The sequence below is a fragment of the Mycolicibacter sinensis genome (assembly GCF_001673565.1).
In the GTDB taxonomy this organism is placed as follows: domain Bacteria; phylum Actinomycetota; class Actinomycetes; order Mycobacteriales; family Mycobacteriaceae; genus Mycobacterium; species Mycobacterium sinense_C.
On record NZ_LZMF01000026.1, the window covers coordinates 1 to 57,671 of the forward strand.

The window sequence follows — 57,671 nt, forward strand, 5'->3', positions numbered from 1 at the left end:
CGGTGCCGACGGCACCGCCGACAGCGTCGACGGCCAGGCCGGTGGCCTGTGGTTCGGCGATGGTGGCGATGGCTGGACCTCGAACCTCGAGGGTGTGGCCGGCGGTAACGGCGGCCATGCCGGGGGTATCGGTGACGGCGGTGACGGTGGCGCCGGCGGCCTAGGCGCTGATGGTGGCAATGGTGGCCACGGCGGGGAGATGTGGGGCAACGGCGGCGACGGTGGAGCCGGCGGTGCCGGTACGGCGTTGTTGGCGGCCGGTAACGGCGGCAACGGTGGCAGCTCGGGTCAGGCCCAGGACTTCTTCGGCATGGGTGCGCTGGGCAACGGCGGCGACGGCGGCGTCGGTGGTGCGGGCTGGAACGGGACGACCGGCTCGTTCGCCAATGGCGGTGATGGCGCCGGTGCCAACGGCACCAACGGTGGCAACGGCGGCAACGGTGGTGCCGGTTCGTCGATCCTGGGGATCGGCGGCAACGGTGGCACCGGTGGTGCGGCCGGCAACGGTGGAGACGGTGCGACCGGCACCGCTGCGCACATCACCGGCGGCAACGGTGGCGACGGTGCCGCCCCGGGCACCGGCGGCAAGGGCGGTGTCGGTGGCAGCGCGGCGGGCGTGGACGGCACCTCACCGACCAGCGGCGGCAATGGCGGTAACGGCGGCCGTGGCTACGACGCATCCACCGACGCCAACGCGGTCGCCGGCGCCTCAGGTGGCGATGGTGGTCTAGGGGGCAACGGCGGTGCCTACGGCAACGGCGGCACCGGCGGAGCCGGCGGCAACGCCGCAACCGGGACGAACGGCCAGGACGGTGTGCTGACCGGTCGTTCGGTGACGCAGGTTCCGAGTGCTGGGCAAGCTGGCGGCAATGGTGGCAGTGGTGGTGCCGGCGGTAACAGCGGCACCAAGGGCGGCAACGCCGGCAACGGTGGTGATGCCGGCAACGGTGCTGACGGCGGCACCGGCGGTCATGGGGTTCAGATTCCGGCTGACCAGAACACCGGTGCTGTGAGCGCAGCCAATTCCAATGGCGCGGTCGGTGGGGCCGGCGGTCATGGCGGCAGCGGTGGTGCCGGTGGCCAGGCGCTGTGGGACGGCGGCAACGGCGGCAACGGCGGTAATGCCGGGACCGGCGGCAATGGCGGTACCGGTGGGCAGGCCGGTGAGCACGACAACAACGCCGCGACCATCGACGGCACGGGCAACGGTGGTGCCGGTGGGGCCGGTGGCGACGGCGGCAACGGTGGCGCGGCCGGTGCTGGCGGGGCCAACGGGCAAACCGGGACCTTGGGTAACGGCGGTAGTGGCGGTAACGGCGGCGACGGTGGGCGGCTCTTCGACGGCGCAACTACCGGACAAGATGCCAACCCGGCCAAGCCTCCGGCGCACGGCATCGGCGGTGACGGTGGTGTCGGGGGTAACGGCGGCACCGGCTACCACGCGGGTGCCGGCGGCAACGGTGGCAATGGTGGTGGCGGCGGTGCCGTCCCGGTCGACGGCGACGGCAACCCGATCGGCGGTGTCAACGGGGACGCTGGCGGCAACGGTGGCGCTGGTGGCGCCGGCGGTGACGGCATCTCGGTGGCCAACGGCGGTGACGGCAACGGCGGCGCGGGCGGTAACGGCGGTAACGGCGGACACGGCCAAGACGGCGCCTCCTATGCAGCGATCAATGGCCTCAACAATGCCTATGTCGCCCCCTACGGCCCGCGTGACGCCAACCCCGGCGGTGCCGGCGGCAACGGCGGCGACGGTGGTGCCGGTGGTGCGGCCGCCGGTGGTGTGGCCGGGCAGCAGGGCAACGGCGGCGACGGTGGTGGCGGCGGCAACGGTGGTGCCGGTGGTGACGGCGGCGTGACATTCGAGAACGGCCGGGTGGTGATCGACGGCACCGCCGGCGGTGCGGGCGGCGCCGGTGGTACCGGTGGCTCCGGTTTCAACGCCGGCAACGGCGGCAGCGCCGGAACTGGTGGTACAGGGGGTAACGGCGCAGACGGCTCCAACGAGGCCGGTGGTATCGCCGATGGTGGCCACGGCGGCAAGGGCGGCGACGGCGGCGATGCCGGTGTGGCCGGTACGGCTAACGGAGGCAGCGCCGGCAGTGACGGTGCGGTGGCCGACGGTGGAGCCGGCGGTAACGGCGGCGCCGGTGCCGGCAATGTCACCGGTGTGACCGGCGGCGGAGCCGGCGGCAACGGCGGTGCCGGCGGTGCCGGCGGCGGTGGCACACACACTGCCGGCAACGGTGGTGCCGGTGGCAGCGGTGGTGACGGCGGTTCCGGGCAGATCGGTGCCGACCCGAGCACTGGCTTGAGCACCAACGGCAATGGCGGTGGCTACGGCGGCATCGGCGGGGCCGGTGGCGCCGGCGGTACCGCGACCGCCGCAGACGGTATCGGCGGCAACGGCGGCCAGGGCGGCGCCGGTGGCAACGGCGGTGCGGCCGGTGCGGCACAGCACACCGACGCCGGCCACGCGTGGTCGCAGCATGCTCAGTTCGGCGGCAACGGTGGTGCCGGCGGCGCGGGCGGGGCCGGCGGCGCCGGGGGCGTGAACGGTCACGTGGGCAACGGCGCTGATGGTGGTGCCGGAGGCAACGGCGGTGACGGCTTCACGGCGACGCCCACCGACTACAACGGCGGACGGGTCGATGTCGCCGGTGGGGCCGGCAATGGTGGCACCGGTGGCGCAGGTGGGGCCGGTTTCAACCCGGGTGACGGTGGTGCTGGCGGTAACGGTGGTAACGGCAACACGGTGACGGTCAACGGGCCTGGCGGCACCGGACCGACGGGGGCTACGGGCAGTGGCGCCACCCCCGGTGCCGGCGGCGATGGTGGTGCCGGTGGTGACGCGATCGGCGGCGGCACCGGTGGCGCCGGTGGCGCGGGTGGCGACGGCGGCATCGCCGGCGGTGACAATGCCAACGTGGTGGCCGCGACCGGTGGCGCCGGCGGTGCTGGAGGCGCTGGAGGCGCGAGTGACACCGGAAGCGGTGGCACCGGCGGTACCGGCGGCGACGGCGGCAACAGCGAGACCACGGGCGGCGGCGTCGGCGGCACTGGCGGCGGTGGCGGCCAGGGCGGTGCGTCCGGGGCCACGGCCGGTGACGCCGGTGGACCCGCGGATGCCGTCACTGGCGCTACCGGCGGCGCCGGCGGCACGGGTGGTGCCGGCGCCCAGCCCACCCCGTAGCAGACGGTCAACATGAGCGATCGGCGAAGCTCCGGACGCCTCGGCGTCCGGAGCTCTGCCGTCATCGCTGTCTCAGGTGACGTCAGGTCTCCGGCTGTGAGGATACTCAGCGCCACTCGCACCGATCTCAGCCGATCGGTGCTGTCGTCTGAAGGGGCGCCTCCTAACCGTGACCGGGCGATGGAACCCGCGGAGTTGCGCCCACCGGAACCCCACTACGGGAATCGGTACCAAATGAATGAGTCGGCTAGTAATCAATAACTAGAAGTAGAGATTATTCGCCCTAATCTCTACTATGGTGAACATAAGCGATTTTCAGCGTATCGACAGTAGGTGTTGCGTGTCGGAGGGGGCCAAGCAGTGATCGATCGCGGAGTGGACAACGAGCAGCGGGTAGGCGAACCGGTCCGGCGGCGGGGACGCGGGATCGTGGGGGCGGTGTCGGTGGTCGGCGCTTTCCTGGCGTTCGGGATGGCGCCGATGGCGGCGGCCCCAGCGGCCAATGCCGATTTCGATGACTTCTTGACTGATCTCTTCGATCCGAGTGCCTGGGGCAACTTGTCCGGTGATTTCGACAGCCTGTTCACCTCGTCCGGCTGGGATCTGTCGGGTTCGGCGGCTGCGGATGCGGATTTCGCCCAGATGTGGGACACCATGTTCTACACGCCGTTGCACGCGGCCTTGCAGGACTGGATCAATTCTGACTTCGGGTCGCAGGTCAACGGTGTGGTGAACCAGATGTTCGCGCCGTTCACCGAGGGCTTTTGCGGGATGATCTGCAACGGCGCTGACGGCACCGCCGACAGCGTCGACGGCCAGGCCGGTGGGCTGTGGTTCGGCGATGGTGGCGATGGCTGGTCGTCGAACCTCGAGGGGGTGGCCGGGGGTAACGGTGGTCATGCCGGTGGTATCGGTGACGGTGGTGACGGTGGCGCCGGCGGCTTCGGTGCCGACGGTGGCAATGGTGGCCACGGCGGGGAGATGTGGGGCAACGGCGGCGATGGCGGGGCCGGCGGTAATGCGACCGCGACCCTGGCGGCCGGTAACGGCGGCAATGGCGGGTCCTCGGGTCAAGCGCAGGACTTCTTCGGCATGGGCGCGCTGGGCAACGGCGGTGACGGCGGCGTCGGCGGCGCCGGCTGGAACGGGGCGACCGGATCGTTTGCCAACAACGGTGATGGCGCCGGTGGTAACGGCAGCAACGGTGGAAATGGCGGCAATGGTGGTGCCGGTTCGTCGATCCTGGGCATCGGCGGCAACGGTGGCACCGGTGGTGCGGCCGGCAACGGTGGCAACGGCGCGACCGGCACCTTGGCGCATCACAACGGTGGCAACGGTGGCGACGGTGCCGCCCCGGGCACCGGCGGCAAGGGCGGTGTCGGTGGCAGCGCGGCGGGCGTGGATGGCACGTCACCGACCAGCGGCGGCAATGGCGGTAACGGCGGCGCCGGCTTTGATGCCGGCGCGGCTAACTCGGGTGCCGCAACCGGCACCGACGGCGGTAATGGCGGGGTCGGCGGCAACGGCGGGGCCTACGGCAGCGGCGGCACCGGTGGCGCCGGCGGCAATGGCGCGCTCGGCGCCGGCGGCACGAACGGCACGCCCAGCAGCACCGGCAACGCCGCGACCGCGGGTCAGGCCGGCGGTAACGGCGGCAACGGCGGTGCCGGCGGGAACGGTGGCGCCAAGGCTGGTAACGCCGGGGACGGCGGTGCCGGTGGTAACGGCGCCACCGGTGGTACCGGCGGTAACGGCGCGGTGAGCACCGACGACGCCGATGTCACACCCGCTGCGAACGCACTCGGCCAGGACGGTGGCGCCGGTGGCCACGGTGGTGACGGCGGTGCCGGCGGCCAGGCACTCAGCGACACCGGCAACGGCGGCAACGGCGGGGCGGCCGGTACCGGCGCCAACGGAGGCACCGGTGGTGTGGGCGGTACCAGCAATGACGGCGTCACCAACACCAACAGCTATCGCCCCGGCGGCAATGGTGGTGCCGGTGGAGACGGCGGCAACGCCGGTGTCGGCGGCGCAGGCGGTGCCCAGGGCGCCGACGGTCAGCTCGGTGAGGGCGCTGACGGCGGCGACGGTGGCGATGGCGGCGCGGCCGCACCGTGGGTCCATGACATCTGGCCCGGCGGCCAAAGCGGCCCGACGGGTGCAGTGGCCGGTAACGGCGGAACGGGTGGTGCCGGTGGCACCGGTCTGCACGCCGGTAACGGCGGTCACGGCGGTAACGGCGGCTTTGGCGGCGGCACCGCGGGTACCACCCCGGGCAGCGGTGGCAATGGCGGTGCCGGTGGCGTCGGCGGCAAGGCCGTTGCAGGCACCGTCGACGGGCTCGGCGGCAATGGCGGTGTTGGCGGGGCCGGCGGCGCCGGTGGCAACGGCAACATCATCGAGTCCGGTCCCCTCGCAACGAACGCCCCGCGGATTCTGCCTGCCGGTGATGGCGGCAACGGTGGCGACGGCGGTGCCGGCGGTGCCGGATTCGGCAATGGCCACCAAGGTGACGGCGGCAATGCCGGTGCCGGCGGAAATGGCGGCAATGGCATGTCGGCTCCGCAGACGGTGGTGCGCAATACGGCCGGGGACACCATGACGCTGTTCAACGGCGGCGACGCCGGCAACGGCGGCAACGGCGGCGTCGGCGGCGACGGCTACAACTCGGGTGACGGCGGTGACGCCGGGGCTGGAGGCACCGGCGGAAACGGTGCCGACGGCACCGTTGACAACCCCAACGGGGGCAACGGCGGTAACGGAGGCAACGGCGGCGACGTCGGTGTGGCCGGCACCGCCAACGGCGGTACCACCGGGACCGATGGCGCGACCGCCGACGGCGGCGCGGGCGGCTCCGGCGGCAACGGACAGGGCAACGTGACCGGCGTGACCGGCGGCGGGACCGGCGGCAATGGCGGCGCTGGCGGCGCCGGCGGCGGCGGCACCCACACCGCGGGCAACGGCGGCGCCGGTGGTGCGGCCGGTAACGGCGGCTCGGGGCAGATGGGTGCTGTGCCGTCCACCGGGTTGAGCCTCACCGGCGGCCCGGGCGGCGTTGGCGGCTCCGGTGGCGCCGGAGGCGCCGGTGGTACCGCGGCCGCCGCTGACGGTATCGGCGGCAACGGCGGCCAGGGTGGTGCGGGCGGGAACGGTGGCGTGTCCGGTGCGGCCCAGCACAACGACGCCGGTCATGCCTTCGGGCAGCACGGTGCCGTCGGCGGCACCGGCGGCGTCGGTGGCGCCGGCGGTGCCGGCGGCGCAGGTGGCGTGAACGGCCACGTCGGCAACGGCGCTGATGGTGGCGCCGGCGGTAATGGCGGCGACACCTTCACCCCGACGCCCAACGACTACAACAACGGCAATGTCGATGTAACCGGTTCGGCCGGTAGCGGAGGCGACGGCGGGGCCGGTGGTGCTGGCTTCAACCCCGGCAACGGTGGCGATGGCGGCGACGGCGGCAACGGCAACACCGCCACCGTCAATGCTCCTGGCGGTACCGGTCCGACCGGAGTCACTGGCAGCGGCGGCCTGGCGGGCGCCGGCGGCGATGGCGGCGCCGGTGGTGACGCCATCGGCGGCACGACCGGTGGTGCCGGTGGTGCTGGTGGCTCTGGCGGTATCGCCGGTGGCACCAACCCCAACGTGGTGGCCGCGACCGGTGGTGCCGGTGGTGCTGGTGGCGCTGGCGGCGCGAGTGACACCGGAAGCGGTGGCGCCGGTGGCACCGGAGGCGACGGCGGTAACAGCGAGACCACGGGCGGCGGCGTCGGCGGCACCGGCGGGGGTGGCGGCCAGGGCGGTGCGTCCGGCGCCACGGCCGGTGACACCGGGGCGGCGGGCGACGCGGGCTCGGGCACGACCGGTGGCTCCGGCGGCACGGGTGGTGCCGGAGCCCAGCCCACCCCCTAGCAGACGGTCAGCACGACCGGCACGACACCGGGAATGCCCCGCACACCTCCCCGTGCGGGGCATTCCCTTTGGTCCTGTGACGATCCCTAGGATGCGGGCGGTGTCCTCAGTTCGGGAGGACTGTCATCAAGACCGCCGTTTTCGGCCTTGAGCCGTCGAGCCTGGACGTTTCTCCCAATCCAAGGGACATTCGTACACTTTCCGACACTTCGTTCGGACATGACGAAGCTAAACCATACCAAGTGAATGGATTGACGCGAATTCCTAGACTTCCGTAGACAATTGACGTTCGCGTAACTATGGTGTGGTTTCTGAGGCCAACGTTAGCAAGAGGCCTTACTCCATTTAGGGCTTTGAGAAGGGTCGGTTCACATGGCTAGTCGGCGCGGCGTCACCGGTAGCGGATTGTCGGGTAGGGGCGGTTCGGGGCGGCGCGCTCGGCGGGCGGTGGGTGCGTCCTCGGCGGTCGCGGCGTTCTTGGCGTTGGGGTTGTCGCCGTTGGCGGCGGCGCCCGCGGCCAATGCCGACTTCGATGACTTCTTGAGTGATCTGTTCGATCCGAGTGCCTGGGGCAACCTCTCGACGGACTTCAACAGCCTGTTCACCTCGGACTGGAACATCGGTGCGGCCGATGACAGCGGAACCGAGTGGGCTCAGATGTGGGACACCTACTTCTACGCGCCGTTGCATGACGGTCTGCAGGACTGGATCAACTCTGACTTCGGTGCGCAGGTCAACGGTGTGATCAACCAGATGTTCGCCCCGTTCACCGAGGGCTTCTGCGGGATGATCTGCAACGGCCTTGATGGCACCGCCGAAAGCGTCGATGGTCAGGCCGGTGGGTTGTGGTTCGGCGATGGCGGCGACGGCTGGTCCTCGAACCTCGAGGGGGTGGCCGGGGGCAACGGTGGCCATGCCGGTGGTATCGGTGACGGCGGTGACGGTGGCGCCGGCGGTTTTGGTGCTGACGGCGGTAACGGTGGCCACGGCGGGGAGATGTGGGGCAACGGCGGCGACGGTGGCGCCGGCGGCGCCGGTACGGCGACCTTGGCGGCCGGTAACGGTGGAATTGGCGGCTCCTCGGGTCAGGCCCAGGACTTCTTCGGCATGGGCGCCATCGGCAACGGCGGCGACGGCGGCGTCGGCGGCGCCGGCTGGACCGGCACCAACGGCACCACCGGCGCGACGGCCGGCGCCAACGGTGGCAACGGGCTGGCCGGCACCAACGGCGGCAACGGTGGGGCCGGCGGTGCGGGTTCATCGATCCTGGGCCTCGGCGGCAACGGCGGTGCCGGTGGGGCCGGCGGTAACGGCGGCGCCGGCGGGTCCGGGGCGACCGGGGCGGCCGGCACGTTCGACGACGGTGGCGATGGCAACGGCGGCAACGGCGGCAGCGGTGGTGACGGCGCGAACGGCGGTAACGGCGGCACCGGCGGTGCGGCCGGCGCCGGCGCCACGTTGTTCGGTGGCAGCGGTACCCAGGGGGTCGGCGGCAACGCCGGCAACGGCGGCGATGCGGGCCTGGCCGGTGACGGCGGGGCCGGTGCGGCCGGGACCGCTGCGCATCCCGACGGCGGTAACGGCGGCAATGGTGGTGACCCGGGCGCGACTGCCGGGCAGGCCGGCAGCGCCGGTACCGGTTCGGCTGCCGGGCAGGCTGGCACCGACGGCGTGGTGTCGACGGCCGCGCAGGGCAATGGCGGCGTCGGCGGCAACGGCTACGACCCGTCGACCGACGCCAACGCGCTGGCCGGCGCCTCCGGCGGCAACGCCGGCAACGGCGGTAATGGCGGAAGCTACGGCAACGGCGGCGACGGCGGCGTCGGCGGCACCGGTGTCGACGGCGGTGCCGGCCAGGCCGGCGGCAACGGCGGCAACGGCGGTGCCGGCGGCTTAGGCGGTGCGCTCGCGGGCAACGGCGGCAACGGCGGTAACGCCGGTCAAGCCGGCAACGGCGGCAACGGGGTGATCGGCCTTCCTCCGGCAGACGGCGATACCGCCGGCACGGACGGCGGGGACGGCGGCACGGGCGGCAACGGCGGTGCCGGCGGTAACGCGCAGGCCGCCAGCGGCAACGGCGGCAACGCCGGGCAGGCCGGCAACGGCGGCAACGGCGGGGCAGCCGGCGCTGCTCAGCACACCGACGCCGGCCACGCCTACTCGCAGCACGGTCTGATCGGCGGCGACGGCGGCAACGGCGGCAACGGCGGTTCCGGCGGCCTCGGCGGCACCGACGGAACCGACGGCGCCGGCACTGACGGCGGCAGCGGCGGCAATGGCGGTGACACCTTCACCCCCACGCCCAACGACTACAACGGCGGCCGTGCCGATGTGGCGGGCTCCGCCGGCAACGGCGGCAACGGTGGCGCCGGCGGTTCGGGCACTAACGCCGGTGCCGGCGGTTCAGGCGGTAACGGCGGCAACGGCAACACCGTCACGGTCAACGGTCCCGGCGGCACCGGGCCGACCGGCGGGGCAGGCAGCGGTGGTATCGCCGGTAGCGGTGGTAGCGGCGGTGCTGGCGGCGACGCGACCGGCGGCAACACCGGCGGCGCGGGCGGTAACGGCGGCAACGGCGGCATCGCCGGCGGCAACAGCGCGGCCAACGCCACCGGCGGGCACGGCGGTAACGGCGGCAACGGCGGTGGCAGCGACTCCGGCACCGGCGGCACCGGCGGAAACGGCGGCAACGGCGGATCAAGCCAGAACGCCAGCGCCAATGCGATCGGCGGCGACGGCGGCACCGGCGGCACCGGCGGCGCCAGCGCGACCGGAACCGGCGGAGACGGCGGCACCGGCGGCAACGGTGGTGCGGGTGTTGACGGCGGCACCACACGTCCGGACGGCACCACCCTGGTCAACGGAACCAGCGGCGGCAACGGCGGCGACGGTGGCACCGGTGGCGATGGAGTGAGCTCCGGCAACGGCGGCGACGCCGGGCAGGCCGGTGTCGGCGGCAACGGCGCGAACGGCACCATCGTCAACCCCGGCGACCTGGGCAACGGTGGCGTGGGCGGCAACGGCGGCAACGGCGGCAATGGCGGTGCGGCGGGTACCGCCAACGGCGGCAGCACCGGTGTCCGCGGAGCCGGCGCCGACGGCGGCGCCGGCGGCCAGGGTGGCGACGCCGCCAAGGACGAGGACGGCAACTACATCCATATGCCGACGTTGTCCGGCGGGTACGGCGGCGCCGGCGGCAACGGCGGCAACGGCGGAACCGGCCTGAGTGCCGGAGCCGGCGGTGCCGGCGGTTACGGCGGCGGCGGCGGCGTGAACGTGCCCGGCGTCACCACCCCGCAGTCCGGCGGGGGCGGGAACGGCGGTAACGGCGGTGACGGTGGCGCGGCGACCACCACCGCCGACGGCGGCGACGGGCTCGCCGGTAACGGCGGTGACGGCGGCCTCGGCGGCAGCGGCGACGGCGTATCTGGCGGTGCCGGCGGTAACGGCGGTGCCGGTGGTGCGGCCACAGGCGATTCCACCGCCGGTAACGGTGGCTCCGGAGGTGACGGCGGAGACAGCCACAACAATGGCGGCAAGGGTGGTGCCGGCGGTGCCGGCGGCGACAGTGTGGCCGGGAAAGCCGGTACCGGTGGTGCCGGCGGTAACGGCGGGGTGACCGATACTCGGGGCGGTGCGGGTGGCGCCGGCGGCGCCGGCGGCTACAGCGCCGAAGCTGACGGTGGCGACGGCGGTGCCGGCGGTAACGGCGGCAGCCCCAGCGGGTCGCCCGCAGGATCGTTGATTGCCGTGAATCCCGGTGCCGGCGGCGCCGGCGGCGCCGGGGGCGCCAGCGGCGGTGCCGGTACCGGCGGCAACGGCGGTGATGGCGGCAACGGCGGTGACAACAACGTTTCCGGCGCCGGCACTGTCGCCGGTCATGGTGCCACCGGTGGTGCCGGCGGTGCCGGGGGCGACAGCGCAACCGGTACCGGCGGGAACGGCGGCAACGGCGGTGACGGCGGCGACAACAACGCCAGCGGCACCAACGTCGCGGGCCACGGCGGCACCGGCGGTGGCGGCGGCAACGGCGGCGCATCCGGGACCACGGCCGGTGAGGCCGGTACACCGGGTGACCCGTACACCGGCCTGGCCGGTGGTGCCGGCGGCGACGGTGGCGCCGGCGCCCAGCCCGCGCCGTAAGGAATCGCAGCAATGCAGCAGCCCCGCACGGCATGGCCGCGCGGGGCTGCTGCATTCCGGGGAGGTACACCGGCCGTGGTCTGGCCGTGCCTGGCGCGAACCGCAACACGTACCCACTAACGTGGACCCGTGGATTACCAGAAGAAACTGATGCCCGTTCTCGGTGCCGTGCTACTCGGTGCGCTGTTCACCGGCGGTTGCGGCAGCAGCACACCGCGCAACGCCGAGCAGGTCCCGGATGCCGCCGCGGCCGCCGAGTTCGCCAAGACGCTGAGCGACAAGGTGACCATCGACGCGATGATGGGCCACTTGGAGAAGCTGCAGGACATCGCCAACGCCAACAATGACACCCGCTTTGTCGGCACCCCGGGATATGACGCCAGCGTCGACTACGTGGCCGACACGTTGCGCGAGCACGGTTTCGACGTCCAGACTCCGGAGTTCATCGCCCGGGTGTTCAAAGCAGAGAAGGGCTCGGTACACCTTGGCGACAAGACCGTCGAGGCCCGCGCGCTGCAGTACAGCCTCGGGACCCCGCCCGACGGTGTCACCGGCCCGCTGGTGGCCGCGCCGGCCGATGACAGCCCGGGCTGCAGCCCAGAGGATTACGACGGGCTGACCGTCAAGGATGCCGTCGTGCTGGTCGACCGCGGAACCTGCCCGTTCAAGGAAAAGATGGCCGTCGTCGTCGAGAAGGGCGCGGTTGCGATGGTGGTCGCCGACAGCATCGACGAGGAGAAGATGGGTGGCACGCTGGGGGAGGCCACCGAGGTCAAGATCCCGGTGGTGAGTGTGACCAAGGCCGACGGCGCGATGCTGCGCGGCGGGCACGGCGCCATGACCGTCAAACTCGATGCGCACACCGACGAGATCCCGGCGCGCAACGTGATCGCCCAGACCAAGACCGGATCGACCGAGAACGTGGTGATGCTCGGCGCCCACCTGGACAGCGTCCCGGAGGGGCCCGGTATCAACGACAACGGCTCCGGGGTGGCCGCGGTGCTGGAAACCGCGCTGCAGCTTGGTGATTCGCCGCAGGTGCAGAACGCGGTGCGGTTCGGGTTCTGGGGCGCCGAAGAGCTCGGCCTGATCGGCTCGAGGAAGTACGTCGAGTCGCTCGACGCCGAGCAGCTCAAGAACGTCGCGCTGTATCTGAACTTCGACATGCTCGGCTCGCCGAACCCGGGCTATTTCACCTACGACGGCGACCAGTCGCTGGCGCCCGATAAGCGCGGTCAGCCGGTGGTGCCCGAAGGCTCGGCCGGCATCGAGCGCACCCTGGTCGACTACCTCAAGTCGGTCGGCAAGGAACCGCGCGACACCTCGTTCGACGGTCGCTCCGACTACGACGGGTTCACCCAGGCCGGCATCCCTTCCGGCGGCCTGTTCTCCGGTGCTGAAGTGAAGAAGTCGCCCGAAGAGGCCAAGCTGTGGGGAGGTGCCGCCGATGAGCCGTTCGACCCGAATTACCACCAAAAGGGCGACACCATCGACAACATCGACCGCGACGAGTTGGCCGTCAATGGCCGGGGCGTCCCCTACGCCGTCGGGCTCTACGCGCAGGATCTCAGCGGCCGCAACGGAGTTCCGGTACGCGACGATCGCACCCGCCACGTCGTCAGCACGCCGTGATCCGTTCGGCGGGCGCCCTGCTGGTGGCAACCGCCGTGCTGGCGGGCTGCTCGCCGGAGCCCGCCGGGCCGCCGCTGCCGGACCGGCTGGCCGGTCAGGTCACGCTCGAGGCGATGCTGTCGCACCTGCAGCGATTCCAGGAGATCGCCGACGCACACCGACATAACCGGGCTGACGGCACGCCAGGCTTCGACGCCAGCGCGGACTATGTGGTCAACGCCTTGCGGGACAAGGGCTTCGACGTGCAGACGCCGGAGCTCACCCGGCTGGACACCACCTCGCCGGGCAAGCCGACCTTGACCGTGGGCGCAACCGGCTACGCCGTCGACCAGGCCTCGCTGCTGGTGCGCACCCCGCCCGGCGGCGTGCGCGGCCCGGTAATCCGCCCGACCCAATCGACCGGGTGTGCGGCGGCCGACTATCCGGCCGGGGTGCCGCGCGGGGGCATCGCCGTGGTCAGCGACGCCGGTTGTTCGGTGGTGGCCAAGCAGGACGCTGCGCTGCAGCGCGGTGCCGCCGCACTGATCGTGGTCAGCCCGCCCAGCCGCAACGGCGCGCCTGCCGGGCTGTTTCCACCGGACTACTACGAGCAGCTCACGATGCCGGTCGCGGTGACCGGTCGCGACGGGGAGCACGCGCTACGCCGCGCCACCGGCGCGGTGCGGCTCGTGCTCGACGCCACCACCGTCAAGATCACCTCACGCAACATCTTGGCGCAGACCAAAACCGGCTCCGCGGATGACGTCGTGATGGTCGGTGCGCACCTGGACAGCGCACCGGGCGGGTCGGGAATCAACGACAACGGCTCCGGAGTGGCCGCGGTGCTGGAGACCGCCCTGCAGCTGGGACCGTCGCCCGCGGTGACCAACGCGGTGCGGTTCGCGTTCTGGGGCGCCTTCTGGGCCGGAGAAGAACCACAGCTCGGCGGGTCCACCGACTACGTTTTCGGACTCGACCGCGAGGCGCTCAACGACATCGCGGTCTACCTCGACGTCGACATGCTCGCCTCGCCGAATGCCGGTTACTTCACCTACGACGGCGACCAGTCGGCGCTGCCGAGCCGCGATTTCGCCGCCGGCGACGTCCCCGATGGCTCCGCCGGGGTGGAACGCACCCTGGCCGGCTACCTCAATCTGGCGGGTGTGCGGCCCGCCGACATGCCGCTGAGCAGCGACCACGATTACAGCCCGTTCGTGATGGCCGGCGTTCCGATCGGCGGGATCACCACCGGGGCATCGCAGCCCAAGACCACCGCGCAGGCCCGGCTGTGGGGCGGGGAACCCGGGACCGCGTTCGACCCGAACTATCGCGGTCCCCGTGACACCTTCGACAAAATCGACCGGCAGGCCCTGGCGCTCACCGGTCCCGCGGTCGCGTTTGCGGTGGCCAACTACGCGCAGTCCCTCGGAGGCCCGAACGGCGTTCCGCTTCGCGACGCCCGCCACCGGGTGCCGCTGGTCCCCTAGCGGTTGCGACCCGACGGGCCCCAAGCGGAGCACCTTGCGCTCACTGTTCACCCAGATGTGTTAAGAATGGCGCTTTAGATAACGGAAGTTATGAGGTGATTATCACGCTTGGTGCCACGAACGACCCGGCCGAACGCCCGGGCGCGCGCATCCGACGGCGCCCCAAGGACCGCAAAGCACAGATCACCCGTGCGGCGGCGGAAGCGTTCAGTGCGCAGGGCTATCACGCGACCAGCATGGAGGCGATCGCCACCAGAGTTGGGATTTCCGCGCCTGCTCTGTACCGGCACTACCCCAGCAAATACCAGATGTTCGCCGTCGTCGTCGGTACGCTCGGCCAGCAGCTGGTTGACTGCACCGCCTTCCTCGACGACGTCCCCGACGCCGAGCTGGAGCGCGACGCCGCGGCGGTACTTGACCAGGCCTTCGACGCGCTGATCACCTCGGGGATCGGTGACCGCGAGATCGGCGGGTTGTACCGGTGGCAGGGCCGCTATCTGCAGCCCGACGATCAGGCCAAGTTGATGGCGCAGATGCGCACGGTCCATCGGCGCATTCAACGTCCACTCGTCGCGCTGCGCCCGGAGCTGACCTCCCCCGAATGCTGGACCTTGTCATCGAGCCTGCTCAGCCTCTCCGGAAGCATCCTCGGCCACCGGCTGCGGCTCCCCGACGAAGAGGTCCGGCCACTGCTCAGCGAGGCTGCGCGCGCGGTGGCGGCCGCCCAACTGCCCAAGCCCGAAGACGTCGGAGTCAACCGGCCGGCGGTATGGCGCATCTTCACGCCGGACGCCGGACCGTATGAGGCCCTGCTGCACGCGGCGATCCTGCTGTTCGGCAAACAGGGCTACGCCGAGACCAGTGTCACCGAGGTCGCCGACGCCGTTGGCGTCCCGGCATCCGGGGTATACCGCTACTTCTCCAGCAAAGCCGACATCTTGACGACCGGTCTGCAGCGCGCCATGGACCGGATCGCCGGGGAGATGTCGGCCGTCGCCAGTGTGTTCGCCGACCCGCGCGAGGCCCTGGCCCGTCTGGTCGAGGCGTGGGTGGCCACCGTGTTCGCCAATCCCGAGCTGGCCGCCGTCTACGACACCGAGCGGGTCAACCTGGCATCGGCCGAGCGGGAACTGCTCCGGGATTCCGAGCGCGGGTTCATGGACACCTGGGCCAAGCCGCTGATCATGGTGCGGCCCGGACTGGACAGCGACCACGCCAGGTTCCTGGTGCACGCGTTGTCGGTACTGCTCGACGACATGGCCCGGGTGGCTCGGGAGCGCGCGGCCAAGCTCGGCGAGGACGCCGACCCCGGCGGGCCGGGTTACGCGCAGGCCTGCCTGCGCGTCCTGATGGAGTCCATTCTGCTGGGCCCGGCGGACGCCTGACGATTTCTCTGGCTCAGGCGAGCTGGTAGTCCTCCAGCGGGAACCGCGAGCCGTCGCGCACCGCGTTGCGCACCGAGGTGGGCCGCAGCAGCGACGCTTCGCCGCTGGGGTTGAAGTAGTAGGACCGTGAGGTGGCACAGTCGCCCGCGTAGAACACCGAGCGGTCCAGCCGCTTGGTCATCTCGTCGAGGAAGCGGGTGTTGGCGGCCTCGGTGACCTCGAAGGTCGTCGCGCCGCGGCGCTGCAGTTCGCCGAACAACCGGCCCATGTGGCGCATCTGGTATTCCATCGTGTTGAAGAACGACAGGCCGCAGAACGCATAGGGGCTCGCCAGGCTCAGGAAGTTCGGGAAGGCCGGGATCGAGACCCCCTGGTAGGCCTGGAACCGGTTTTCCCGCCACCATTTACCCAGATTGCGCCCGTCGCGTCCGACGATCTCGATCGCCGGGAAGTTGGCCTCCCACATGTCGAAACCGGTGGCCAGCACCAGCGTGTCGATCTCGCTCTTGCGTCCGTCGAGGGTCACGATGCCGTCCGGCTCGATGTGATCGATCCCGGCCGTCTCCAGGTGCACGTGCGCCTGGTTGAAGGTGCGGTAGTAGTCGTTGGACCAGCTGGGCCGTTTGCAGCCGATGTCGTAGTTCGGGGTGAGCTTGGCCCGCAGCTCCTTGTCCCGGATCGAGATGAACCGGTGGATCTTGCACAGGTCCATCGCGCCGATCGACAGCCGGCGGAAATAGGGGAAGTTGAGGATCCCGACGAACGTCATGAACCCCAGCAGCCCATCGGTCACAAACCGCACCGCCCGCTGCGTGAGCGGCACCCGGGCGAACAGGCGCCGCACGGCCGGCGAGATCCCGAAGTCCAGCTTGGGCGCCACCCAGATCGGCGTGCGCTGGTACACCGTCAGGTCGGCGACGGTCTTGGCCAGCTCCGGGATCAGCTGCACCGCGGTGGCGCCGGTGCCGATCAGGCCAACCCGTCGGCCGGTGAAGTCGTGCTGAGCATCCCAGGCGGTGGTGTGCACCACCTTGCCGGCGAATTCGGCGATGCCGGGGATGTCCGGGGTGTGCGGCTGCGACAGGAACCCGGTCGCGGTGATCAGGTAGCGGGCGCTCAGGGTGGTGCCATCGGCCAGGTTCACCTGCCAGTGCTGGGCCTCCTCATCCCAGCGGGCGCCGTCCACGCATGTGTTGAACCGCATGTGCCGGCGCACGTCGTACTTATCGGCGACGTGCTCGGCGTAGCGCTTGAGTTCCGACCCGGTGGCGAACAGCCGCGTCCAGTGCGGATTGGGCTCGAACCAGTAGGAGTAGGTGGTCGAGGGGATGTCGACGGCCAGTCCGGGGTAGCGGTTGACGTGCCACGTCCCGCCCAGCTCGTCCTCGCGTTCGAGCAGGACGATGTTGTCGTAGCCGAGCTTCTTGAGCTCGATCGCCGCGCCCATCCCGCCGAAACCCGCACCCACGATGACGACGTCGAAGCGCTCCGTACTCATGAAAATCACGGTACCTGACTCGCCAGTAACCAGCGAAGCTCACCGGGCAGGCACGCGGGCGGGCACACTGGCGGAGTATCCGCAGCTCGTGACCGCAAGGACGGAAGGCAGTCATGACCGATCCGATGGCCGATCCGGCCACGGTGTTCACCGCGTTGGCGAACATCGTGTACCAGTCTTCCAGCCTCGACGAGGTGTACGCGGCGATCTGCGCGGCGGCGACGCTGATGGTGCCCGGATGCGACCACGCGAGCGTGATGGTGCGCCGCGGCGACGGCTACGGCAACGCCGCGGCGAGCGACGCGGTGGCGGCCACGATCGACAAACTGGAGATAGCCGTCGGTGAGGGGCCCTGCCTGGATGCCATCGAGGACGAAGCAGCCCAGATCGACCCCGACCTGACTGCCGACAGCCAGTGGCCGGCGCTGGCCGCCCGGATCGTCGGCGAGACACCGGTGCGCGGCGCGATGGGATTCCGGCTGCTGGTTGAAGGCCGCAAGGCAGGTGCGCTGAACCTGTTCTCCGACACACCTGGCGCGTTCGACACCGCGGCCGCCGAAAGTGCGGTCGTCCTGGCCGCTTTCGCCACGATCGCGATCGGCGCGGCGGTCCGCGGCGAAGAGGTGGACACCCTGCAACGCGGGCTGGCCAGCAACCGGGAGATCGGCAAGGCGATCGGCATGCTGATGGTGCTCAACGACCTCTCCGAGCCAGAAGCCTTCAACCTGCTGCGCCGCATCTCCCAGGACACCAACATCAGGATCGCCGACATCGCCGCGGAAGTCGTCAAGCGGCGCGGCCGAGGGGAGTCAGCCCAATAGCCGCAGCGCGGCGTCGACGGCCAGCGCCGGCACATCGAGTGTCTTCGACGCCAGGTCGTGCCGGGCGCCGGTGATCTCGACGACCTGGTGCGGCGCCGGGACCAGCGCGGCGGCCGCCTGGATCTCGGCGGGCGTTCCGAAGGGATCCGAGGTGCCGTGGGTGAACACCGTGGGCACGCCGATATCGGGCAGATGTTCGGTGCGGGGGCGTTCGGGCTTGCCGGGCGGGTGCAGCGGGTAGGAGAACAACGCCAACAGGTCCACCGGGGCGCCCCCGGCCGCCACCACCATCGAGGTCTGCCGGCCGCCGTAGGAGTGCCCGCCGGCAATCAGCGGACCGCCGGCCAGACCGCGGGCATACCCGATCGCCGCGGTGATGCCGTCGCGGTCGCCGGCACCCGACCCCGACGGCGGGCCCTTGGGCCGGCGCCGCCGAAACGGCAGGTCGTAGCGGATCGCCAGGAAGCCGCGCCGCGCCCACTCGTCGCATAACCGTTGCAGCATGGGCGAATCCCGGTTGCCGCCGGCGCCGTGGGCCAGCAGCACCACCCCGTGCGGGGTGCCGCCGGGTTCGTGAGCGACGCCGGCGATCTCGTCGAGGATCACCGCGACAACCGGAACAGCGGAGAGACCGGACCGTGCCCGTGGCCCAGCGGGTAGGCGGCGCGCAGGCACTCGGTCACCCAGCGCTTGGCGAACGCCACCGCGTCGGGAACCGAAAACCCGTGGGCCAGAGCGCACGCGGTCGCCGCGGCGAGCGTGTCGCCGGCCCCGTGGTCGTCGCCAGTGGCCACCCGGGGGCCGGGGAGCTCCTGAAAGTGGTTGCCGTCGTACAACAGATCGGGGCTGTGCTGCGCCGACGGCAAGTGCCCGCCTTTGACCAGCACCCACCGCGGTCCCAGAGCGTGCAGCGCCCGGGCCGCCGCCCGCTGGGATTCGGCGTCGACCACCTCGATGCCGACCAGCAGCCGAACCTCGTGCAGGTTCGGTGTCACCAGGGTGGCCAGCGGAAACAGTGTGTCGCGCAGCGCATCCAGGGCCGATGTCGCCAGCAGTGCATCACCGTGCATGGACGCCGAAACCGGATCGACCACCAGCGGCACCGTCAGCCTGAGATCACGCCAGGTCGCGGCCACGCGTCCGATGATCTGCGCCGACGCCAGCATCCCGGTCTTGGCGGCCTGGATCCCGATGTCGGGCGCCACCGCTTCGATCTGGGCGGCGACGGTGGCGGTAGGCACCTCGTGAAAGCTCTTGACGCCCACCGTGTTCTGCACCGTCACCGCTGTGACCGCGACGCAGGCATGCACACCGAGCAGTGCGCAGGTGCGCATGTCGGCCTGAATGCCCGCGCCGCCACCGGAATCCGACCCGGCGATGGTGAGCACCCGCGCCGGGGTCGATCCGGGCGGGGCCAGCGGCAGGAACTCCACTAGGAGGAGATGGGCAGATACACCCGGTTGCCGTGGTCGGCGAACTCGGCGGACTTCTCGTCCATGCCCTTCTGGATCGCGGCGTCGATGTCCTCCTGGGTGTGCAACCCGTGTTCGTCCGCGTAGTCGCGCACGTCCTGGCTGATCCGCATCGAGCAGAACTTCGGCCCGCACATCGAGCAGAAGTGTGCGGACTTGGCCGGCTCGGCGGGCAGCGTCTCGTCGTGGTATTCGCGTGCGGTGTCCGGGTCCAGGGACAGGGCGAACTGGTCATACCAGCGGAACTCGAAGCGCGCCTTGGACAATGCGTTGTCGCGGTCCTGCGCGTGCGGGTGCCCCTTCGCCAGGTCGGCGGCGTGTGCGGCGATCTTGTAGGCGATCACGCCGTCCTTGACGTCCTTGCGGTCCGGCAGGCCCAGGTGCTCCTTGGGCGTCACGTAGCACAGCATCGCGGTGCCGGCCTGGGCGATGATCGCCGCCCCGATCGCCGAGGTGATGTGGTCGTAGGCCGGTGCGATGTCGGTGGCCAGCGGCCCGAGGGTGTAGAACGGCGCCTCGTCGCACCACTCCTCCTCCAAGCGCACGTTCTCGACGATCTTGTGCATCGGAACGTGGCCCGGGCCCTCGATCATCACTTGGGCGCCACGGGATTTGGCGATCTTGGTCAGCTCGCCCAGAGTGCGCAACTCGGCGAACTGGGCCTCGTCATTGGCGTCCGCGATCGAACCGGGCCGCAGCCCGTCGCCGAGCGAGAAGGTGACGTCATAGCTGGCCAGGATGTCGGCGAGCTCTTCGAAGTTGGTGTAGAGGAACGATTCCTGGTGCCGCGACAGGCACCACGACGCCATGATCGAGCCGCCGCGCGACACGATGCCGGTGACCCGCTTGGCGGTCAGCGGCACATAGCGCAACAGCACCCCGGCGTGCACGGTCATGTAGTCCACGCCCTGCTCGCACTGCTCGATCACGGTGTCGCGGTACAGCTCCCAGGTCAGCTTCGTCGGGTCGCCGTTGACCTTCTCCAGCGCCTGGTAGATCGGCACCGTGCCGACCGGCACCGGGGAGTTGCGCAGGATCCACTCCCGGGTCTCGTGGATGTCCTTGCCGGTCGACAGGTCCATGATGTTGTCGGCGCCCCAACGGGTCGCCCACACCATCTTGTCGACCTCTTCGCCGATCGAGCTGGTCACCGCGGAGTTGCCGATATTGGCGTTGATCTTCACCTTGAACGCCTTGCCGATGATCATCGGCTCCAGCTCGGGGTGGTTGTGGTTCGCGGGGATCACCGCGCGGCCCCGGGCCACTTCGTCGCGCACCAGCTCGGCGGGGAAACCCTCGCGGGCGGCGATGAACGCCATCTCGGCGGTGATCTCACCGGCCTGTGCGCGCTGAAGCTGGGTGCCGCGGTCGCGCACCACGCCGGGGCGGGCCGGCAGGCCGCGGTGCAGGTCGATCACCGCGTCGCTGTCGGTGTAGGGGCCGGACGTGTCGTAGAGGTCGAAGTGCTCGCCGTTGGTCAGATTCACCCGGCGGAACGGCACCTTCATCGCCACGCCACCGGGGGCTTCGATCTCGCGGTAGACCTTCTCGCTGTAGGGGATGGGCCCGGTGGTCACCTGCGGCTCGACGGCTACATCGGTCATGTTTGTTCCTCTCCCTTGCCGGCATTACCCGGTCAGGTTCGTACGGTCGACGGCCCCGGCCGTCCTCTCAGCGCACTGGTTGCGCTCCCGCGGTGTGGATTTCTGCACTGCCATTACTGCACTGCCACGCTATCGCAGCGCGGCAGCTGGCGTAAGGCGCTGACCAGGGTCCGTCAGACGCAGATTAGGCATCCGATCCTTTGCATAGCTAATATATGTGCCTTGGCTTAACGAAAGACGTGGTGACTTAGATGACGGCGCAGATCGAGAGGGCAGATCTCGATCCCGGCGCGGTCGCCACCGCCCGTCGCCGGCGGCGCTACGACCGCGACCACCCGCGCTACAAGTGGATCGCGCTGTCCAACACCACGCTGGGCGTGCTGCTGGCCACCATCAACGGCTCGATCGTGCTGATCTCGCTGCCGGCGATCTTCCGCGGCATCGGCCTGAACCCGCTGGACCCGGCGAACGTCAGCTACCTGCTGTGGATGCTGATGGGCTACCTGCTGGTCGGGGCGGTGCTGGTGGTCTTCTTCGGCCGGCTCGGCGACATGTTCGGCCGAGTTCGCATTTACAACGCCGGCTTCGTGGTGTTCACGGTCGCGGCGATCGCGCTGTCGATCGACCCGTTCGACCTGGGCCCCGGCGCGCAGTGGCTGATCGGCTGGCGCGTGGTGCAAGGAGTCGGCGGGGCGATGCTGTTCGCGTCGTCGTCGGCGATCCTCACCGATGCCTTCCCGGCCAATCAACGCGGCATGGCGCTGGGCGTCAACCAGGTGGCGGCGGTCGCCGGGTCCTTCGTCGGCCTGCTGCTCGGCGGGCTGCTCTCGGAATGGGATTGGCGGGCGGTGTTCTGGGCCGGCGTGCCGATCGGGGTGCTGGGCACCATCTGGTCGGTGCGCTCACTGCACGAACTCGGTGAGCGGGCACCGGCCAAGCTGGACTGGGCCGGCACCGTGACGCTGGGCCTGGGCCTGACCGTGCTGCTGACCGCGATCACCTACAGCATTCAGCCGCACGGGAATTCGCCCACCAGCTGGACCAGCCCCGCGGTGCTGGGCGCACTGGCGCTGGGGGTGGCGCTACTGGTGCTGTTCTGCGTCATCGAACTGCGGGTGGCCGCCCCGCTGCTCGATGTGCGGCTGTTTTTGATCCCGGCCTTCGGCATGGCCAACGTGGCGGGCCTGATGTCGGCGATCGGGCGCGGCGGGCTGCAGTTCATGCTGATCATCTGGCTGCAGGGCATCTGGTTGCCGTTGCACGGCTACAGCTTCGAATCCACCCCGCTGTGGTCGGGGATCTATCTGCTGCCGATGACGGCCGGGTTCCTGCTGGCCGGACCGGTGGCCGGGTCGCTGTCGGACCGGCACGGTGCCCGGCCGTTCGCGGTCGGCGGCATGGTGCTGATGGCGGCGACCTTCGTGGCACTGATGATGCTGCCGGTCGACTTCGACTATCGGATGTTCGCGGCGCTGGTGTTCCTCAACGGGCTGGGCGGCGGGATCTTCACCGCACCCAACAGCGCCGTGGTCATGTCCAGCGTCCCAGCCGATCAGCGCGGGGCGGCGTCGGGCGTGCGGGCCACGTTCTTCAACGCCGGCACGTCGCTGTCGATCGGCGTCTTCTTCTCGCTGATGGTGATCGGGCTGGCCAACACGCTGCCCGCGGCGATGGGCGCCGGGCTGCAGCAGCAGGGCGTGTCGGCCGCGGTGGCCGACCAGGTGGCCAACACGCCGCCGGTGGGCAGCCTGTTCGCGGCGTTTCTGGGCTACAACCCGATCGCCGAGTTGCTGGGACCCTCCGGCGCCCTGGACCATCCCGGCGTCGATGCCCAGGCGCTGACCGGACACAGCTTCTTCCCCCAGCTCATCTCCGGGCCGTTCCACACCGGGCTGGAGGTGGTGTTCGCCGCCGCCGCGGTGATGATGGTGCTCGGCGCGCTGACCTCCTGGCTGGCACCGGGGCGGTATGCGGTCGAGCCGGTGAACGTGTCGGACCGCACGGCGGCGTGAATGCTCGCCGTACAAGCGCATTCGGGCAGGTCAGGGGCGTCCGACACGCCCGACATTCAGGGAGTTGACCCGGGCTCGCGCGTGATGCACTATGGACCACGCAAGCACCTCGTTAGGTGAGGCGTCTGCACGGACACAGGCCACTGACCCCGAACGTCGAAAGACGCCCCGGGTCAGGACAGCTCCTCCCGGCTTAAGGGTTGAGCCCAAGTGGCTTCCAGAAATGGACACGCCGTGTAGTGCCGAAGCTCTGACGAGAGGGGTGCGGTCGTCCGACAATCGTCGGAGCTGCCTCCATGAGCATACGGTGAAACCGGCACGCCAGCGCGTGCCCGCGACCGAGAGGAGGTGAGGGACGAATGAGTTCCGGTGATAGTCCGAGCCGATATCTGACGTCTGTTCCGTCCCCATCCGAACGGTCGCATACCGCCTCCAGCTGAGCAAAAATCCTGAGCTCCTCGCTGGGCGCGTAGCACCGTTACGCGACTAGGAGGCCATCATCATGGTTGCAATCGCTTACACCGACATCACGGCTCCGGCCCCGCGCGCCATCAGCACGCCGACCAAGCTGGACGCCCGCCGGAGCGCGCCCGCCGCGCCTGCCTCAGACCCGGTGGTCGACATGGCCACCCGGTTGCTCAGCGGTCCGCTGAACCAGATGTACGCACTCCTGTGGCGCGTCGGTGTGCTGACCGTCAACAACTGAGGTCGCTCTAGACGTCCTCGAGGGCCTCGCCGAGTTGCTCGAGTACCTCGCTGCGGTGGTTGCTGGCCAGAATGTGGCCGGCAGCCACCGCAACGGCAACCGGCCAGTCGATGATCTCGAAGGCGGCCAGCAGCGCCAGCCCCCCGTAGTAGGCCAGCTGCTCGGGACGCGGCACCGTCACCTTTCCGACCAGCGGCAACTCGACCGCGAAACCCTCCGCCTCGCGGATATGGGCCACCGCTTCTTTTTGAGAAGTGCTGCGCCGCGGCTTGTCCGCCATCATGAGCCTCCTGGTGGCGACGGGTCGCCGGATGATCGGGCCGCGGCCGTTCCGCGACGAGAGCCGGTGTCCCCATTGTGCACAAGCCGCAGGTGCGGCGCGGGGCGGCCGTTGGACACCGCGGTGCCGTCGGGCCGGCGCGGCCCCGGAACGATGAACTCGGTGGGCTTGTCCGCGATGTCCTGCCACCCGGACACCAGCTTGGGCACCACGGCCGCGCCGACGGTGGCGACCGTCGCCGTACCCAACGCCTGGGCCCAACCCAGCGGGCCCAGCGGGGTGCAGCCCAGCAGCTGACTGACACCGGGAATGGTGATCAACGTTCCCATCGCGCCGAGCGATCCGACCGCGGTGAGCACCACCAGCGGGTCGTGGGAGTCCAGCAGCGTCTGGCCGAGCTGGGCGGCCACCAGCGACACCAGGGCGACGGTCGACGCCCGCTGCTGACGCCCGGTGACCGACGCCAGTGCCCAGGCGCCGACCGCCGACGACGCCGTGGTCACGCCGCGCACGGCGACCGCGCGCCACAGCGCGTCGGGATCCGGCCCACGAGCCGCCGACGCGGCGGAGTCACTGAGCTCGCTGACCGCCAGCGCGGTGGCCGGCAGCGCATCGGTGAGCATGTTCACCAGCAGCAGCTGGCGGGCATTCAGCGGCGAGCGGCCGGTGATCGCACTGCCGATGATCGCGAACGCCACCTCGCCGGCGTTGCCGCCCAACAGCACCGCCACCGCTGCCTGCACCCGCTGCCACAGTTCGCGGCCCTCGTCCAGGGCGTCCACCAGCGCATGCACCCGACCGCCGACCAGCACCACGTCCGCCGCGGTGCTCGCCGATTCGCTGCCGTGCGCGACGACGGCGAGGCCCACGGTGGCCGCCCGGATCGCGGCCGCGTCATTGGCGCCGTCGCCGACCATCGCCGACACCTTGCCGGTGCGCTCCAGGGTCTGGACCACCTGAACCTTGTTCTCCGGCGACATTCGGGCGAATACCACCTTCTCGGTCACCGCATGCTCTTGGCCCTTGCGCGACAACCCATCCCAGTCGGCGCCGCTGATCACCTGGTCGGCGCTGACGGCCAGGCCCATCTCCCGGGCGATCGCGGTCGCGGTGACCGGGTGGTCGCCGGTGATCAGCCGCACCGGGATCCCGCGGCGGTCCAGCTCGGCCAACAGCTCGGCGGCTTCCGGGCGCGGGGTGTCGGCGATACCCAGCAGGCCGACGAACGTCAGTCCGGCACCACAGTATTCGGCGATGTCCTCCGGATCCGGGTCCTCGCCGAGGGCCGCCACCTGTTCGGGGCCGAGGCGCCGGCGGGCGACCGCGATCACCCGCAGGCCTTCGCCGGCCATCTCCAGCACCGTTCGGCGGATCGCCGGGTCCCCGCCGCAGGCGGGGCCGACCACCTCGGGGGCACCCTTGACCGACAGCTCGGCGCCGTCGACCGACGCCGAGTAACTGCGGCCGGACCGGAACGGCAGGTGGGCGACTTCCCCGCGATCGGTATCGACCACTTCGGCGGCCACCGCGGCCTCGACGATGGCGGCGTCGGTGGCGTGCACCTGCCGGCCGTTGGTCGCCGGCGCGGCCTGCGCGGCGAACGTCAACACCTGGTCGGGCGAGTAACCCGGCGCGGGTTTCACCTCGGTCACCCGCAGCCGGTTCTGGCTCAGTGTCCCGGTCTTGTCGAAGCACACCACGTCGACGCGGCCGAGCGCCTCCACCGAACGCGGAACCCGCACCAGGACACCGGATTTGGTCAATCGGCGAGCCGACGCCTGCTGCGCCAGGGTCGCCACCAGGGGCAGTCCTTCCGGGATCGCCGCGACGGCGATCGCGATGCCGGAGGCCACCGACTGGCGCAGCCCGGTGCGCCGGAGCATGCCCAGCCCGGTCACCAGCGCACCGCCGGCCAGGCTGATCCGCCACGCCCTGCTGGTCAGCAGGCTCAACTGGTGCTGCAGGCCGACCGCCGACTGCTCACCGGCGACCAGGTCGGCGGCCCGGCGACTGTAGGTGTCAGCGCCGGCCGCGGTCACCAGCGCCAGCGCCGTGCCGGTGATGACGGTGGTGCCGGCGTAGACCATGCACTCGCGTTCCGCCAGATCCGCGCCCGGAGTCGCCTCGACCTGCTTGACCACCGACAGGGATTCGCCGGTCAGCGAGGACTCGTCGACTTCCAGGTCGTCCGCGTCGATCAGCCGCCCGTCGGCGGGCACCACCTCGTGGGACCGCACCTCGATCAGCTCACCGGGACGCAGATCTTCGGCGACCACGTCGCAGTAGGTCCGGTCGTCGGCCGTGGCGCCCAGGATCACCTTGCGGGCCGGTGCCACCTGCTCATTGAGCAGGACATTGAGTCGGCGTTCGGCCACCAGTCGCTGCGCGGCGGCCAGCACCGCGTTGCCGCTGACCACCGAGCCGACCAGGATCGCGTCGACCGGTGAGCCCAGCACCGCGCTGGCCGCGGCCCCCAGCGCCAGCACCGGGGTGATCGGGTCGGACAGTTCACTGCGGACCGCCTGGGCGAACTGCCAGAACAGTTTCGGCGGCGCGGTGCGCTGGGCGCCGCGGCGGGCCAGATCGACGGCCGCCAGTGCGGCCGCGGCGGCGGGTGCGTGGTGGGTCTCGGCCGGCATCTCCTGGTCCGGCGGCGGGAGCACCGCCCGCACCTGTTCGATCGACATGGCGTGCCACTCGTGCACCGCAGCCGGACGCGGCATCGCGGCGTCCACCGCGCGCCGGGCCAGCCAGTAACCCGAAAGCGCGCCGGCCGCCGCACCGGTGGTCACCGGACCGGGACCGCGGCCACGCACCCCGGGAAGCATCAGCAGTGCGCCCAATGTCGAAGCGCCGGTGGCGATCTCGACACCACGGCGGCTGGCGGACCGGGCCGCGGGCAACGCGTGCAGCATCCGCCACGCCGCGGCCAGGTCGGTCAGCAACACGTCGGCGCACCACGGCGGGCTGCCCTGCCCCGGCAGCATGCCCAGTGCCACGTCGGCCGCCGCGAGCGCGTCGACGGCGGCCGTCGAGAGCACCGCGACGTCGTGACCGTCGGCTTGGTAGGCGGTCACCGCGGCGGCCAGCGCCTCATCGATCGATGCGCCGTCCAGCGGACGGATCTCATCGAAGATCGGCCGCAGCTCGCCGAGCGCCTCGACCTCGACCGAGATCACCTCGACGTCGGCGTGCCGGGCCTCGGTGACCACCGCGGCGGCCAGCGGCAGCAGCGCGGGCTGGAACGACGCCCGCACGCCGGGGCGCGGACCGATCCGGTGCCAGCCCGGGGTGAGTTCGGGATCGCCCAGCCGGGCCAGGGCCTGCGCCCACACGGCGCGCAGCTCGTCGTCGTCGGCGCCGCGCACCTGCATCACCCGCAGGTTCTCGCCGCAGAGCACCCGGGGGTCGATGATCACGGTGTCGATGCGGTCGAGCTCACGCAGGCTGCCCGGGCGCAGCACCACCACGCCGTGCTGGTCGGCCAGACCGCGGCCCAGGGTCGCGGCGAACGACTCGCGCGCGGTGCGGGTGCCCTTCGGGGCGGTCACCGCGGCAGCGGTGCCGGCCAGGTCGGGACTGCGCGTCACCGCGCCGATCACGCCGGCCCCGACGGCTTGGGCAACGGCGCTGCGGGTCAGATGGCGTTCGACCGGACCCGGCGGCCGCGGCACCGGCCGCGGCGGGATGGCCACCGGCGGATGGTCGGCGTAGTCGGCGAGCTCGGGCTCGCGGCGGCGCCAGGCCCGCGCCGCTGCGAGTTCCTCCCCGGCGCGCATCGCCTCCATCGACAGATCCACCGCCAGCGCGGTGGGTGCCTGGTTGAGGGTGTGCACGCCCGCACCGGCCAGCGACAGCAGGGCGTCGGTGGCCTGCTTGCCGAGGCTGTCCTCGAGCAGTCGGCGTAGCCGCGGCTGGTAGTCGACGACGATGACCCCGGCTTCCAGGCCCAGCGGCAGCACCGGCAACCGCAGCAGCCGGCCGACCGTCGCCAAACCCAAACCGGCGACGTTGGCGCCGACGGTCAACGCGCGCAGCGCCTGCGTCATGCCGTCACCGGGCAGGCTCGCCGGCGGGCGGCCGCGGTGGGCCAGCCGACGGTACTGGTTTTCGATGTCGGCGACGACCCGGCACAGCTCGCGCAACGACACCACGTCGTTGCCGCCGGACGAGTCCAGGCCGACGACCAGCCGGGACAGCGGGTGGTTCAACCGGACCGAGGTGACCCCGGGCAGCGCGCGCGCCGCGCTGAGCACGGCGGTCGCCAGCTCGGCTCCGTCGGCTCCGTCGAGCCCGCGCACCTCGACCCAGGCCCGCTGCTCGCCGCGGAAGCACCGCCGGGACAGCGACCACCCGGCCTCGCCGTTGGGAATGACCGCTCCGGCTATGCCGGTCGCGGTCTGCACCGACGCATCGATCAGCGTGGAGGTGAGTTGGACACCGAAATTCGCCGCACGCAGCGGAAGAGAGTGCCTGATGGCACGGCCTAAATCCACTCCGCCCCGCTCAGTGGCGCGCGCGAGCGCTGCCGCCGCCGGTGCGCGACTGCCGTGCCGTGGTCTTCTTAGCCTGCGAACCGCTGCGCCGCGGGGCCGACGAGCCCGCCGGCTTCCCCGACTTCACCGACTTCAACGGCCGTGCCGCAGCGGAGGGAGCCTTCGCCGAGGGCTTCGAGGGTGCCGCTGTCGAGGCCTTGGTGTTCTGGGCCTTGCTGTTCTCGGAGCGGCCGTTGAGCTGCTTGAGCACCAGCGCGGTGCCGCCTACTGCCACCAGTACCGGCCACTCGATCAACCCCGAGACGCCCAGAGCGCCCAGGGTCAGTGCGGCCGCCGGGGTGGAGTGGCTGCCGGTGCTGAGCCCGCGTTGCGCACCGCTGGCCGCGCCTTTCACTCCGCCGATCACCCCGTTGAGCGCGGCCCCGCCGATCGCACCGGCCGCCTCAGTGGTCATGGTCGCCGCGCGGGTTGCCGCCCCGGCCACCTTCCGTACCGTCCCTGCGACGGCGTTCATGGTTATTCCCTGCCCTTCAAATGAGCAAATTGGTTAACCCGATCCATCCTAAGCGAAATTCGGCGACCACCGCGAAATCCACAAGGAATTCATATAACTGCGGGCGGTCACGGCCGTTGAATGTCCACCAGTACCGGCGCGTGGTCGCTGGGCGACTTGCCCTTGCGTTCCTCCCGGACGATCTCGGCGTGCGAGACCCGGGTCGCCAGCGCGGGGGAGCCCAGGATGAAATCGATGCGCATGCCCTGCTTCTTGGGGAACCGCAGCTGGGTGTAATCCCAGTAGGTATAGACGCCCGGGCCGGGGGCGAACGGCCGCACCACATCGAGGTATTGCGCCTCGGACAGCGCCCGAAACGCCCGGCGCTCCGGCTCGGAGACGTGCGTCGCGCCGTTGAAGAACTCCATGCTCCACACGTCGTCGTCCTGCGGGGCGATGTTCCAGTCGCCGACCAGCGCGATCGGCGCCGACGGGTCGTCGGCCAACCAGCCTTCGGCGGTATCGCGCAACGCGGCAAGCCATTCCAGCTTGTAGGTGTAATGCGGGTCGTTCAGCGCGCGACCGTTGGGCACATACAGGCTCCACACCCGCACCCCGGCGCAGGTGGCGCCCAGCGCGCGCGCCTCCACGGCCGGATCGGCCTCCGGCTTGGCCCAGACCGGCTGGCCGGGGAATCCGACCTCCACGTCGTCCAGACCGACCCGGGACGCGATCGCCACCCCGTTCCACTGGTTGAGGCCCACATGGGCCACCTCGTAGCCCAGTTCGTGAAACGGCAGCGTGGGGAACTGCGCGTCGGTGCACTTGGTCTCCTGCATGGCCAGCACGTCGACGTCGGCACGGGCCAGCCAGTCGGTCACCCGGTCCACCCGGGTGCGGATGGAGTTGACGTTCCAGGTGGCCAGTCGCAGTGCAGTCACGTGGTCACCCTAGATCGACGGCATTGAGGTAGCGGGTGCGGTGCTGACCGGCGAATCCGATCGCCTCGAAGAACGCGAACACGGCAGTGTCGCCGCTTGGCACCTGGGCGTAGCCGCGGGTCGCGCCGCGGTCGGTCCCCCAGGCCTGTAGGGCAGTGCAGATGGCCCGGCCGTGGCCCTGCCGGCGCGCGTCCTCGGCCACCCGCAGGGCGGTCACCCCCAACCAGCGGGTGCCGTCCGGGGCCTCGGTGACCGCGCCGCGCCCGACCGCCACCCCGGGTGTGCAGGCGAACATCAGCTCACCGTCGACCACCGCGGTCAGCGGCCCCACCGAGTCCTCGGCCGGCCAGTCCGGGCCGGGCCGGTCGGTCAGCGTCACCTGCTCGGTCAACGTCCCGGCGGTCAACTCGCGCACCAGGGTGCGGGTCTCCAGCCGCGCGGGGATGTCCTCCGGCAGTCGCAGCAGCCGCTCCGGGACCGCCAGGGTCGGTTCCAGATCCCGTCGGGCATACCAGTCGATGATCTCCGGGATGGTGCTGGTGTGGGCGAACATGTCCAGGGGCACAGCAGAATTCGTGGCCAAGTCGGCACCGGGCCCGGCCCGCAGCAGCCAGCCGTCGAGCCACTGGTGCTCGCTGCCAGGCCAGGCCAGGGCGGCGGCGTGCTCGACGGATCGGATCGCCGAATTCTTCACCGGCCGATCGGTCAGCCGGCGCACATAGAGCACGTCGGCGTGCCGGCACTCGTGGATCACCCCGTCCGCGGAACGGATCCGCACCAGCGGCCCGGCTTCGACGAGATGGCCCACCACGTCGCCCATCGACGGCTGCGAGCCGGGGGGACGCAGGTAGCGCAGGCTCACCCGGACGCCGACCTCCGGCAGTTCCGCAGGCGGTTCGGGCGGCGGGCTCATCGCGGGTTCGTCAGTGGCCGAACGGATCCGGCACATCCCCGGGCATCCAGGACAGGCCCGGCACCCCCCAGCCGTTGGCTTTCACCGTCCGCTTCGCCGCGCGGGCGTGCCGGCCCACCAGCATGTCCAGATACAGCAGGCCGTCCAAGTGCCCGGTCTCGTGCTGCAGCATCCGGGCGAACAATCCGGTGCCCTCCAGCGTGACCGGGTTGCCGTCGGCGTCCAGGCCGGTGACCCGCGCCCACTCCGCCCGGCCGGTGGGAAACGATTCACCGGGCACCGACAGGCAGCCTTCGTCGTCGTTGTCCGGGTCGGGCATGGTCTCGGGACGCTCGGAGGTCTCCAGCACCGGGTTGACCACCACGCCGCGGCGCCGGGTGGTCGAGCGGCGGTCGTCGGCGCAGTCGTAGACGAACACCCGCAGCCCCACCCCGACCTGATTGGCGGCCAGTCCCACCCCGTTGGCGGCGTCCATGGTCGCGTACATCGTGTCGATCAACTCGGCCAGGTCGGCTGGCAGCGAGCCGTCTTCGGCGACGGCCACCGGAGTGGTCGGGGTGTGCAGGACGGGATCGCCCACAATGCGGATGGGTACGACGGCCATGACCGAAAAGTTTAGGTGGGCGGTTTAGCGAGGCTCGACGGAGGAGAGGCGAAGCTGGAACCGCCGGGTTGGTGGGCGGTTTAGCGAGGCTCGACGGAGGAGAGGCGAAGCTGGAACCGCCGGGTTGGTGGCCCCCACCGATCCGGTGCAGCGGCCACGGCGACTCGCGGGACGGGCTCCCGGTTCCGCACCACCTGCCGTGATTCAATAATCGCGCAGAACACGCCGCCGAAAAGCAACGAACGTTCAGCACAAAACTTTCCGGAAGGGTCCAGGAAACGATATGGACGGCGCCATGGCGCAAGCGAATCGCTCAGGGGACGATTCGGAGCCCACCGACGGCCTGAGTCGCCGCGAACATGACATCTTGTCCTTCGAACGGGACTGGTGGAAGTACGCCGGCGCCAAGGAAGAGGCCATCAAGGAGCGGTTCGCGCTGTCGGCGACCCGCTACTACCAGGTGCTCAACGCCCTCGTTGACCGGCCGGAAGCACTGGCCGCCGACCCGATGCTGGTCAAGCGGTTGCGCAGGCTGCGGTCCAGCCGGCAGAAGGCGCGCGCGGCCCGGCGTCTCGGTTTCGATATCACCTGACGCGCCTGATCAGCGGGAACCCTTGATAGCTGGGCGTTTATCGGTTATGACCCGCACCTGGATACAGTGGACGCAATGAACGACCACGTTCCCGACTCGTCTCGACTCCCGCTGCGGGCCATGGTGATGGTGCTGCTGTTCTTGGGCACCATCTTTCTGCTGGTCGGGTTCCAGGCACTCGGGTCGTCGGGCAATGACGACGACACCGGCCATTCGCCGACCTCGAAGCCGGCGGCCACCAGTTCGGCGGTCGCCAAGCCCGAGCATCCCGCGCACAAGTCCGACGTGCGGGTCTACAACATCTCCGAGCAGGCCGGACTGGCCGGGCACACCGCCGACCAGCTGCGCGAAGCCGGCTGGAACGTGACCGACGTCGGCAACCTCGAGCTGCCCGAGGTCACCGGGACCACCGTCTACTTCGGCGACGCTCCCGGGGAGCACGACTCGGCCACCGCGGTGGCCGGGGTGCTGCACGCTGCGGTGGAGCCGCGCATCCCCGACGTCGCCGAGCAGCCACCGGGCGTCATTGTGGTGGTCGCGGGTTAAGCTCCTCGCATGGTCACAGGTCACCGCAGAGTTCTCGCCGCCGCTGTCTTCGCCACCCCGCTTGTGATGGTGGCCGCATGCAGTCCCAACGAGCCACCGTCGGACGTGCCGGGCACCACGCCGGCCATCTGGACCGGGTCGCCGGCGCCGTCCGGCCACGCGAGCGAGCCGGGCGAGCAGGGCGCCTCCAACAACAACCTCGTCGCGCATCTGGCGACCCCCGACGGCGGTCAGGTCGCCACCGCGACGTTCGAGTTCAGCACGGCCGGCGGTAAGGAATTCGCCACCGTCACCGTGCAGACCACCAACCCCGGCGTGCTGACGCCCGGCTTCCACGGCATGCACATCCACGGGGTGGGCAAGTGCGAAGCCGACTCGGTTCCGCCCGGCGGCGGGGCGCCCGGCGCCTTCCTGTCGGCCGGTGGGCATTTCCAGGCTCCCGGCCACAGCGAGCACCCGCAAAGCGGTGACCTGACCTCGCTGCAGGTGCGCTCCGACGGCAGCGCGCTGCTGGTCACCACCACCGACGCGTTCACCCGCGACGAGCTGCTGGCCGGCGAGAAGACCGCCTTGATCATCCACGCGGACGACGACAACTTCGCCAACATCCCGGCGGACCGCTACACCCAGGTCAACGGCACTCCCGGCCCGGACCAGACCACGCTGACCACCGGAGACGCCGGCAAGCGGGTTGCGTGTGGTGTCATCGGCACCGGATAACCCGTTGCACACCTGGGCTTCCTCGCGGTCTGAAGCCCGGATCGAGTTCGCGCACTGCGCCCGGCCCACCCTCGGGGTGGAATGGGAGTTCGCCCTTGTCGACGCCCAGACCCGCGACCTGAGCAACGAGGCCAGTGCCGTGCTGGCCGAAATCGGCGAGAACCCGCGGGTGCACAACGAATTGCTGCGCAACACCGTCGAACTCGTCACCGGCATCTGTGCCGACACCGGTGAGGCGATGGACGACCTGCGCCAGACGCTGGCCGCCACCCAGCCCATCGTGCACGACCGGGGGATGGAACTGTTCGGTGCCGGCACCCACCCGTTCGCGCAGTGGTCGGCGCAGAAACTGACCGACGCTCCGCGCTACGCCGAGCTGATCAAACGCACCCAGTGGTGGGGTCGGCAGATGATGATCTGGGGAGTGCACGTACACGTCGGCATCTCCTCGGCCCGCAAGGTCATGCCGATCATCTCCTCACTGCTCAACTACTACCCGCACCTGCTGGCGCTCTCGGCGTCGTCGCCGTGGTGGGCCGGTGAGGACACCGGTTACGCCAGCAACCGGGCGATGATGTTCCAGCAGCTGCCAACGGCGGGGCTGCCGTTTCAGTTCCAGACCTGGCCCGAGTTCGAAGGCTTCGTCTATGACCAGAAGAAGACCGGGATCATCGACGACACCAGCGAGATCCGTTGGGACATCAGGCCGTCCCCGCGTCTGGGCACCATCGAGGTGCGGGTCTGCGACGGGGTGTCCAATCTTCGCGAATTGGGCGCGCTGGTGGCGCTGACCCACTGCCTGATCGTCGATCTGGACCGGCGGCTGGACGCCGACCAGTTCCTGCCCACCATGCCGCCGTGGCACGTGCAGGAGAACAAGTGGCGCGCGGCCCGTTACGGCCTGGACGCCGAGATCATCCTCGACGCCGACAGCAACGAGCGCTTGGTCACCGAGGACCTCGACGATCTGCTCAACCGGCTGGAGCCGATCGCCGCGCGACTGAACTGCGCCGACGAGCTCGCCTCCGTTGCCGACATCTACCGGACGGGCGCGTCGTACCAGCGCCAGCGCCGGGTCGCCGAGGAGCACGACGGCGACCTGCGCGCGGTCGTCGATGCGCTGGTCGCCGAGCTGGATGTCAACTGAGGGGTCGGCTGATGGAGCTGCCGATGTTCCCGCTGGAATGGGTGCTGCTGCCCGGTGAGGAACTGTCGCTGCGGATCTTCGAGCTGCGCTACACGGTGCTGGTCGGCGACCTGATGCGCAGCGGCGACCCCCGTTTCGGGGTGGTGCTGATCGCCCGCGGCCGCGAGGTGGGCGGGGGTGAGCAGCGCAACGACGTCGGCGCGATGGCTGCCATCACGCACTGCGCCGAGCTCGGTGGCGGCCGTTATGCGTTGCGGTGCCTGACCGGGGAGCGTATCCGGGTGCGCGAGTGGCTCGCCGACGACCCGTATCCGCGCGCGATCGCCGAGGTGTGGCCCGACGATGAGGCAGAAGCGGTGAGCGACAGTCAGTTCCGCGAGCTGGAAGACCGGATCGTCGCGCTGCACAAGCGGATGGCGATGGCGCGCCGCCGGTGGGTCATGCCGGGGCGCAACTCCATGCTGGGCGGCCGCCGGCTGCGCTCGCTGGATCCGGTGCAGCGACTGTACTCGCTGGCCTGCCGGGTCCCGATGGGCGAGGCCGACCGCTACGCGGTGCTGGCTGCGCCCACGCTCTCCGACCGGATGGCGGTGCTGCGCGAGGCGATCGAGACGGTCGCGGCCCGCGTCGAATTCGATATCCCTCGTTGACTCTGCGTCCACCAGGCAGAAGTGCGAGTGAGGTGTCTGGTGGACGCAGAGTCAACGTGGCTTATTTCAGGCAGCTGCCCGCGTCGACGGTCATCGGAAGCCCGGTGACGTAACGGGATTCGTCGGAGGCCAGGAACAGCACGGCGTTGCTGATGTCGACCGGCTCCACCCAACCGATCGGCAGCACGTGCATGAGCTGCGCCACGACGGCCATGTCGTCGGGGCCGGGGTTCTCCAGGTCCGGGCGGAACAACTTCATCGTTCCCTCGTTCATGAACAGCGGCGTGTTCACGTTGGTGGGATGTACCGAGTTGACCCGGATGAAGTGCTGCCCCAACTCGACGGCGAAGGTGCGCATCAGCCCGACCACGCCATGCTTGGCCGCGATGTAGTGACCGGTGTGTGGGTAGGCCTTGAGGCCGCCCACTGAGCTGGTCAAGACGATGGATCCGCCGTTTCCGCCGGAGATCAGGTGGGGCACACCGGCTTTGACGGTCTTCCAGACGCCCGATAGGTTGACGTCGATCATGTCCTGCCAGTCGGTTTCGGAGGTCTTGTCCAGGGTCTCGCCGCCGTTGCCGATTCCGGCGTTGGCGACGATGACATCCAGGCGCCCGAGTTGCTCCACACCGCTGTCGACGGCGGCTTTGAGCGCGCCGAAGTCGCGGACGTCGACCTCGGCGGTCACGATGCGGCGGTTCAATCCCTTGATCAGATCAGCGGTTTCGGCGAGATCATCCGATGTCGCCGGCGGGATCACGGTATTGCTGCTGATCGGAGCGCACACGTCGACGGCGATGATGTCCGCGCCTTCCTGCGCCAGCCGCACCGCGTGACTGCGGCCCTGACCGCGCGCCGCCCCGGTGATGAAAGCGACTTTGCCCTCGACTCGTCCACCCATGTCTGCACCTCGTCTCGTGTTGGTCGATCGATCAGCAAGGCTGGCACCAACGGGCCGGGTTGTCAACCATCGGTTGCTGGTCGGCGCTAAGCCGGCGGGGCCGCCAACCGGCCCAGCTGACGCTCGACCAGGGCGCGCAGCTCGTCGTGGCCCCTGGTGACGCCGACGGTGTCTTCGTTGCACAGGCTGCGGGCGGTCTGGGCGATCAGCATGGCGACGGCGACCGGGGGATACTGCTCCAGGTCGACGCCGTTGGTGCGCAACGCCACCGTGACGGCCGCGGTCTCGATGTCCCGGACCCGTTCGGCGTAGGCCTTGAGTTCGGCCCGGATCGCCTTGCGGTGGTTGGCCAGCGCCATGAACTCGGTATTCAAGCTGGTCAGGCGCGCATCGCTATTAATGGTCCACAGCGCCCGGAGCGGATCGTCGGCGGTGAGGGCGGCGCGCATCCGCTCCAGCGCGACGTCGGCCCCGGCGCGCAGCACCTCGACGAACAGGTCGTCCATGGTGGGGAAGTAGTAGTAGACCAGGGCCTGCTTCACCCCGGCCTCGGCGGCCACCCGTCGCGAGGTCGCCGCGGCGTAGCCTTCGTCGCGCATCAGTCGGGCGGTCGCTTCGATCAGCCGCCGCCTGGCGGCGCTGTCGGTCGATTTGGCCTTGCGCGGCCCCGTCATTCAGGCCGTCCCGACGCGGCGATTGCTTGACCACCTGCTGCCGTACATGATAGGCATGACGCATTCTAGCAATTTGATCGATCGATCAGCGCGACCAGGTCGTGATACGAGCGAAAGGGCGCATCGCGTGGTGACGGATCTCGCGGCGGTGGACTACTTCTCCGACCCGGGGATAACCCAAAATCCCTACCCCTATTACGAATACCTGCGCTCGAATGGGCCCGTCTTCGCCGAGCCACACCACGGCGTCGTCGCCGTCACCGGCTACGAAGAGGTGCACGCCGCGTTCAAAGACCACGACTCGTTCTCGGCGGTCAATGCCATCGGCGGTCCCTTTCCGCCGCTGCCGTTCGAGCCCGAGGGCGACGACATCACCGACCAGATCGAGGCGCACCGGCATCTGTTCCCGATCTTCGAGCACGTCGTCGTCCAGGATCCGCCCAACCACGAGCGCACCCGGGCGCTGCTGGGACGCATCCTGACTCCGGTCCGGCTGAAAGAGAACGAGGAGTTCATCTGGCGGCTGGCCGACCTGCAGCTCGACGAGTTCATCGCCGATGGGCGCTGCGAATTCCTGATGGACTACGCCAAACCGTTTGCGACGCTGGCGATCGCCGACCTGCTCGGGGTTCCCGACGACGACCGCGCCGAGTTCCGCCGGGCATTGGGCGCCGGCGAACGCCCGGGCGCCCGCGTCGGCGCCCTGGACGGGGAGCCGGTCGGCCTCAACCCGCTGGAGTACCTCGACGACAAGTTCAACGGTTACATCTCCGATCGGCGCAGCAACCCCCGCGCCGACGTGCTGACCATGTTGGCCGAGGCCACCTACCCCGACGGCTCGATTCCCGACGTGATGGAGGTGGTACGTCCGGCGACCTTCCTGTTCGGTGCGGGCCAGGAGACCGTCACCAAGCTGCTCGGAACCATGGTGCAGGTGCTTGGCGAGCAACCCGAGCTGCAGGAAAGGCTGCGCGAGAACCGCGATCTGATCCCGCGGTTCATCGAAGAATCGCTGCGGATCCAGAGCCCCACCAAGATCGACTTCCGCCTGGCGCGCAAGACCACCACGCTGGCCGGCGTACCCATCAAGGCGGGGACGGTGCTCATGCTGTGCCTGGGGGCGGCCAACCGGGATTCGCGCAAGTTCGAGAACCCCGACGAATTCAACTTGGACCGCAAGAACGTTCGCGAGCACATCGCCTTCGGCCGCGGCATCCACACCTGCCCCGGCGCGCCGCTGGTCCGGGTCGAAGGACGGATCACCGCTAATCGCATGCTGGACCGGATGCGGAACATCAGGATCAGCGACGCCCACCACGGCCCGGCCGGCGAGCGGCATTACGACTATGAGCCGACCTTCCTGCTGCGCGGGCTGACCGCGCTGCATGTCGAGTTCGACCCGGTGAGCTGACCCCGCGCGGGTCGACTTCCCTCCCGCGAGCAGACACGAAAGCGCCCTAGTAACTTAGTTACAGGGTGTTTTCATGTCTGCTCGCGCGCAGTGGTCGCACCCTCGGCGGCCCACTCCTGGGTGACCCGCTGCTTCTGCTCCTCGATCACCTGGGCCAGCCGAGACGCCTTGGCCCAACCGTAGTAGGCCCCGAATTGCAAAGCCAGCTCGTCCATTTCGTCGAATGAGACGTCGCGGCTCTTCAGTGCGGCGTAGACGTGGCTGAGGATCGGATATGGCGCGTCCTGAAACGCCACGCACGCCACGGTCACCAGCCGCCGGTGCTTCATGCCCAGTCCGGGCCGCAACCACATCTCGCCGAAGACGAAATTCAAGATGCCCGCACCCGAGTACGGGTCGTCGCGTAGCGGGGCGAAGGGCAGGCAGTTGATGTCGCGAAACGACTGCTCGCCGACGCTGATCCGGGCTTCGGGATCGCTGGGGGTGGCCAGTGGCAGCAGCGGGGTCGGCGGCGGGACCGGCTGGTCTCGCTCGGCGTGGATGCGCTGCCACTGCGCGTCGACGGTCATGTTGAACAGCGACGCTTTCGGCCAGCCGGCGTACACCGCGAAATGCAAGACCGCTTCCCGTATTTCGTCAATCGTGAGATCCCCGCTCGCGAGCGCGGCGTAGATGTGCTGGCGCAGCGGTTCCTCGGTATCAGCGGCGGCCAGGCACGGCAGTGCGATGAACCATCGGTCGCGGCGGCTCAACCCCGGACGCGCCCACACCTGGGCGAAGACGAAGTCGAGCATGGTCGCGGCGACCGGGGAGCAGTCGGGGGCCGGAACGGTCATCAACTCGGCGAAGGCGCGCTCGCCGCGCCCCGGCTCACCGGAGGGTGACACCGGCGTCGACCTTGAATTCCAGCCCGGTCACGTGCCGGGACTCATCGGAGACCAGGAACAGCACCGCGTTGCTGACGTCGCGAGCCTCGGTCATCACGATCGGTAAGGCGTTCTGGAAGATCGGTCCCAGGTCGGCACGGGCCTCGTGCAGCAGCCCGTGCAGCGTGTCGGGCCGCATCCCGGTCTCGACCCCGGTCGGATGGACCGTGTTGACCCGGACATTCACCGCGGCAAGCTCATTGGCCAGGGCTCGGCTCATGCCGACCACACCGTGCTTGGATGCGGTGTAGGGAGTGTGCAGCGGACTGCCCTTCAGCCCGGCCACCGAACTGATGTTGATCAGGCTGCCACCCTGCTCGACCAGGTGCGGCAGTGCCGCCGAGCAGGTGTTCCACGCCCCGATCAGGTTGACGTCGACGACGGTGCGCCACTGCTGGGAGGTGGTGGTGTCCCAGGTTCCCCCGGTGATCACCCCGGCGTTGGCCACCGAGGCGTCCAGGCCGCCCAGTTCGGCCACGCCGTCGTCGACGGCGGCGGCCAGCGCGGCGCCGTCGCGCACGTCGACCACGTGGCTGACCGCGCGGCGGCCCAGCTCGGTGACCAGCCGCGCGGTCTCGTCGAGGTCTTCGGTTGTGGCCAGCGGATATTCGATCTCCGGCAGCGATGCGCAGATATCGACCAGGATCAGGTCGGCGCCTTCCTCGGCCAGGCGCACGGCGTGACTGCGGCCCATGCCCCGCGCGGCGCCGGTCACCAGCACTCGCTTGCCGGCTACCCGCCCGCTCATAGCTTGTTACAGAAGCCGGCGTCGACGGGGAAGGTGACCCCGGTGACGTATTGGGCGGCGTCGGAGGCCAGGTAGGCGATCGCGGCGCTGATGTCTTCCGGCTCGAGCATGCCGACCGGCATCGGATTCTGCAGATGCGGTCCGCCGTCGGGATAGTGCTCCAGAAATGCCGTCATCGCCGGGTTGACCGCCATCATCGTGTTGACCGCGGTCGGGTGCACCGTGTTGACCCGGATGCTGTGCGATGCAAGCGCATTGGCCAGCGTCCGCATCAAGCCGACGATGCCGTGCTTGGACGCCGCGTAACCCAGGCCGCCGCCCTGCAGGCCGCCGAAGCCCCTCAGGCCGGCTGTGGAACTGGTGAACACGATCGACCCGCCCCGGCCGCCGGCGATCAGGTGTGGGATGGCCGCTTTGGCGGTGTGGAACGAACCGACCAGGTTGACGTCGATCACGTCGGTCCACATCTGCAGGTCTTCGTCGTCGGTCAGCTCGCGAAAGGCCATCGCGGCGATGCCGGCGTTGACGCAGACGATGTCGAGGCGGCCGAAGTGCTCGACCCCGGCATCCAGCGCGGCCTTCAGCGCGGCGAAATCGCGGACGTCGGCAACCGAGGCGATCATCTTGCCGCCCTGGGCTTCCACCAGCGCGACGGTTTCGTCGAGCTCCGCGCGGCTGGCCATCGGGTAGCCGTTGGAAGCGATGTCGGCGCAGATGTCGACACCGATGATGTCGGCGCCGTCGGCGGCGAGCCGAACCGCGTGACTGCGGCCCTGCCCGCGCGCTGCGCCGGTGATGAATGCGACTTTTCCGTCAAGAGAACCCATGCCGGTACGGTAACCTGGTTACTCATCGGCGGCAAGGGGTGAATTTATGGATAGTTCCGAGGATCGGATCCTGGGCATCGTCGTCGAAATCCTTGAAACGCAGGGCTACGACGCGGTCCAGCTCCGCGAAGTCGCCCGCCGCGCCCGGGTATCGCTGGCGACCATCTACAAGCGGTATGCCACCCGCGACGAGCTCATTCTGGCCGCCCTCGACTCCTGGATGGCCGAGAACCGCTACTCGGGCGTCGTCTCGCATCCGCGGGTGCCCGGGGAAGCGGTGTATACCGCGCTGATGCGCCTGTACCGCACCCTTTTCGAGCCGTGGGAGCGGCACCCGGCGATGCTCACCGCCTACGTCCGGGCCCGATCTGCCCCCGGCGGTGACACGTTGGTCCGCCGGGGGCTCGACGTGGTGGGCCCCGCGATGCGCGCAGCGCTCTCCGACGTCGACGAAGGCTTCATCACCGACCTGGATGTCATCATCTCGAACCTGGTTTACGGGCTGTCCGCCCGCTTCGCTGCCGGCGAGATCGCCATCACCGACATCCTGCCCAGCCTGGACCGGGCGGTGTACTGGCTCACCACTGGATACGAGAAGGCCGCGGGCCGTTAGCGGCTGGTGAGCGCAAAGATTTTGATCTCCCGGCCCGCCCGGCCCCGGTAGGTGTCGTAGTTGCTGATGTAGTCGACGAACTCCTGGTAGATCCGGTCGCGCTCCGCGCCGACGACCTCGGTGGCCAGCACCGGAATTTCCTTGCCGCCCATCGTGACCCACGCGTTGGGCTCGGCGACGAGATTCAATGCCCATGCCGGATGGTGCGCTTGCCCGAAGTTGCTGCCCACCAGGAACAGTCGGTCCCCGTCACGCATATACGCCAGCGGGATCTGGCGGCGCTGACCGGATTTGCGGCCGGTGGTGGTGAGCAGCAGCAACGGGACGGCCATCGGTCCCAGGATGGTGAACCGGCCGCCGCTGCGGTCGAGCAGCCAGCGGTCCAGCGGCGTGCATCGGCGGATGAACCAGGCGCCGGGTTTGGATCCCGCGACCGCCCCGATCACTCGCCGCGCCCACGTTCCGGGGTCGCGGCCCCACCGCACGTCGGGAAAGGGGTTCTCAGTCATGCCGCTGATTATCCCGCGTTTCCCGCGGAATCCAACCGGGGCGCAACAGGTTTCCCATGGGCCCCACAAGTCGCCGGTAGACGGGTGGTGGATGGTGCCGAATCGGATAGCGTCGGCGCTATCGGGGCCGGGGGAGCGGACTTGGGTGTGGATGGCGGCACCACGTGGCGACGTACGCTTTCGTCATGACAGACGTCGGATTCACCGCGGTTTCACCGATCATTCCGGTGCGAGATCTCGATGCGGCGCTGGACCGCTACCGCCGGCTGGGATTCGTCGCTCGCGCCTACGCCGGGTCCGACCGGTACGGCTTCGCCGAACGTGGGCCGGTCTCCTTGCACCTGTCAGAGTGGGCCGAGCACGATCCACTGCGGACCGCCTCCAGCGTGTATCTCTACGTCGACGACGCCGACGCGCTCTACGCGCAGTGGACCGCCTCGGGAGTGCAGGGACGTTTTGTCGAGCCGGTGGACACCGAGTATCAGCTGCGGGAGTTCGCCTACGTCGACCCGGACGGCACCGCCCACCGCGTCGGCTCACCGGCCAAGGTCGCCCACGCCAGTCGCGACATCGCCGCGCCGGCGGCGCGGATCTTCGAGCTGATCGCCGATCCGGCTCAGCAGCCCCGGTGGGACGGCAACGAGAACCTCGCCGAAGCGACTGCCGGACAACGGGTGCACGCGGTCGGCGCGATGTTCACCATGGCGCTGACCCTCGGTGTCGTGCGGGAGAACCACGTGGTGGAGTTCGAGGAAGGCCGCCGGATCGCCTGGTTCCCGGCCGAACCCGGCCAGTCGCCCCCGGGACATCTGTGGCGGTGGGAACTCGAGCCGTTGGACGAGGCACACACCCGGGTCACCCACACCTACGACTGGTCGCAGCTGACCGACCCGAAGCGCCTCCCGCGGGCGCGCTGGACCACCGCGGACCGGCTGGCGGACTCGCTGGCCCGGCTTGCCGCGTTGGCTGAGGGGCTGCTAACGCCGCCCGCGTCAACGCGCCGCGGCGAAGGACCGCAGCGTCTCGATTTGAGCGGGATCCAGTGAGGGCCGGACATTTTCACGCGCCGCGGTGATATCGGCGTTCGTCACGTCGGCGGCGTCGATGGAGCGCCGCATCGCGGTCAGAGCTGCTTCGCGCAGCAGCGCCACGCAGTCCGCGGCGCTGTAGTCGTCGAGGTCGGCGGCCAAGGCGTCGAGGTCGACGTCGTCATGCAGCGGCACGGACTTTCCGGCCACCCGCAGAATCTGCCGGCGCGCGTCGGCGTCGGGTGGCTCGACGAACACCAGCTTCTCCAGCCGGCCCGGCCGGGTCAGGGCCGGGTCGATCAGCTCCGGCCGGTTGGTGGCGCCGACCACCACCACGTCGCGCAGCGGGTTGACGCCGTCGAGTTCGGTGAGCAGCGCGGCCACCACCCGGTCGGTCACCCCGGAGTCGAAGCTCTGCCCGCGCCGCGGCGCCAAGGCATCGATCTCGTCGAGGAACACCAGCGACGGCGCGGAATCGCGGGCGCGCTGGAACAGGTCCCGCACCGCCCGTTCGCTGCTGCCCACCCATTTGTCCATCAGCTCGGCGCCTTTGACGGCGTGCACGCTGACCCGTCCGGATCCGGCCAGCGCACGCACCACGAAGGTCTTGCCGCAGCCCGGCGGCCCATAGAGCAGCACGCCGTGCGGCGGGTCGACGCCGAGGCGGGTGAAGGTGTCGGGGTGCTGCAGCGGCCACAGGATCGCCTCGGTCAGCGCCTGTTTGGTGGTTTCCATGTCCCCGACGTCATCGAGGGTCACCGAGCCAACGGAGACTTCGGCGGCGGCCGAGCGGGACAGCGGCCGGATCACGCTGAGCGCACCGGCTAGATCGTCCTGAGTCAGCACCGGCTCCTCGCCGCTGTCGCTGGCCCGCGACGCCGCCCGCAGTGCCGCTTCGCGCACCAGAGCCGAAAGATCGGTGGCCACGAAACCCGGTGTGCGATCGGCGATCTCATTCAGATCCAGGGTGTCGTTGGGCACCGATTTCAGCATTCCGCCCAGCAACGCGGCGCGGGTCGCGCCGTCGGGCAGGCTCAGCCGCAGCTCCCGGTCGCACAGCTCCGGGGCGCGCAGCCGAGCGTCGGCCCGGTCCGGCAGCGCGGAAGTGGCGATAAACGCCACCCCATCGGAGGCGACGGCATTGCGCAGCTCGGCCAGGATCAGGGTGCTCACCGGCTCGGGGCTCTCCGGCAGCAGCGCATCGATATCGGTGATCAACAGCACCCCGCCGCCGTCGCCCACGGCCGTCACCCCCGAGCGCACCGCCGCCAGTCGCTCGTCGGGAACCCTCGCCCCGATCTCGGGGCCGTCGAGCTCGACCACCCGCCGGCGCGCACACACCGCCCGCACCAGCGTGGATTTGCCGACCCCGGGCGGGCCGGACACCAGCACGCCGAGGTTGGTGCCGGCGTTGAGCATCTTGAGCAAATGCGGCTCGTCCAGGGCCAGCTTGAGCCACTCGGTCAGCTTGTCGGCTTGTGCGGCGCAGCCTTTGAGGTCGTCGACGCTCAGCGGTGCGGATGCGGTGGCCACGATCCGATTCGACGGCGCGACTGCGGTGCTGTTGCCCCAGGCAACCGAGGAGTTCGGTTGTACGCTGACCGGTCCCGCCGGGTCGACGCCGGTGACCGTCAACAGTTCCGAGGTCCAGCTGATCCCCACCGCGGAGGCCAGCGCGGTGGTGGCCGCGGACGTCGAGGTGCCCGGACCCAGATCGCGCGGCAGCAGCGATACCGCGTCACCGACGGTCAGCACCTTGCCCAGCAGCGCCTGGCGCAAAGTGGCCGGTGAGACCGACTGCGAGGCCAGCTTCGACCCGCTCAGCGTCACCGAGCGGGCGCCGTAGACCGTCACCGCGGCTACCACCACCTCGGTGCCGTCCCGCAGACCGGCGTTGGACAGGGTCACGTCGTCGAGCAGCACCACGCCGGCCGGCGAGCCCGTCTCAGCCAATCCGGCCACCGCTGCCGTGGTGCGCGAACCGGTCAGCGACACCGCATCCCATTCCCGAATGCCCAGGGCGGCAATCGCTTCGGCGTGCAACCGGACCACGCCGCGGCGCGAATCCACAGCCGAGGTGTTCAGCCGGGCGATCAGCGTCAGGTGGCGGGAGGAGGTCCGGGAGGCATCGCCGTCCCGATGCTCTTCAATAGAACCCATGCGGCCATTATCGGCATACTGCACCATCCCGGCGTCGGCGATCTGCGCGGTCACCCTGCTGGCGCTACCGCCCACCGCCGGAGCCGATAACCCCAACCCGCTGGCCGAGTTGGTTGATGCCGCCGCCCAGCGGCTGCAGGTCGGCGACGACGTAGCCGCCGTCAAATGGCGCACCAACGCCGGCATCGAAGACCCAGCCCGGGTGCAGCAACAACTGGACTCCCTGGCCTCGGCCGCCGAGACCGAACACCTCGACGCCGGCTACGTGCGCCAGATTTTCACCGACCAGATCGCCGCCACCGAAGCGCTCGAGCACTACCGGTTCGCGCAGTGGAAGCTGGACCCGGGCAGCGCCCCGGCCGTTGCGCCCGACCTGGCGACATCCCGGGCGCGCATCGACGGCTTCAACCACGTCATGCTCACCCAGCTCGGCCTGCAGTGGCAGCAGCTGCACGCCCCGGATTGCCCCGTTCGCCTCGACGAGGCGATAAGAGACGTCAGCGCGGCGCGGCGATTCGACGAGTTCTCCGGGCAGGCGTTGTCGTCGGCGACGCGCGAGTACTGCGCCGGGTAGCTCAGCGGCCCGGCTTGCGCAGCCGCAGCCGTGCCATCGACTGCCCGCTGGGCCGGCGGATGCCCCGCCGTACACCGGGGCGGCGACTCGGCTGTGACCGGCGGATCTCCCGGCGCGCGGCCCGGCGCTCCCGGGGGGCGTGCTCCCAGGTCTCCGGGTGCGCGGCCACCCAGCGCTGGCTGCGCACCGAGAACGGAATGGTGCACACGTAGGTCACGATCAGTACCAGCACCAGCACATAGGGGAACAGGAACGCCGCGGCGGCCACCAGGGCCAGCACCGCCAACAGCGGCGCGGCCAGGTGCGGCGGCACCGATACGGCGTGCATCTTGCGCATCGGGATGCGGCTGACCAGCAGCAGCGAAGTGGCCACCACCCAGGCGCAGGTGAACCACTGCGACGTCCACCAGCCGTCGCCGAACTGCAGTTTCGCGGCCAGCAAACCCATCAGCGTGATCGCTCCGGCCGGCGCGGGCATGCCGACGAAGAACTCGCGGGTGTAGGCCGGCAGGGTGGCGTCATCGAGCAGGGCGTTGAACCGGGCCAGCCGCAGCACCACGCACACCGCATAGAGCAGCACCACGATCCAGCCCGCCGGCTGCGTCGACAGCAGCGACACGTAGATCACCACCGCCGGGGCCACCCCGAAGTCGACGGCGTCGGCCAGCGAATCGATCTCGGCGCCCATCCGCGACTCGGCATCCAGGATGCGGGCCACCCGGCCGTCGAGACCATCGAGAATGGCCGCCGCCGCGATCAGCGCCATCGCCACGTGCGGCTGACCGTCCAACGCGTACTTGATCGCGGTCAGGCCCGCACAGATCGCCAGCACCGTCATCGAGCTGGGCAGGATGTGCAGACCCACCGGGCCCCGGCCGCGGGATGCTGGGACGGCCTGATGGGGGGTGGCCGTCATGGCAGCTGGGCCAACACGGTCTCACCGGCGATCATGCGCTGACCGACGCCGACCAGCGGCTGCGTCCCGACCGGCATGTAAGTGTCCAGCCGCGAGCCGAACCGGATCAGCCCGTAGGTGTCACCGATCGCCAGGCGATCGCCGGGCCGGGTGTCGCAGACGATGCGCCGCGCCACCAGCCCGGCGATCTGCACCGCGATCACCTCGGCGCCGTCGGCGGTGCGGATCCGCACGCTGTTGCGCTCGTTGTCTTCGCTGGCCTCGGCGCGGTCCGCGGACCCGAACTGGCCGGCCCGGTGCCGCACGTCGAGCACCTCACCGCCGACCGGAGCCCGCTGCACGTGCGCGTCGAATACCGACATGAAGATGCTGACCCGCGGCAGCGGAGTGTCGGGCAGTTCGAGTTCGGGGGGCGGGGTGGCGGTGTCGACCAGGCAGACCATGCCGTCGGCGGGCGCCACCACCACTCCGGGGCGGGTCGGCGGCACCCGCGGCGGATGCCGGAAGAACCCGGCGCTGGCACCGGCGGCCAGCAGCCCGGCGCCACGCAGCCAGCGCTGCCTGCGGCCCAGCGCGGCCACGCCCAGCGCGCCGGCGACGAACGGCACGCCGGCGTGGTGCATCGGCGGCACCGTCGTGCGCACGAGCTCGATCAGGTGTCGCAGACCGCCGGGATCATCCGGCGGGCGGGGTCGTCTGGCCATCCGGCCATCTTAGAAGCTGCCGGCGGTCCCGGCTTCGGCTCATGCGGCGGTTCCGGCTTCGGCTCTCCTTCGTCGGGCCTTGCTGAACCGCCGGGCTCATGCGGCGGTTCCGGCTTCGGCTCTCCTTCGTCGGGCCTTGCTGAACCGCCGGGCTCACCCGGTCAGGTCCCAGACCTCCACCGGGGTACCCGTCGGCAGTTCGGTCACCTCGTCGGCGATGTCGAGCAGGCAGTTGGCCGACGCCAGGTAGCGCAGATGGTGCGAGGCCGGCGGGCCGTAGTTGGTGACGGTCCCGGTCTCATGGTCGAGCAGGCCGCGCCGGAACTGCCGCCGGCCGGCCGGGGAGGTCAGCGTCTCGCTGAGGATGGCGGTGCGGCGCGGCCGGTCCGGTGTGGGCAGATCCATCGCGCGGCGCAGCGCGGGGCGAACGAACACCTCGAAGGACACCTGCGCACTGACCGGGTTGCCGGGCAGGGTGATGATCGCCGCTTCACCGACTCGCCCGATGCCCTGCGGCATGCCGGGCTGCATCGCCACCTTGACGAAGTCCACACCCTGATCGCCGTCCCGGCCGAAGACGTCCTTGACCACCTCGTAGGCGCCCGCGCTGACCCCGCCGCTGGTGATGATCAGGTCCACCGCGCCCTCGCGCACGCCGTAGCGGTCGAGCACCGCGGTGAACGCGGCGGTGTCGTCGGCGACGGTCGCCGCGGCCACCACCTCGGCGCCGGCCTCCCGCACCGCGGCGGCCAGCATCACCCCGTTGGACTCATAGATCTGTCCGGGCGCCAGCGGGGTTCCCGGCTTGACCAGTTCGGTGCCGGTGGAGATCACCAGCACCCGTTGCCGGGGCCGCACCGTCAGCTCGGGCAGGCCCAGCGCCGCGGCCAAACCGGCCGCCGGCGCACTGACGAGCTGGCCGGCCCACAGCACGGTGGCACCTTCGGCGACGTCGCCGCCCGCGCGGCGGATATGACGTCCCCGGGCGGTGGCGGCACTGATCTCCACCACCTCGGTACCGCCGTCGGTGGCCTCGACGGGAACTACGCCGTCGGCGCCGAACGGGATCGGTGCGCCGGTCATGATGCGGTGCGCGGTACCGGGTTGCAGCGAGGGGATGTCGGTGCGCCCGGCCGGAATGTCCTCGGCCACCGGCAATTTCACCGGGTTCTCGGGTGTCGCCGCGGCTACCTCGTCGGCAAGTACGGCGTAGCCGTCCATGCCGGAGTTGTCGAAGACCGGCAGGGAAATCGGCGCGGTCACATCCGCGGCCAGCACCAGTCCCTCGGCATCGGATAGCGAAAGCGTGACCGGCGGACGCGGACGGATCAAGTCCGCGACAGCGCGCTGATGTTCCTCGACAGAACGCATCCCGACATTTTGGCCTACACCGGGAAACTGATTCCTGTCAGCTCCTCCGAGACCGCCCACAGCCGCTGTTGGAGCTCGACGTCGTGCGCCTGCTTGCTGGCATCGACCAGCTTCGGGTGGCCGCGCTGCTCACCGATGCCGCTCGGGCCGTAGTACTGCCCGCCGGCCACTTTGGTGTCGGTGGCAGCACGCAGCGTCGGCAGCGCGCCCATCGCCGCGCTCTGGACGACCAGCGGCATCAGCAACCGGTCGGCCGGACGCAGCAACGGCGGCAGGTAGCGGGTCAGCTCGGTGTTAGCGGTGCCGGGGTGCGCGGCGACGGCAATCGTCGATTTGTGGTTGGCGGCCAGCCGCCGCTGCAGCTCGTAGGTGAACAACAGGTTGGCCAGCTTGGACTGCCCGTAGGCGGCGATCCGGTTGTAGCCGTTCTCCCACTGCAGGTCGTCGAAGTGGATCGCCGCCATGATCCGGTGGGCCATGCTGCTGACCGTCACCACGCGCGAACCCTTCACCCGCATCATCCGGGGCAGCAGCAGGCCGGTCAGCGCGAAATGGCCCAGATGGTTGGTGCCGAACTGCAGCTCGAACCCGTCGACGGTGGTCTGTTTAGGGGTGTACATGACACCGGCGTTGTTGATCAGCAGGTCGATGCGGCGGTGAGCGGCGCCCAGCGCTTCGGCGGCGTCGCGGACCGACGCCAGCGAACTCAGGTCGAGCTCCTGCACGGTGACCGTGGCGTGCGGGCAGGCCGTGGTGATGCTTTCGGCTGCCGCTCGGCCCTTGTCGAGGTCGCGCACCGCCAGCACCACCGCGGCGCCGTGCTCAGCGAGCACCAGGGCGGTGTGATAGCCGATTCCGGTGTTAGATCCGGTGATTACCGCGACGCGTCCAGTTTGGTCGGGTACATCCTCCGCGGTCCATTTGTCCCGGCTGCCCATCTCGAAAACGATACCGACGTCGGCCAGTTCTGCACGCTCCGGAGATGACAGCGCCGCGACGCTAGGTCATCCTCTGTTGCATGGCGCCCAACGCACATCGTCCCGGGGAGATCACCGTGGCTGATCCCACCAATCCGCCGAGCTCGCGCGCGCCGTTGGTGTGGGCCCTGGTGGGAGCGGTGCCCTGGCTGATGCTGGCCGTGCTGCAACTGGGCTGGGCGCTCGCCGATGAGCGGCTGGCCTGGCTGCACATCGCTGCCTTGGCGGTCACCGCGCTGGGGTTGCTGGTGTCCGCGGTGATCGCGCCGCTGTGGCGGTACCGCGTGCACCGGTGGGACATCAGTGACCAGGCGATCTACACCCGAACGGGCTGGCTGGTCCAGGAGCGCCGGATCGCGCCGATCTCGCGGATCCAGACCGTCGACACCTACCGCGGGCCGCTGGATCGACTGCTGGGGCTGGCCAACGTCCGGGTGACCACCGCGTCCTCGGCGGGGGCGGTCCACATCGTGGCGCTGGATGCGCCGGTCGCCGACCGGGTGGTGGCGCAGCTGACCGACATCGCCTCGCTGGGCGCCGGGGACGCCACCTGAGAAGCGAGCCGGTCCGGCGGCTAGCCGCAACGAGCTAGCTTTCCCCGATCACTCCATCGATCGATCACCTGGCCGGCGAAGTCAAGCATCTGGTCAAGGGTGGGGAACAGCGCGAAGGCATCCACGATCGCCTCATCGGCACCGGACCCGGCGAGGCGCTCGAGTCTGTCGGCAACAGAGCCAACGGATGTGCCCGGTTCGAGATTGATCCGCATGGCCGTCTTCAGCGCGTCCGGATCACGGCCGGCATCCTTGGCCGCACGGCGCGCAATAGCCCACAAGTGGTCGGTGACCTCTTCCTGCAGCCCCTCGACCCCGAGCCAGCCGGTGCCGCTGCGGCCGACCCGGCGCATCGCGGCCTCGCTGGCACCGCCGATCCAGATGGGCGGCCCGCCGGCCTGGACCGGGCGCAGGTCGGCATGGACCGGCGGCAGCGTGAAGAACTCGCTGTCCCAGGACACCGGGGTGGTCGTCCACCACTTCCGCAGGAACGCCAGCAGGTCATCGAGCATCGGCCCGCGCCGGTGCCAGTCCGCGCCGCGGGCGATGTCGTGCTCGTCCTTCATCCACCCGAGTCCCACGCCGACGTCCAGGCGGCCGTCGCTGAGCACGTCGAGCGTGGTCAGCAGCCGGGCCAAGTGCACCGGCTCGTAGTAGAACGTGCTGAGCGTACTGGCGTTCAGCCGTATCCGGTCGGTCGCCGTCGCGGCGACGGTCCACAGCAACACCGGATCGAGGTAGCGGGTCATCTGCGGCGGGTAGGGCTGCTCTTTGCCCGGATAGGTGCTGTGCATATGAACCGGCGTGACCAGTCGATCGCCGACCCACAGCGTGTCGTAGCCGAGGTCTTCGAGTCCGCGGCAGAACGCGCTCAGGTCAGCAGCGCTGCCGATCGCGGGCCCGACGATGGGAAGTGCGAAACCTAGCTTCATCACAAAGATCCTTTCGGTGATCCCTCAACTATTTAGGCGCACAGCGCCCGGTTCGTTCGCGGCTTGGGCCGTCGGTGGCGCGGCTCAGCCGGGGATGGCGGCGCCGAGGGCGAAGTCGTAGTTGCCCACCCCGTGGCGGGCGAGGCCCATCATGACCAGGCCCGTTCCTTCCAGCCAGTGCGCCATGTGCAAGTCGCCGACGTCCAGTGGGCGCAGCTGAAGGCTCTCGATGAACTCCGCGACGTCCGCTTTGGCGCGCGCGTCGTCGCCGGCGATGAACACGTCGAGCGGCCGGCCCTGGGCCAAAACAACACCGAAGATGGTGTTGAAGGCCTTCACCACGCTGGCGCTGGCCGGGGCCGCCTTGGCAACTTCCTGGGCGATCGAGGTGCCATCGGGGATGGCCAGCCCGTCGGCCGCGGCATTGAAGGGGTTGCTGATGTCAACGATGACCTTGCCCGCGAGGGCGTCTCCGTACTGGGTGACGACCGGAACGACATTGGCGTACAACAGGGAAACGATGACGATGTCCCCGGCCGGTACGGCGCCGAACTCTCCGGTCGTGGCGCCGCCGCCGAGAGCCTTGGCCAGGTCAGCGGCCTTGGACTGATCGCGGCCGATGATCTCGACGGTGTTGCCGCCCGCTACTGCCAGTTCGCCGATCGCGCGGGCCATGTTTCCGGTGCCGATGATGCTGATGCTGCTCATGAGGTGTCCCGTCTTGAGTTACGATGGAAAAGGTTGATAGATCAACATTAAACCCGTTTTGTTGATGCGTCAACAAACACAGGAGGCGTGGAGGCGGATGGAACCGAACTGGCTGAGCCCGCGTGAAGACCGCGCCTGGCGGGCCTTCGTGTACGCCCATCAACAGATCGAGGCCCACCTCAACCGGCGCCTGCAGAAGTCAGGCCTGTCCGGGGCCGACTACGAGGTCCTGGCGGTGCTTTCGGCTTCCGACGAAGACCGCATGCCCGCCCACGCACTGTGCAAAGCACTGAGCTGGGAGAAGAGCCGTCTCTCCCACCAGGTGCGGCGCATGCAGAAGGACGGGTTGATCAGCCGGGAGCCCAACCCCGACGACGCCCGCAGCACCATGGTCCGCCTGCTGCCGGCCGGCCGCGCCGCCATCGAGAAGGCGGCACCCGGCCACGTGGAGGATGTGCGCCGAAACTTCATCGACCTGCTCAGCCCGGCTGAACTCGACATGTTCGCCGCCCTCAACGAACGAGTTCTGCGCCACCTGGCCACCGCCGACGGCGCTCCCGCCGGAGACGAGCCTTCATAGCGGTCACCAGGCAACCTTTGCGGCTACGGTTCCAGGTAGGGCGCGGCGAGAGGCTGACCTGCACGCGCATTTCGCCACGGCACGGAGAAGGCAGATGAACAGCATGCAACGCGCTGAGCAGTGGCAGCGGCTGAGCCCCCGGATGCTGCTGGTGCATCCGCTGCACGAGGCGCTGCGCGAGCTGCCGCTGCTGATCGCGGTCGTCGTATTCGGTTCGGCCACCAATAATTCGGTGTGGGTGCTCGCGGTGGTGTGGGTGATCGCCGTGGTCGGGGTGACACGCTGGTTCACCACCACCTACCGGATCGAACCGGACCCTGAGGCCGGCCGGGTGCAGCTGCGCTCGGGCCTGCTACGCCGCAAGGTGCTTTCGGTGCCGCGCAACAGGATTCGTTCGGTGGAGACCGATGCCCGGCTGCTGCACCGGCTGCTGGGGCTGACGGTGCTGCGGGTCAGCACCGGCCAGCAGGCCGCTGGGGACACCATGTTCGAGCTGGACGCGGTCGAGATCAGCCAGGCGCCGCGGCTGCGCAAAGCCCTGCTGGCACACACCGGCCAGCCGGTCGCCTCCCCGGCGCCGGTTCCCGCGACGGTGCTGGCCCGGTGGCGCCCGTCGTGGTTGTGCTACAGCGCCCTGAATCTGTCCGGGCTGCTGACGATCGGTGCCGCGGTGGGCGCGCTGTACCAGAGCGGAGCCTGGGAGGCACTGGAGGATTCGCCGCTGAGCCGGTTCTGGCGCGACGCCGCCGAGCGGTTCGGGCCGCAGCAGACCGCGGCGGTGATCGCCGCGCTGGTGCTGGTGGCGGCGATCATGCTGGCGGTGCTGAGATCCCTGCTGGCCTACGGGAATCTGGTGTTGTCCCGCAGTACCGGGGCGGCCGCCGATGTGCTGGAGTTGAGCCACGGGTTGCTGCGGGTGCGCCAGCACAGCTATGACATGCGCCGGCTGCGCGGCGGAACACTACGCCGGCCCCTGCTGGTGCGGCTTTTCGGCGGCGCCCGGCTGGACGCGGCGATGACCGGCGTCACCGGTGCGGGCGAGTCTTCGACCCTGCTGCCGCCGTGCCCGCGGGCCACTGCCGAGCAGGTGCTGATCGGGCTGGTGGGCGACGCCGTCGTGGTCACCGGGCCGCTGCGCAGGCATGGCCCGGCGGCGGTTCGCCGGCGCTGGACGCGGGCGATGCTGCTGCCGGTGGCGCTCGGGGTGGGACTGGCCGTTGTGGCGTCGGTCGAGGCGGTGCCGACGTGGTACTGGCCGGCCTGGGCGGCGCTGATGCTCTGCGCGGCGCTGCTGGCCGCCGACCGTGCGGGTGCCCTGGGGCATCGCGTTGACCCGCAATGGCTTTCGGCCCGTACCGGCAGTTGGGAACAGCGCCGCTACTGCATCGCCACCGCGGGCATCATCGCCTGGACGGTGCGCCAAAGCTGGTTTCAGCGCCGGGCCGGGGTGGCGACGCTGATCGCGGCGACCGCCGCCGGGGTGAAGGCCTACCGGGTGATCGACGTGCCGGAGGAGTGGGCGTGGTCGGTGGCCGCGCAGGCTTCCCCGTGGGTGGCCGACAGCGTGTGGGCGCGATAGCCCCGCGGTTTCCGGTCGGCTGGACGCCGCCGAGGCCGGAGAACGAAGATGTCCGCTTGTGGAAACTAAGAGGTTTCTCGTAAATTATTTTCCACGTAAATTTCCTGACGGGTCTCTTGATAAGAGCTCGTGTTCTTGGGCGTTGTGCAGCAAGCCGGGCCACCGGTCGGGGCTGACGAAACGTTAACAAAGTTGTTGCGCGGGCGATTCCACGCGGTGACCACGCCAGAGATGTCGCCGCGATAAGGCGAACTTGGGCGAGTTTTAGTTTTATTTCACAAATTGACGGTTGTGTAACCTAAGGTCGTTTATGCTGCGGGCTGAGAGGAAGCTGAGTCCGTTTCGAAAGGGGAGTAGCAATGGGTGAGCGTCGGCGTGAACAGGGGAACAGTCGGGCGCGGGCACGTCGGCGAGACCGCGCGGTAGGTGCCGCCGCCTCGGTCGGGGCGTTCCTGGCGTTCGGGATGGCGCCGTTGGCGTCGGCGCCGGCGGCCAATGCCGACTTCGATGATTTGTTGGCAGATCTGTTCGACCCGAGTGCGTGGGGCAACCTGTCCAACGATTTCGACAGTCTGTTCACCGGCTCGGACTGGGATCTGTCCGGTTCGGCCGACGCGTCAGGGGCGGAGCTGGCCCAGATGTGGGACACCTACTTCTACATGCCGCTGCACGACATGATGCAGGACTGGATCAACTCTGACTTCGGGGCGAGCGTCAACGGGATGATCAACCAGCTGTTCGCGCCGTTCACCGAAGGCTTCTGCGGGATGATCTGCAACGGTGTCGATGGCACCGAGGCCGATCCCGATGGTGGTAACGGCGGGCTGTGGTTCGGAGATGGTGGTGATGGCTGGTCGTCGACGGTGGACGAGATGGCCGGTGGTAACGGCGGGCATGCCGGGGGGATCGGCAATGGTGGTGACGGTGGCGCCGGTGGCCTGGGCGCCGACGGTGGCAACGGTGGCCACGGCGGGGAGATGTGGGGCAACGGCGGCGACGGTGGCGCCGGCGGTGCGGCGACCGCGGCCCTGGCCGCCGGTAATGGCGGCAATGGCGGTTCCTCGGGTCAAGCCCAGGACTTCTTCGGCATGGGCGCGATCGGCAACGGCGGCGACGGTGGTATCGGCGGTGCCGGCTGGAACGGGACGACCGGGTCGTTCGCCAATGGCGGGGATGGCACCGGTGCCAACGGCACCAACGGTGGTAACGGCGGCAACGGTGGCGCCGGTTCGTCGATCCTGGGCATCGGCGGTAACGGCGGTACTGGCGGCGCGGCCGGCAACGGCGGCAACGGCGCGGCCGGGACCGTGGCGAACCTCAACGGCGGCGCGGGCGGCAACGGTGCGGCACCGGGCACCGGCGGCAAGGGCGGCCTGGGAGCGAGCTTGTTCGGCGGCAGCGGCAGCGACGGCACCCTGGGCGGTGGCGGCAACGGCGGCAACGGCGGCAACGGCTACGACGCGGCCACCGATGCCAATGCGGTGGCCGGTGCGGCCGGCGGTAACGGTGGCGCCGGTGGCAACGGCGGCGCGTACGGCAACGGTGGCAACGGCGGGGCCGGCGGCAACGGTGCGAACGGCGCCGCGGGTACCGCGGGCACTGCCACCGACCTCGACGGCGGCAACGGCACCGACGGCGGCCTCGGCGGCAGTGGCGGTAGTGGTGGCTTAGGCGGAGCCAACGCCGGTAATGGCGGTGTCGGTGGAGCCGGTGGCGCGGGCGGTAACGGCGGTAAGGGCGGCGACGGCGTTCAGGGCACCAACGGCGCCGACGCCGAGGCCGGCAGTGGCGCCGACGGCGGTAACGGCACCGACGGCGGCAGCGGCGGCAACGGCGGTACCGGCGCCAACGGCGGCGCCGGCGGTGCCGGTGGTGCGGCACAGGCCGACGGGTACAGCAACGGTGCCGTAGGTGCCGGCGGTGTCGGCGGCAACGGCGGAGCCGCGGGCAACGCCGGTGACGGCGGTGACGGCGGAGCCGGCGCCGCAGGAGGAACCGGAACCATCGCGGGCAGCGGTGGTAACGGCGGCAACGCCGGAGACGCGGGTACCGCGGGCGGCGCCGGCAGCGGCGGGCTCAGCGGTGACGGCAGCACCACCGCCGCCGACGGCACCGCCGGTGCGGCGGCCACCGGAGTCGGCAACGGCGGTAACGGTGGCGCGGGCGCTGACGGCCAGGTGGTCACCGTCGGCAACGGCACCATCGCCCAGGACGGCGGTAACGGTGGCGCCGGCGGCGCGGCCGGGGCGATCGGCAACGGCGGCAGGGGCGGCGCCGGCGGTAACGGCGTGGACGGCACCGGCGGCAACCCGCCGGCGCAGAACATCCCGCCGGCGGCCGATAACGGCACCGACGCCCCCACCACCGTCGACGGCGGTGGCGGTATCGGGGCCGACGGCGGCGCCGGCGATCCGGGTGCGGCGGTCGGGCAGGCCGGCGGCAACGGCGGTATCGGCGGCAACGGCGACGTCAACACCGGCAACGGTATCGGTGGTAACGGTGGCGACGGCGGCAACGGCGGCACCGGGGCAGCCGGCGGTAACGGTGGCAACGGCGGTTACGGCGACACCGATGGCACCGGCGACGCGAGCGGCGGTACCGGTGGCAATGGCGGTAACGGTGGCGACGGTGCCAGCGGCACCAGCGGCAGCAACGGAGGTGCCGGTGGAGCGGGTGGAGCCGGCGGCACGGTGAGTGGTGTCGGCGGTGACGGCGGTGCCGGTGGTAGCGGCGGCAACGGCGCGGACGGCGACGTCGGCGGTGCCGGAGGTAACGGTGGCACTGGCGGTGCCGTCAGCAACGGGAACGTGAGCACCGCCGGTGACGGCGGTGACGGCGGTACCGGCGGGAACGGCGGGAACGGCGGTGACGCCGGTAGCGGTGGCAACGGCGGAAATGCCGGCCACGGCGCCGACGGCGCGGGTACCGCGGGTGCTGGTGGCGCGGCCGGTACGGCCGGGACCGGCGCGGCGGGCGGTGACGGCGGTTCCGGCGGAGCTGCGGGTCAGGTCTCGCAGGGCAACACCGTCATCGACGGCACCGACGGCTCGGACGGCTTGGGCGGCACTCGGGGCACCGACGGCACCGCCGGCCAGGGCGGCACCGACGGTCAGCCCTGACCCGCTTTTCTCTGGCGAGAACGCGAAGGCCCCCAAATCAACGGCGATTTGGGGGCCTTTCGCTGGGGGCCTTAGCGTTTGCTCGCGCGGGTGAGGAGGGGACTACAACTGCCGGATCGCCTCGATGCGCGCCCGCAGCTGATCCGACGTGGCCGCCGCCACCGGCGGGCCGCCGCAGATCCGGCGCAACTCGTTATGGATCCAGCCGTGCGGCTTGCCCAGCCGATGGTGCGCCGCCGACACCAGCGCGTTGAGCTCGTGACGCAGCGCCCGCAACTGGCCGTGCGTGGTGGTCACCGGCACCGGAATCCCGCCGGCGGCGGCCACTTTCGATCGCCGGTCTAGCTGTTCTTCTTGGCGCTGGCGCAACAGATCGCGCATCTGGCTGGCATCCAGCAGACCGGGGATGCCCAGATAGTCGGCTTCTTCGTCGCTGCCGGCCGGGGTGGCGGTGCCGAACGAGGCGCCATCGAAGATCACCTGGTCCAGCTCGGCGTCGGCCCCCAGCGACTCGAAGGCGTTCTCCAGTTCGGAGCGCTCGTCGCGCCGCCGCCCGGCCTCGGTCAGTTCGTCATCGCCGAAGGCCTCCCGGTGCGGCTTGCCCAGCACGTGATTGCGTTGCTGTTCCAGCTCACTG

At 70.2% G+C, this 57,671-nt stretch carries 46 protein-coding genes, 1 pseudogene and 2 riboswitches (1 of these 49 running past the window's edge); of the genes and pseudogenes, 23 read left to right on the plus strand and 24 right to left on the minus strand.

Annotation, left to right across the window (positions count from 1 at the left end; translation table 11 throughout):
- From A5648_RS24800 to A5648_RS04415, 6 genes are all read left to right on the plus strand, one after another.
- Window positions 1-3,193, plus strand: a 3,193-nt coding sequence (locus A5648_RS24800) for a PGRS repeat-containing protein (protein WP_065023370.1), incomplete at its 5' end; no start/stop codon positions are given.
- A gap of 360 nt (window positions 3,194-3,553) precedes the next feature.
- Window positions 3,554-7,102 (plus strand): PGRS repeat-containing protein, encoded by a 3,549-nt coding sequence (locus A5648_RS24805; RefSeq protein ID WP_065023371.1) that lies wholly within the window; start codon window positions 3,554-3,556, stop codon window positions 7,100-7,102.
- A gap of 372 nt (window positions 7,103-7,474) precedes the next feature.
- The gene (locus A5648_RS24810; RefSeq protein ID WP_165607297.1) at window positions 7,475-11,245 is read left to right on the plus strand and encodes a PGRS repeat-containing protein; all 3,771 of its coding nucleotides are present in this window, start codon (window positions 7,475-7,477) and stop codon (window positions 11,243-11,245) included.
- Between the two features lie 150 nt (window positions 11,246-11,395).
- Window positions 11,396-12,877 (plus strand): M28 family metallopeptidase, encoded by a 1,482-nt coding sequence (locus A5648_RS04405; RefSeq protein ID WP_065023420.1) that lies wholly within the window; start codon window positions 11,396-11,398, stop codon window positions 12,875-12,877.
- On the plus strand, window positions 12,874-14,343 hold the full coding sequence (locus A5648_RS04410; protein WP_065023373.1) for a M28 family peptidase: 1,470 nt from the start codon (window positions 12,874-12,876) through the stop codon (window positions 14,341-14,343). Before A5648_RS04405 ends, A5648_RS04410 begins: the two co-directional genes overlap by 4 nt.
- Before the next feature lie 95 nt (window positions 14,344-14,438).
- On the plus strand, window positions 14,439-15,728 hold the full coding sequence (locus A5648_RS04415) for a TetR/AcrR family transcriptional regulator (RefSeq protein ID WP_267887781.1): 1,290 nt from the start codon (window positions 14,439-14,441) through the stop codon (window positions 15,726-15,728).
- A gap of 13 nt (window positions 15,729-15,741) precedes the next feature.
- Here the strand turns inward: A5648_RS04415 and A5648_RS04420 are convergent, their stop codons facing one another.
- Window positions 15,742-17,226: a flavin-containing monooxygenase gene (locus A5648_RS04420; protein WP_065023374.1), complete on the minus strand. Its 1,485-nt coding sequence runs from the start codon at window positions 17,224-17,226 to the stop codon at window positions 15,742-15,744.
- Between the two features lie 113 nt (window positions 17,227-17,339).
- Between A5648_RS04420 and A5648_RS04425 the strand changes: the two genes are divergently transcribed.
- Window positions 17,340-18,047, plus strand: a complete 708-nt coding sequence (locus A5648_RS04425; protein WP_065023375.1) for a GAF and ANTAR domain-containing protein — start codon at window positions 17,340-17,342, stop codon at window positions 18,045-18,047.
- Here the strand turns inward: A5648_RS04425 and A5648_RS04430 are convergent.
- The 3 genes from A5648_RS04430 to thiC form a co-directional block, all read right to left on the minus strand.
- Window positions 18,036-18,653 carry an alpha/beta hydrolase family protein gene (locus A5648_RS04430; RefSeq protein ID WP_065023376.1) on the minus strand — a complete coding sequence of 206 codons (618 nt, stop codon included), beginning with the start codon at window positions 18,651-18,653 and terminating at the stop codon, window positions 18,036-18,038. The two genes, A5648_RS04425 and A5648_RS04430, sit on opposite strands and share 12 nt — an antisense overlap.
- Window positions 18,650-19,480 carry a bifunctional hydroxymethylpyrimidine kinase/phosphomethylpyrimidine kinase gene (gene thiD / locus A5648_RS04435; protein WP_065023377.1) on the minus strand — a complete coding sequence of 277 codons (831 nt, stop codon included), beginning with the start codon at window positions 19,478-19,480 and terminating at the stop codon, window positions 18,650-18,652. Before thiD ends, A5648_RS04430 begins: the two co-directional genes overlap by 4 nt.
- Window positions 19,480-21,123, minus strand: a complete 1,644-nt coding sequence (thiC, locus tag A5648_RS04440) for a phosphomethylpyrimidine synthase ThiC (RefSeq protein ID WP_065023378.1) — start codon at window positions 21,121-21,123, stop codon at window positions 19,480-19,482. The genes thiD and thiC overlap by 1 nt, the downstream gene beginning before the upstream one ends.
- Window positions 21,118-21,224, minus strand: a riboswitch (TPP riboswitch). (Overlaps the previous gene by 6 nt.)
- 150 nt (window positions 21,225-21,374) lie before the next feature.
- On the opposite strand from thiC, the gene A5648_RS04445 reads away from it, so the two are divergent.
- On the plus strand, window positions 21,375-23,135 hold the full coding sequence (locus A5648_RS04445; protein WP_065023379.1) for an MFS transporter: 1,761 nt from the start codon (window positions 21,375-21,377) through the stop codon (window positions 23,133-23,135).
- Between the two features lie 101 nt (window positions 23,136-23,236).
- A riboswitch (M-box (ykoK) riboswitch) is annotated at window positions 23,237-23,404 on the plus strand.
- A 233-nt stretch (window positions 23,405-23,637) separates the two neighbouring features.
- Window positions 23,638-23,841, plus strand: a complete 204-nt coding sequence (locus A5648_RS04450; protein WP_065023380.1) for an Rv1535 family protein — start codon at window positions 23,638-23,640, stop codon at window positions 23,839-23,841.
- 7 nt (window positions 23,842-23,848) lie between these two features.
- Here the strand turns inward: A5648_RS04450 and A5648_RS04455 are convergent, their stop codons facing one another.
- The 6 genes from A5648_RS04455 to A5648_RS04480 all read right to left on the minus strand — a co-directional run bounded on the left by A5648_RS04455 (window position 23,849) and on the right by A5648_RS04480 (window position 31,568).
- Window positions 23,849-24,124, minus strand: coding sequence for a hypothetical protein (locus A5648_RS04455; protein WP_065023381.1), 276 nt, complete (start codon window positions 24,122-24,124; stop codon window positions 23,849-23,851).
- Window positions 24,121-28,617, minus strand: a complete 4,497-nt coding sequence (locus A5648_RS04460; protein ID WP_082966320.1) for a cation-translocating P-type ATPase — start codon at window positions 28,615-28,617, stop codon at window positions 24,121-24,123. Before A5648_RS04460 ends, A5648_RS04455 begins: the two co-directional genes overlap by 4 nt.
- A gap of 10 nt (window positions 28,618-28,627) precedes the next feature.
- Window positions 28,628-29,131 carry a hypothetical protein gene (locus tag A5648_RS04465; protein WP_065023382.1) on the minus strand — a complete coding sequence of 168 codons (504 nt, stop codon included), beginning with the start codon at window positions 29,129-29,131 and terminating at the stop codon, window positions 28,628-28,630.
- A gap of 107 nt (window positions 29,132-29,238) precedes the next feature.
- Window positions 29,239-30,042 carry an exodeoxyribonuclease III gene (locus tag A5648_RS04470; RefSeq protein WP_065023423.1) on the minus strand — a complete coding sequence of 268 codons (804 nt, stop codon included), beginning with the start codon at window positions 30,040-30,042 and terminating at the stop codon, window positions 29,239-29,241.
- A gap of 13 nt (window positions 30,043-30,055) precedes the next feature.
- Complete coding sequence (locus A5648_RS04475; RefSeq protein WP_065023383.1) at window positions 30,056-30,964, minus strand: N-acetylglutamate synthase, CG3035 family; 909 nt, start codon at window positions 30,962-30,964, stop codon at window positions 30,056-30,058.
- Window positions 30,965-30,974: 10 nt separating this feature from the next.
- Window positions 30,975-31,568, minus strand: a complete 594-nt coding sequence (locus tag A5648_RS04480) for a peptide deformylase (RefSeq protein ID WP_065023384.1) — start codon at window positions 31,566-31,568, stop codon at window positions 30,975-30,977.
- Between the two features lie 283 nt (window positions 31,569-31,851).
- Between A5648_RS04480 and A5648_RS04485 the strand changes: the two genes are divergently transcribed.
- From A5648_RS04485 to A5648_RS04505, 5 genes are all read left to right on the plus strand, one after another.
- Window positions 31,852-32,160, plus strand: a complete 309-nt coding sequence (locus A5648_RS04485) for a DUF3263 domain-containing protein (protein ID WP_024440118.1) — start codon at window positions 31,852-31,854, stop codon at window positions 32,158-32,160.
- 75 nt (window positions 32,161-32,235) lie between these two features.
- Entirely contained in the window at window positions 32,236-32,706 is a 471-nt protein-coding gene (locus A5648_RS04490; RefSeq protein WP_065023385.1) for a LytR C-terminal domain-containing protein, read from the plus strand.
- Window positions 32,707-32,715: 9 nt separating this feature from the next.
- Complete coding sequence (sodC, locus tag A5648_RS04495; RefSeq protein ID WP_065023386.1) at window positions 32,716-33,426, plus strand: superoxide dismutase[Cu-Zn]; 711 nt, start codon at window positions 32,716-32,718, stop codon at window positions 33,424-33,426.
- Between the two features lie 4 nt (window positions 33,427-33,430).
- Window positions 33,431-34,573: a glutamate--cysteine ligase gene (locus A5648_RS04500; protein ID WP_065023387.1), complete on the plus strand. Its 1,143-nt coding sequence runs from the start codon at window positions 33,431-33,433 to the stop codon at window positions 34,571-34,573.
- A gap of 11 nt (window positions 34,574-34,584) precedes the next feature.
- Entirely contained in the window at window positions 34,585-35,223 is a 639-nt protein-coding gene (locus A5648_RS04505; protein ID WP_065023388.1) for an LON peptidase substrate-binding domain-containing protein, read from the plus strand.
- 61 nt (window positions 35,224-35,284) lie between these two features.
- Here A5648_RS04505 and A5648_RS04510 read toward each other — a convergent pair whose 3' ends face one another.
- Window positions 35,285-36,124 (minus strand): mycofactocin-coupled SDR family oxidoreductase, encoded by an 840-nt coding sequence (locus A5648_RS04510; RefSeq protein ID WP_065023389.1) that lies wholly within the window; start codon window positions 36,122-36,124, stop codon window positions 35,285-35,287.
- An 86-nt stretch (window positions 36,125-36,210) separates the two neighbouring features.
- Window positions 36,211-36,798 (minus strand): TetR/AcrR family transcriptional regulator, encoded by a 588-nt coding sequence (locus tag A5648_RS04515; protein ID WP_065023390.1) that lies wholly within the window; start codon window positions 36,796-36,798, stop codon window positions 36,211-36,213.
- A gap of 130 nt (window positions 36,799-36,928) precedes the next feature.
- On the opposite strand from A5648_RS04515, the gene A5648_RS04520 reads away from it, so the two are divergent.
- Window positions 36,929-38,209, plus strand: coding sequence for a cytochrome P450 (locus A5648_RS04520; RefSeq protein ID WP_065023424.1), 1,281 nt, complete (start codon window positions 36,929-36,931; stop codon window positions 38,207-38,209).
- Window positions 38,210-38,280: 71 nt separating this feature from the next.
- On the opposite strand, the gene A5648_RS04525 is transcribed toward A5648_RS04520, so the two are convergent.
- Genes A5648_RS04525 through A5648_RS04535 form a run of 3 tightly spaced genes read right to left on the minus strand, consistent with a single transcriptional unit; the run spans window position 38,281 to window position 40,710 of the window.
- A complete protein-coding gene (locus tag A5648_RS04525) occupies window positions 38,281-39,045 on the minus strand; it encodes a carboxymuconolactone decarboxylase family protein (protein WP_082966322.1) in 765 nt (254 codons plus the stop codon).
- 34 nt (window positions 39,046-39,079) lie between these two features.
- Entirely contained in the window at window positions 39,080-39,883 is an 804-nt protein-coding gene (locus tag A5648_RS04530; protein ID WP_065023392.1) for a mycofactocin-coupled SDR family oxidoreductase, read from the minus strand.
- Window positions 39,880-40,710 (minus strand): mycofactocin-coupled SDR family oxidoreductase, encoded by an 831-nt coding sequence (locus tag A5648_RS04535; RefSeq protein WP_065023393.1) that lies wholly within the window; start codon window positions 40,708-40,710, stop codon window positions 39,880-39,882. Before A5648_RS04535 ends, A5648_RS04530 begins: the two co-directional genes overlap by 4 nt.
- Before the next feature lie 46 nt (window positions 40,711-40,756).
- Here A5648_RS04535 and A5648_RS04540 point away from each other — a divergent pair, with 46 nt between their 5' ends.
- Window positions 40,757-41,323 (plus strand): TetR/AcrR family transcriptional regulator, encoded by a 567-nt coding sequence (locus tag A5648_RS04540; protein ID WP_065023394.1) that lies wholly within the window; start codon window positions 40,757-40,759, stop codon window positions 41,321-41,323.
- Here the strand turns inward: A5648_RS04540 and A5648_RS04545 are convergent.
- A complete protein-coding gene (locus A5648_RS04545; protein WP_065023395.1) occupies window positions 41,320-41,832 on the minus strand; it encodes a nitroreductase/quinone reductase family protein in 513 nt (170 codons plus the stop codon). The two genes, A5648_RS04540 and A5648_RS04545, sit on opposite strands and share 4 nt — an antisense overlap.
- Window positions 41,833-42,017: 185 nt before the next feature.
- Here A5648_RS04545 and A5648_RS25025 point away from each other — a divergent pair.
- Both A5648_RS25025 and A5648_RS24355 read left to right on the plus strand, forming a co-directional pair.
- A pseudogene (locus tag A5648_RS25025) lies at window positions 42,018-42,341 on the plus strand (bleomycin resistance protein); the annotation flags it as partial.
- Entirely contained in the window at window positions 42,318-42,878 is a 561-nt protein-coding gene (locus A5648_RS24355) for an SRPBCC family protein (protein ID WP_267887782.1), read from the plus strand. The pseudogene A5648_RS25025 and the gene A5648_RS24355, both read left to right, overlap by 24 nt.
- Here the strand turns inward: A5648_RS24355 and A5648_RS04555 are convergent.
- The gene (locus A5648_RS04555; RefSeq protein WP_065023396.1) at window positions 42,825-45,020 is read right to left on the minus strand and encodes an AAA family ATPase; all 2,196 of its coding nucleotides are present in this window, start codon (window positions 45,018-45,020) and stop codon (window positions 42,825-42,827) included. The genes A5648_RS24355 and A5648_RS04555 overlap by 54 nt on opposite strands.
- On the opposite strand from A5648_RS04555, the gene A5648_RS04560 reads away from it, so the two are divergent.
- Window positions 45,019-45,594, plus strand: coding sequence for a chorismate mutase (locus tag A5648_RS04560; RefSeq protein ID WP_065023397.1), 576 nt, complete (start codon window positions 45,019-45,021; stop codon window positions 45,592-45,594). The two genes, A5648_RS04555 and A5648_RS04560, sit on opposite strands and share 2 nt — an antisense overlap.
- Window position 45,595: 1 nt before the next feature.
- Here A5648_RS04560 and pssA read toward each other — a convergent pair whose 3' ends face one another.
- The 4 genes from pssA to A5648_RS04580 all read right to left on the minus strand — a co-directional run bounded on the left by pssA (window position 45,596) and on the right by A5648_RS04580 (window position 49,523).
- On the minus strand, window positions 45,596-46,510 hold the full coding sequence (pssA, locus tag A5648_RS04565; RefSeq protein WP_065023398.1) for a CDP-diacylglycerol--serine O-phosphatidyltransferase: 915 nt from the start codon (window positions 46,508-46,510) through the stop codon (window positions 45,596-45,598).
- Window positions 46,507-47,214 (minus strand): phosphatidylserine decarboxylase, encoded by a 708-nt coding sequence (locus tag A5648_RS04570; protein ID WP_065023399.1) that lies wholly within the window; start codon window positions 47,212-47,214, stop codon window positions 46,507-46,509. Before A5648_RS04570 ends, pssA begins: the two co-directional genes overlap by 4 nt.
- A 153-nt stretch (window positions 47,215-47,367) precedes the next feature.
- Window positions 47,368-48,585 carry a molybdopterin molybdotransferase MoeA gene (gene moeA / locus A5648_RS04575; RefSeq protein ID WP_065023400.1) on the minus strand — a complete coding sequence of 406 codons (1,218 nt, stop codon included), beginning with the start codon at window positions 48,583-48,585 and terminating at the stop codon, window positions 47,368-47,370.
- A gap of 14 nt (window positions 48,586-48,599) precedes the next feature.
- Complete coding sequence (locus tag A5648_RS04580) at window positions 48,600-49,523, minus strand: SDR family NAD(P)-dependent oxidoreductase (RefSeq protein ID WP_065023401.1); 924 nt, start codon at window positions 49,521-49,523, stop codon at window positions 48,600-48,602.
- 80 nt (window positions 49,524-49,603) lie between these two features.
- Here A5648_RS04580 and A5648_RS04585 point away from each other — a divergent pair, with 80 nt between their 5' ends.
- Window positions 49,604-50,116 carry a PH domain-containing protein gene (locus tag A5648_RS04585; RefSeq protein ID WP_109470684.1) on the plus strand — a complete coding sequence of 171 codons (513 nt, stop codon included), beginning with the start codon at window positions 49,604-49,606 and terminating at the stop codon, window positions 50,114-50,116.
- Between the two features lie 20 nt (window positions 50,117-50,136).
- On the opposite strand, the gene A5648_RS04590 is transcribed toward A5648_RS04585, so the two are convergent.
- Together A5648_RS04590 and A5648_RS04595 are read right to left on the minus strand one after the other, a co-directional pair.
- Entirely contained in the window at window positions 50,137-51,048 is a 912-nt protein-coding gene (locus A5648_RS04590; RefSeq protein WP_065023402.1) for a TIGR03619 family F420-dependent LLM class oxidoreductase, read from the minus strand.
- An 84-nt stretch (window positions 51,049-51,132) separates the two neighbouring features.
- A complete protein-coding gene (locus tag A5648_RS04595) occupies window positions 51,133-51,756 on the minus strand; it encodes an NADPH-dependent F420 reductase (protein ID WP_065023403.1) in 624 nt (207 codons plus the stop codon).
- A gap of 97 nt (window positions 51,757-51,853) precedes the next feature.
- On the opposite strand from A5648_RS04595, the gene A5648_RS04600 reads away from it, so the two are divergent.
- The 3 genes from A5648_RS04600 (at window position 51,854) to A5648_RS23650 (ending at window position 57,034) form a co-directional block, all read left to right on the plus strand.
- Window positions 51,854-52,336 (plus strand): MarR family winged helix-turn-helix transcriptional regulator, encoded by a 483-nt coding sequence (locus A5648_RS04600; protein WP_065023404.1) that lies wholly within the window; start codon window positions 51,854-51,856, stop codon window positions 52,334-52,336.
- A 103-nt stretch (window positions 52,337-52,439) separates the two neighbouring features.
- The gene (locus A5648_RS04605) at window positions 52,440-53,915 is read left to right on the plus strand and encodes a PH domain-containing protein (RefSeq protein ID WP_109470686.1); all 1,476 of its coding nucleotides are present in this window, start codon (window positions 52,440-52,442) and stop codon (window positions 53,913-53,915) included.
- 359 nt (window positions 53,916-54,274) lie between these two features.
- A complete protein-coding gene (locus A5648_RS23650) occupies window positions 54,275-57,034 on the plus strand; it encodes a PGRS repeat-containing protein (RefSeq protein WP_131810518.1) in 2,760 nt (919 codons plus the stop codon).
- A 102-nt stretch (window positions 57,035-57,136) separates the two neighbouring features.
- Here the strand turns inward: A5648_RS23650 and A5648_RS04615 are convergent, their stop codons facing one another.
- Window positions 57,137-57,671: the 3' portion of a DEAD/DEAH box helicase gene (locus A5648_RS04615; RefSeq protein WP_065023407.1), read on the minus strand. It continues 1,163 nt past the right edge of the window; only the last 535 of its 1,698 coding nucleotides appear in the window; its start codon lies off the right edge, out of view; it ends in the stop codon at window positions 57,137-57,139.

What these genes read in the sequence shown, in the direction of transcription:
- A5648_RS24810 (WP_165607297.1), top strand. Translation starts at nt 7,475, where the DNA reads ATGGCTAGTCGGCGCGGCGTCACCGGTAGCGGATTGTCGGGTAGGGGC.
- A5648_RS04405 (WP_065023420.1), top strand. Translation starts at nt 11,396, where the DNA reads ATGCCCGTTCTCGGTGCCGTGCTACTCGGTGCGCTGTTCACCGGCGGT.
- A5648_RS04420 (WP_065023374.1), bottom strand. Translation starts at nt 17,226, where the DNA reads ATGAGTACGGAGCGCTTCGACGTCGTCATCGTGGGTGCGGGTTTCGGC.
- A5648_RS04425 (WP_065023375.1), top strand. Translation starts at nt 17,340, where the DNA reads ATGACCGATCCGATGGCCGATCCGGCCACGGTGTTCACCGCGTTGGCG.
- thiC (WP_065023378.1), bottom strand. Translation starts at nt 21,123, where the DNA reads ATGACCGATGTAGCCGTCGAGCCGCAGGTGACCACCGGGCCCATCCCC.
- A5648_RS04445 (WP_065023379.1), top strand. Translation starts at nt 21,375, where the DNA reads ATGACGGCGCAGATCGAGAGGGCAGATCTCGATCCCGGCGCGGTCGCC.
- A5648_RS04450 (WP_065023380.1), top strand. Translation starts at nt 23,638, where the DNA reads ATGGTTGCAATCGCTTACACCGACATCACGGCTCCGGCCCCGCGCGCC.
- A5648_RS04455 (WP_065023381.1), bottom strand. Translation starts at nt 24,124, where the DNA reads ATGATGGCGGACAAGCCGCGGCGCAGCACTTCTCAAAAAGAAGCGGTG.
- A5648_RS04465 (WP_065023382.1), bottom strand. Translation starts at nt 29,131, where the DNA reads ATGAACGCCGTCGCAGGGACGGTACGGAAGGTGGCCGGGGCGGCAACC.
- A5648_RS04475 (WP_065023383.1), bottom strand. Translation starts at nt 30,964, where the DNA reads ATGAGCCCGCCGCCCGAACCGCCTGCGGAACTGCCGGAGGTCGGCGTC.
- A5648_RS04480 (WP_065023384.1), bottom strand. Translation starts at nt 31,568, where the DNA reads ATGGCCGTCGTACCCATCCGCATTGTGGGCGATCCCGTCCTGCACACC.
- A5648_RS04485 (WP_024440118.1), top strand. Translation starts at nt 31,852, where the DNA reads ATGGACGGCGCCATGGCGCAAGCGAATCGCTCAGGGGACGATTCGGAG.
- A5648_RS04490 (WP_065023385.1), top strand. Translation starts at nt 32,236, where the DNA reads ATGAACGACCACGTTCCCGACTCGTCTCGACTCCCGCTGCGGGCCATG.
- sodC (WP_065023386.1), top strand. Translation starts at nt 32,716, where the DNA reads ATGGTCACAGGTCACCGCAGAGTTCTCGCCGCCGCTGTCTTCGCCACC.
- A5648_RS04505 (WP_065023388.1), top strand. Translation starts at nt 34,585, where the DNA reads ATGGAGCTGCCGATGTTCCCGCTGGAATGGGTGCTGCTGCCCGGTGAG.
- A5648_RS04510 (WP_065023389.1), bottom strand. Translation starts at nt 36,124, where the DNA reads ATGGGTGGACGAGTCGAGGGCAAAGTCGCTTTCATCACCGGGGCGGCG.
- A5648_RS04515 (WP_065023390.1), bottom strand. Translation starts at nt 36,798, where the DNA reads ATGACGGGGCCGCGCAAGGCCAAATCGACCGACAGCGCCGCCAGGCGG.
- A5648_RS04525 (WP_082966322.1), bottom strand. Translation starts at nt 39,045, where the DNA reads ATGACCGTTCCGGCCCCCGACTGCTCCCCGGTCGCCGCGACCATGCTC.
- A5648_RS04530 (WP_065023392.1), bottom strand. Translation starts at nt 39,883, where the DNA reads ATGAGCGGGCGGGTAGCCGGCAAGCGAGTGCTGGTGACCGGCGCCGCG.
- A5648_RS04535 (WP_065023393.1), bottom strand. Translation starts at nt 40,710, where the DNA reads ATGGGTTCTCTTGACGGAAAAGTCGCATTCATCACCGGCGCAGCGCGC.
- A5648_RS04540 (WP_065023394.1), top strand. Translation starts at nt 40,757, where the DNA reads ATGGATAGTTCCGAGGATCGGATCCTGGGCATCGTCGTCGAAATCCTT.
- A5648_RS04545 (WP_065023395.1), bottom strand. Translation starts at nt 41,832, where the DNA reads ATGACTGAGAACCCCTTTCCCGACGTGCGGTGGGGCCGCGACCCCGGA.
- A5648_RS04560 (WP_065023397.1), top strand. Translation starts at nt 45,019, where the DNA reads ATGCGGCCATTATCGGCATACTGCACCATCCCGGCGTCGGCGATCTGC.
- A5648_RS04555 (WP_065023396.1), bottom strand. Translation starts at nt 45,020, where the DNA reads ATGGGTTCTATTGAAGAGCATCGGGACGGCGATGCCTCCCGGACCTCC.
- pssA (WP_065023398.1), bottom strand. Translation starts at nt 46,510, where the DNA reads ATGACGGCCACCCCCCATCAGGCCGTCCCAGCATCCCGCGGCCGGGGC.
- A5648_RS04570 (WP_065023399.1), bottom strand. Translation starts at nt 47,214, where the DNA reads ATGGCCAGACGACCCCGCCCGCCGGATGATCCCGGCGGTCTGCGACAC.
- moeA (WP_065023400.1), bottom strand. Translation starts at nt 48,585, where the DNA reads ATGCGTTCTGTCGAGGAACATCAGCGCGCTGTCGCGGACTTGATCCGT.
- A5648_RS04580 (WP_065023401.1), bottom strand. Translation starts at nt 49,523, where the DNA reads ATGGGCAGCCGGGACAAATGGACCGCGGAGGATGTACCCGACCAAACT.
- A5648_RS04585 (WP_109470684.1), top strand. Translation starts at nt 49,604, where the DNA reads ATGGCGCCCAACGCACATCGTCCCGGGGAGATCACCGTGGCTGATCCC.
- A5648_RS04590 (WP_065023402.1), bottom strand. Translation starts at nt 51,048, where the DNA reads ATGAAGCTAGGTTTCGCACTTCCCATCGTCGGGCCCGCGATCGGCAGC.
- A5648_RS04595 (WP_065023403.1), bottom strand. Translation starts at nt 51,756, where the DNA reads ATGAGCAGCATCAGCATCATCGGCACCGGAAACATGGCCCGCGCGATC.
- A5648_RS04600 (WP_065023404.1), top strand. Translation starts at nt 51,854, where the DNA reads ATGGAACCGAACTGGCTGAGCCCGCGTGAAGACCGCGCCTGGCGGGCC.
- A5648_RS04605 (WP_109470686.1), top strand. Translation starts at nt 52,440, where the DNA reads ATGCAACGCGCTGAGCAGTGGCAGCGGCTGAGCCCCCGGATGCTGCTG.
- A5648_RS23650 (WP_131810518.1), top strand. Translation starts at nt 54,275, where the DNA reads ATGGGTGAGCGTCGGCGTGAACAGGGGAACAGTCGGGCGCGGGCACGT.